The following is a 49,166-nucleotide window of genomic DNA, read 5'->3' on the forward strand; positions in this document are numbered from 1 at the left end:
GGTGAGGGGGCTCGGGGGCGCGCGGGTGCCGATGGGGGTGAAGCGGCCGACGGGCGTGAGAGGGCCGGTCGGGGTGAGGGGGTCGAGATCCGGGCGCTTCAGGCCATGTGCCGTCAGGTCTTCGGCTTCCGGCTGGCGATGATCGCCGTGGCCACCCCCGTGGCCCTGCTCAACGCCACCCCCGGCCTCGGCGCCCGCCTGGTCGGCTCGGCGGTGGTCGTCACGTTCATGATCTCGTACGTCCTCTTCCGTGACTGGCGCCGCTTCGGCCCGCTCCTGCTGCGCCACCCCACGCTGCTGGCCGCCGACGCCCTCTTCGGCTCCCTCCTCCTGATCTCGGCCGGCCCCGACACCACCCTGGCGTACGTCAGCGTCTGCACCCCGCTCCTCGCCGGCCTCCTCTACAGCTGGCGCGGAGCGGCCGTCTTCGCCTCGCTCGAGTCCCTGATCCTGCTGCTGGTCCAGGCGACGCTGCACCACCACACCGTCGTCGCCGAGTCCCTGCTCCTGCCCGGGCTCTGTGTCATCACCGGCGCGATGGGCTCGACCCTGCGCACCCTGATGCTGCGCTTCGGCACCGCCACCGAGGCCCTGTCCGAGACCCGGTCCCGGCTGGCCGCCGCTGAGGCGGTGAGCGCCGAACGCGCCCGACTGGCACGGGAGATGCACGACTCGGTGACCAAGACGCTGTACGGCGTCGCCCTGGTCGCCGACGGACTCGCGCACTCGGCGGCCGCGTCCCCGGACCGCCTGGACCCGGCGCTGATCAGAGAGCAGGCGGAACTGGTGGCGAACGCGGCCCGCAGGGCGGCGGCCCAGTCCCGCGACCTCCTGACGGACCTGCGCGCCGAGCCCGACGACGCCACTCCCGACGTCCTCCCACAACTGGCCGCCCTGACCGAGGACTTCACCTCCCGTACGGCCCTCCCCACGACGTACGACGGCCCGGCCGCCCCGGTCCCGCTGCCGGCCGCCACCACCCGCCAGCTGCTGAGCATCGCCGCGGAGGCCCTGGAGAACGCGCACCGCCACGCACGGGCCACCCAGGTCGACGTACGTGCCGTGACGACCCCGACGCACCTCCTGCTGACGATCCAGGACGACGGCCGGGGCCTTCCCGCGGACACCGCCCTCGAAGACCTCGGCCGCACCGGCCACTTCGGCCTGCTCGGCATGACGGAACGGGCCGCGTCGGTGGGCGCCCGGATCGAGCTGTCCGCCGACCGGGGCACGGAGGTCCGGGTGGAACTCCCCCTGCCATGAGGGAACTACATGACGGGAACTACATGGCGGGGACGACATGAGGGTCACGACATGAGGGTCACGACATGACGGAGACGAGAGGAGGCCCCCCAGTGCCACAGCACCCCTTCCCGGAGCGAGCGGAACCCCCGCCGTCGCCCCTGCGCGTCCTGGTGGCCGACGACAACCCGGTCATCCGCGCGGGCCTCACGACGGTGCTCTCCGCGGCGGACGGCCTCACGGTGGTGGCCGAGGCCGAGGACGGCCGCGCTGCCTACGAGGCGGCCCTGCGCCACCGCCCCGACGTGGTCCTCCTCGACGTCCGCATGCCGGGCGTCGACGGCATGACGGCACTGCCCCACCTGGTCCGGCTGGCCCCCGTCATGATGCTGACGTACAGCGACGAGACGGACATCGTCCAGGAGGCCGTACGCCTGGGCGCCGCCGGCTACCTGGTGCACGGCGAGTTCACGACCGCACAGCTGACCCAGGCGGTACGGGACGTGGGCAGCGGCCGACCCCACTTCACACCGACCGCGACGAAAGCATTGCTAGCGCACATCAGAAGCAATGCAACCGCACACTCAACGCCTCAACTGCGCACCAGTAGAGCAAATCACCTCTCCCAAAACCTTTCGCAAATGCAATCCACTGTGAGACAGTCGACGCAGTCCCGGTTTCAACTGAGCGGCAGGGAGGCGGAGATCATGGACCTCATCGCGACCGGCATGGACAACCGGCAGATCGCCGCCGTCTGCTTCATCAGCGAGAAGACGGTCAAGAACCACATCAACCGCATCTTCGCCAAACTCCACACCACCACCCGCGCCCAGGCAACGGCCAAGTGGCTGGGGGTCGCCTGAGATGAACAGGATGAACTGGGTCCGGATTTGGGTCCTGAGACCCTCCGCCGAAGGGTATGTTCCGCCGTACGGTGCCACGATCGGTACCGAACCCGGAGGGGAGCACCATGAGCGACCTGATGCTGAGGATGCTTGTTGCGATGCAGCGGCGCACCGACGACCGGGGTCAGACCGCGGTCGAGTATCTGGGGATCATCGCGGTGGTGGTGGCGATCGTACTGGCGGTCACCGGTACCAGCATCGGCTCGGCGATCCTCGACAAGATCATGGCGCAGATCAACAAGATCGTGTGATGCGTGGCCGCCATTACGGCGACTCAGGGCAGGCCTTCCCCATCTACATCACCGTTGTGGGGGGCCTGCTCTTTCTCGCGTTCGCCTATCTCGCGGTCGGCCAGGCCGCGGTGAACCGGAACGGTGCCCAGACGGCCGCCGACGCGGCGGCGCTGGCCGCGGCGATGAACACGCGTGACGAGCTCGCGGACCAGTGGGTGAAGGACGTACTCGACCCGACCAAGTGGCAGGACATCTTCGACGGCCACATCGACGTCGCCGACTCGTGCTGGCGTGCCGACCAGCTGGCGGCCCAGAACGACGCGACGGCGCAGTGCAGCCCCGACCCGCCGCTGAGTTACCGGGTCGACGCCGAGACGAACAAAACCGTGGGCGACTCCGTGGTGCCCGGCACGGAGAACCTGAAGTCGAAGGCGAAGGCCACTGCCGTGATCGAGCCGCTCTGCACGTTCTCGCTCACCGGCGGGGGCGGCGTCCTGCCCGAACTCACCTGTCGGGACCGGAACTGGACCCTGGATCCGACTGACCTCACGCATCTCCCGGGTCCCGAGGACCTCTTCGACGTCCACCTGGCCGACTGACAAGCGAATCGACGAGTGAAGGAGGAGGCTGAGCGATGAGTGTTCGGTTCACTGCGAAGGCTCGCAGGGGGATGGTCGCCCTGGCCGTTGCGGCCGGTCTCGCCGTAGGCGTCGCGGGTTGCGGCGGCGGTGGCGGCGGTGACGACAAGAGCCCGAAGGCATCCGCCTCCGCGTCGAAGAGCAGTGGATCGAACACGAACGCCCAGGAGGGGCAGTCGGACAATCTGCTGGCCGAACTCAAGGGTGAGGACGGACTGCAACTCCAGATCACCTCGGCCGACCGGGACTCCGGCGGATTCCTCACCGTGAACGGGGTCTTCAAGAACGACGGCTCCCAATCGCTCGTAATCCCCTCGATCCTCCGTGGTGACGAGACCGAGATCGTCCAGCACGGCACGTCACTGGGCGGTGCCACGCTCGTGGACTCCAAGGGCAAGAAGCGTTACTACGTGCTGCGGGACACCGATGGACGACCCCTCACCACGACCGGACTCTCGACGATCCAGGCCGGCCAGACCATCCCCGTCTTCATGCAGTTCCCCGCACCCCCCGCCGACACCGCCGACGTCACCCTCCAGCTCCCCACCTTCTCCAGCGGCACGATCAAGATCTCCGGGTGAGGCCGAAGTGACCACACCACGCCTGCCCCTGACCCTGGGCGCCGCCACGCTCCTGCTCGTCACGAATCTCTACGGCGCGACGGCGGCCCGTGCCGACGGCGGCGGACCGAGCGTGCCTCCGGGGACCGAACCGTCCGCCTCCGCACCCGTGAAGATCGACCCGACCGACCCCGACCTCAAGCTCCCCGAGGGCGCCACCCTGGCCGCGCCCAAGGTGCTGGACATCAAGTCGGTCGTGGAGGACCAGAGCGGGGACGAGCGCCGCGAGGACACCAACGCGGACGTGACGTTCGCCCTCCAGGCCGAGGTGCTGTTCAGCAAGGACAGCGCCAAGCTGAGCGCGGCGGCGAAGTCCCGGATCTCGGCGATCGCGGACGAGATCAGGAAGCAGAACGCGACCCAGGTCCGCGTCTTCGGCTTCACGGACAACCTGGGCTCCTCCGCCCACGGTGACGTCCTCTCCCGCCAGCGCGCCAACGCCGTACAGGGCGTCCTGGACCAGGACCTGAACGACCCGAACATCACCTTCGACGTCCGCGGCTACGGCGAGCAGTACCCGATCGCCGACAACTCCACGGAGGAGGGCCGCAAGAAGAACCGCCGGGTGGAGGTCACGTTCCCGAGGACGGGCAGCTGACCGGGACGGCGTGCGGCTGACCGTAACGGCGGGCGGCTGATCGCCGGAGCTGCCGCGCACGGCGGCTCCGGCACCGCCCTCACCCCACCTCGACGCCGACCCGTGCTCCGACCACCAGGCCCCATCCGGCCATGGCTCCGGCCTCCGCCTCCAGTACGTGCCGAGAGCGGAGCCGGGGCCGGCCGAGGCGCCCCGGCGGCATCGTGCGCACGGCGATGACGGACAGACGGCGGTCCAGGTAGGCGACGTCGATCGGCATCCGCATGCGGAAGGTGTGCACGCTGCCGGCCGGCGAGAGCAGCATCGCGCCGTCGAGCGCGTCGCGGCCCAGCAGCCCCTTCGTGCGGGCCCGGTAGGAGGCCGCGATCTCCAGGGGCACGACGACGGGTTCCCCGTCCGTGTGGATGAGCAGCCGTCCGCGTCCGTCCCGCCAGCGTGCCACGCCCGACCCCTTCCACGGTTCCCCGGAGGTTTCCGTGAAGACGGTATCCACAACACGGGTGACGGGCGATGCCGTCACCGGTCACTCGGACCGGTGACGCCTCCCGGCCCGCAGGCGCCGAGGCGTCTGGCCGACCGCCTTCCGCCGGGCGGGTTCCCGGCACGGGCCCCCGGCGGCGCGCGGCTATCGTCCACGGATCAGGAGACCTCCGGCCCCACCTGGAGTCACGCATGGCTGATCGGCTGAAGGTCGACGACACGGAACTGGACAGGTTCTTCAAGGACCTGAAGAAGGCGCGGGAGTCGTTCTCGGCCCTTCAGAAGGTGTTACGCGATCCGGGGGCCGACGGCCTCGGCACCGACGAACTGGACCGCGCCTGCGACCGGTTCCAGGAGGACTGGCACCACGGCGCCAAGGAGATCGCCGAGCAGATCGGAGAGCTCACGGACATCACGAAGAAGGCGAAGGACGATTTCCACGAGGTCGACGTGGCCTTGGAGAGAGCTTTGGAGAACGCGCGCCGGAAGGGCGGGGTCAGGTGACGGTCGCGGACCCCTGCCCGCATCTCGGCTTCGACCCGGCGCCCGGCAGCACGGACCTGGTGCGGGACATGCAGCGCAGGCTGACCGACTGCGCCAAGGAGATGGAGAAGGCCCACTCCAAGGTCACGAGTCTGATGGACGGGAGCTACTGGGAGGGCGATGCCGCGGTCGCCTTCCGGGAGCAGCTGGCGGGCGGTCCGCTGCCGCTCAACCTGAAGAACGGCGCCCACTCCGTCCGCAAGGCCGCGCGACAGCTCGGTCTGTGGGGCACGGAGCTGGCGGAGTTCCAGCGGCGGGCGAGGAAACTCGACGGTGAGGCCAAGAACGCGCGCGAGGCGCTGCGGCGCGCTCAGAGGCACGCGGAAGAGACGGGTGGCACGCCGCCGGGCGGAAGCGGGACGCACCGCGGGGTGACGGCGGCCCAGGGCGACCTGGACGACGTGCTGAAGCGCGCCCGAGCCCTCGCGGGCGAACACGAGGACACCGCGCGCGAGCGGGCCCGGCACATCGGCGACGCCACGCACAAGCTGGCTCCGCACGAGCCGGGTGCGTGGGACAGGTTCACGGACTGGCTGGGCGACAACCTCCCGGACATCCTCAGCGCGTGCGCCGCCGTACTCGGTGTGATCGCGCTGCTGGGCCTCACGGCGGTGGCCCCCTGGATGCTGTTCCTGGCGGCGGGACTCCTCAGCGCCATGGCCTTCGGCCTGCGCGTCAGCGACCCCGAGGTCCTGGCCTCACTGACGGACGGCTTCACCAAAGGCGAACTGGACATCGACTTCTGGGCCAACCTCCTAGGCACAGCAGGAGACTTCCTGGGACTGCTCCCAGGCCTGGGCGCGGTGACCAAGGGTGGTTACCTCGGGCTTCGTTCAGTCGGCGAATCCGGAGAACTGCTGTCGCTCGTAGGCGAAGGCGACGAGGCGCTGACGCTCGGGCAGAGACTCGCGAGGGCGGGCACCAATGTCGGGACATCGTTGAAGGGCGTGGGGACCTCGATCAGAACGGAAGCCTCCGCAGCCGGAGGAGCGGCGAGCTTTCTGGCTCATTCGCGGGTGTTCGGCGGCAGGCTGGCGCCGGTGGTGGAGAAGATCGACAAACCGGCAACGGTCCTGGGGGCAGGGACAGCCGTCTACGGTGTGACGAGCAGTTTCGTCGGCACACTGGACAACGACGCGGCCAAGACGGTCGGCAACCTCCTCGACGGCCCCAGAACCCTGGGTGTCGATGTCCCGGCGACACTGGGTGCGCTGCATTTCCTGCTGCGCGGCGCGGGTGAGGCGTCGTGAGAAGAGCCCCCTACGCGATCGACGACTCGGCGCGCAGCGAGGACGCGGATGTCTGGTTCGCGCTGCCACCGGGATTCGTGCCCCTGCCACTCCAGGAACTCACGGTCACCTGGAGCACGCCGGAACAGGCCCTGGGGCGGATGACGGACTTCGGTCCGGTTCTCCGGCTGGCCGGGTTGCTCGTGGAAGCGGGAACGGTGCACTGCTGCCTCGGGCTGCACGTGGACGACGAGGGAGGCGGCGGTCCGCTGTCGTCTCTCTTCACGCTCGCCTGGCGGCGGACCGGCTGGGCTCCACGCAGTGTGCTGGCGGCGCGCGCGGCAGCCGGAGCGGAGCGGGCGGAGCACATCGAGGCGCTCGACCTGCCGTGCGGCCCGGCCGCGCTCGTACAGACCCGCCTGGCCGCGCCGCCGGAACTGGGCCTCGCCACACCCTGCGAACTGCTCCAGGTCACGGCCTATGTGCCGTGTCCGGACGGAGAGAGGATCGCGATCCTCTCACTGGCCACGACAGCCGTCCGACGGGCGGGTCATTACCGCGCCCTGCTCACGGACATCGCCGGTACGGTCAGTTTCGAATGCCCGCTTACCGATGGATCCCATGACGTATCCGACAAGGACTGACATGCACCCCATGCATCTGCTCACGGCCTGGGACGACCCGGCGACCCGCCGTGCCTGGACGAAGCTGTTGATCGGTGCCCTTCTCGGTCAGATCCTGTGGCCTGCGGCCTGGCTCGGGCTCCTGGCGTGGTACGTGGGCATGTCGATCACCTGGACGTTGTGGCTCTTCTTCGTCCCGATGTCCTACGCGTTCTACCGGACATTCCTCCAATGGGCCTATTGGAGAAGCGCCTTTCGCGCACGACGTCTGCTGAGGCACTACCCGTGGCAGGAGTACGAGGCCCCGGAGAGCGGCATCGGCAACCTCCCCGGGGTCCCAGACGGCTACGCCTGGCTGAGGTTCCCCAACCCCGAAGCACCGGCTCAGCCAGTCACCATGGTGATGCACTCGCATCTGCGCTCCGTCTGGTGGGGTGGACGCCTCGGCAGGCGCGCCACAACCGAGCGGAAGGCACAGGTTCGGAAGATCTGGTTCGCGGGCGACCCCCGCTTCGCCGCGGTGATCGCCGTACCGGGCCCACGCCACCTCTACGTGATTCATCAGCGCTCGAGCTACCACCCGGGCATCCCGGCCGACGGCGGGGGAGCCGGACCCCAGGCCCTCGAACTCGCTCGACGCGCTGGTGTCCGGGTCCCGGCGCCCGGTTGCAGCGGCCCGGTCGCCGGGTAGGACCACCTCCATGACTGCGCTTGGTGCTGTGTTTCGGCCTCAGTTGCCGCCTGAGCGGCTGCGTGATGTGGTTCGGGTCGCCGATGAGGCGGGGCTCGAGGAGTTGTGGCTGTGGGAGGACTGCTTCCGGGAGGGCGGGATCTCGGCTGCCGCCGCCGCGCTCGCCTGGAGTGAGCGGGTGCGGATCGGCGTGGGGCTGCTGCCCGTGCCGTTGCGGAACGTGGCCGTCACCGCGATGGAGGCGGCCGCGCTGCACCGGATGTTCCCGGGGCGCCCCGTGCTCGGCGTCGGTCACGGCGTGCAGGACTGGATGGGGCAGGTCGGCGCCCGCGCCGAGTCCCCGCTGACCCTGCTGCGGGAACATCTGGACGCCCTGCGCGCCCTGTTGCGCGGGGAGCGGGTGAGCGTGCAAGGGAGGTACGTCCGGCTCGACGACGTCGCGCTGGACTGGCCGCCGGCCACCCCCGTCGACGTCCTCGCCGGCGCCGAGGGCCCTCGTACGCTGCGGCTGTCCGGGGAGGCCGCCGACGGGACCGTGCTCACCTCCGCCACCTCCCCCGACGGGGTCCGCCGGGCCCGCGCCCTCATCGAGGAGGGGCGGCTGGCCGCGGGACGCGATGCCGGCGGCCCGCACCACGTCGTCGTCTACCTGCTCACCGCCACCGGACCCGACGCCCCCGCCCGGCTGCGCGCCGAACTCGTCGCTGAGGGCCTGGAGTCCGTGCCCGACCTCGGTGTCGCCGGGGACGCGGACGCCGTCGCCAAGGCCGTGCAGCGGCTCGCGGAGGCCGGCGCCGACACCGTGATCCTCCAGCCGACGGCGGACGAACCCGACCCCGAGGGCTTCGTACGGTTCACCGCGCGGGAGGTCCGGCCGCTCGTGCCGTGAGCCCGGCCCGTTGTCAGTGGCGGGTGCCACACTCGCCGGTATGACGACCGACGACGTACGCCTGCGGCCCGTACGGGACGACGACCTCGAACTGTTCCTCGCCTACGAGCACGACCCGGAGGCCGTCCGGCGGTCGAGGTTCACCCCCCGGCCGCGGGACGCCTTCCTCCGGCACTGGAGGAACAGGGTGCTCGGGGATCCGACGGGCCTGGTGCGGACCGTCGAGGTGGACGGCGAGGTCGCGGGGAACATCGTCGCCTGGTGGGAGGGGCGGCGGCGGTTCACCGGCTACTGGCTGGGGCGGCCCTACTGGGGCCGGGGCGTCGGCAGCCGCGCCCTCGCCCTCTTCCTCCGGGAGGAGACCGTACGCCCCCTGTACGCGGACCCGTTCGCCGCGAACACCGCCTCCGTACGGCTGCTGGAGAAGAACGGGTTCGTGCCGTACGACGACCCCGAGCACCCGGTGGACGAGGGGTTCGTGCTCCTCGTGCTGCACGCCCCCCACCCGGCAGACGCTCCCACCGACGAGCTCCCCTGACCCCGGCCTCCTCCTGACCCCGGCCTCCTCCTGACCCCGGCCCCTTGCCGCCCGACCTCAAACCCCTGACCCCGGACCCCCGACCCAGCGTCACCTCACCTCACTTCACTCCGTGTCCGTGGGCCGTGGGTGGTCGCCGGTCGCGCCGTCGATCAGTTCCCGCAGGATGTCCATGTGCCCGGCGTGCCGTGCCGTTTCCTCGATCATGTGCACCAGGACCCAGCGCAGCGACACCTCGTGGTCCCGCCAGTCCGGCCGACCCAGCGCGTCCAGCGGCCGGCCGGCGATCACCGCGTCGGCCGCGGCGCGCGCACGGCCGTAGAAGTCGACGATCCGCCCGGTCGACTCCCCGGGCCCGACCGACATGTCCTCGTCGCTGTAGGGGTCGAACCAGAGCGGCTCGACCTCGCCGCCGAAGCTCGCCACGAACCAGCCGTACTCCACCGAGGCCAGGTGCTTGACCAGACCCAGCAGGTTCGTCCCCGACGGGGTCACCGGCCGCCGCAGCTGTTCGTCGTCGAGGTCCCGCAGTTTCCACAGCACCGCGTCCCGGTGCCGGTCGAGGCTCGTGCGCAGGATTTCCTTCTCACCAGCGGTGTACATCCCATCGGTCTCCATGGCGGGCGAAAATATCAGCGGGCACCGACAACGGACTGGGACCATGCGGCTCATGACAGAGCAGCGGCACCGCACCTTCGAGGACCTTGTCGCCGAGGGGGCCGGCGTGCCGACGGAGGGCTGGGACTTCTCCTGGTTCGAGGGCCGTGCCACCGAGGCGCGCCCGTCCTGGGGCTACGCCCGGTCGGCGGGTGCCCGGCTGGCCCGCGCGGCGGCGGCGCTCGACGTGGAGACCGGCGGCGGTGAGGTGTTCGACTTCGCCCTCGGTGCGGCGGCCCCGGACCGGCCGCGGCTGCTCGCCGCCACCGAGAGCTGGCCGCCGAACGTCACCCGGGCGGGCGCCCTGCTGGGCCCGCGCGGTGTGGTGGTCGTCGCCGCCACCCAGGATGCCCCGCTCCCGTTCGCCGACGGGACCTTCGACCTGGTGCTCAGCAGACATCCGGTACGGGCGGACTGGACCGAGATCGCCCGGGTGCTGCGGCCGGGCGGTACCTACTTCGCCCAGCACGTCGGGCCCGCCAGCGCCTTCGAACTGGTCGAGTACTTCCTGGGCCCGCAGCCGGAGGCCGTCCGCGGCGGGCGTCACCCCGACCGGGAGCGGGCCGAGGCGGAGGCGGCCGGGCTCGAGGTGGTCGACCTGCGCGCCGAACGGCTCCGCATGGAGTTCCACGACATCGCCGCGGTCGTGCACTTCCTGCGCAAGGTCGTGTGGATGGTCCCGGGCTTCACCGTCGAGGCCCACGAGTCCCGACTCCGCGCCCTGCACCGGCAGATCGAGACGGACGGACCCTTCGTCGCGCACAGCAGCAGGCACCTCTTCGAGGCCCGCAAGCCGGGCGGCCGGCCCTGATGCACCGGCCTTGGAATGCCAGGCGCCGAAGAATGGCCAAGAACCGCCGTCCGGGCCGGCCGACGTCCATCCCGCCCGCACCCGGCCCCCGGGAAACCCGCTCGCGGCCACGCCGATCCGCGCGGCCCTGAGCAGGTCCGGGCGGGGCTCGGTTCGCATTGCGTGGCATTTGCCGTCGGATTGACTCAATACGGATGACTTGGGTCATCTCGTGTTACAAGTTATGAAACTGTGCATACGCGAACTCAAAGCCTTCGTGGAGCCTCCCCGCTCGCCCCATCGCTTTCACGGCGTTCCCACATCGTTACCGTTGTCGCTTCATGTGGACCCGATGGCTCACGTAAGTTCAGACCAAGGCAATTCGCGTGAGCAAAGCTGCGCGGGCGGTACCGCGCAGTGGAGGGGGCTGCGCGGTGCCGCGATGTCCCGTCCGTCCCCGTCAAGCCGCCGTTCGCAGCGGGGTCGCCCGTCGGAGGGACGGTCGGACAACACGCCGAGGCGGCCCCAAGGCGCCTCAAACCCTCTTGATCTCCCCGTTGGCGGCCACTTTCCCTGGGATTCCGCCGTGAATCGGCCATGCGGGACCCCCGAATCCAGCGTTTCCACCCCATCGGGGCGTCGCCGGACGACTCCGGAGAGTAGTGGTGACGCGCCAATGCACGCAGCATCACTTACGAAGGGTTATGGTGGAAACCCCCCCTCGGGCCGGTCCGTCTCCCCCCCACGGACCGGCCCGTTTTTTTGCCCCGGACCTCACCGGCGGTGCCGAAGCGCCCCGGGTCCGGCATCCCGGCGTCCCGGGGGCCGCGTGGCCAACCGCACGACCGGCCGCGATCCGGCTGTAACCAGCAACGACCGGCCGCGACGCGTCCCCGGCCGCGCTCGCACCACAACTCCCCACCCCCACGGGCGCCCTCCCGCCGAACCCCCATCAACTCCCAGCGGGGTAGGCTTCGGCCCGCGGATTCCCGCAGACTCCCGCAGCCGAATCACGAGGGGCGGACTTCAAGTGAACCTGCGCGACAAGCTGCGCGGCCTGCTCGTCAGGCTCTACGCACGCCGGGTGGAAGGCCACCTGGACCACGCTCAGGTGCCCAAGCACATCGGCGTCATCATGGACGGCAACCGCCGCTGGGCGAAGGCCGCAGGGTCCAGCACCGTGCACGGCCACCGGGCCGGCGCCGAGAAGATCGAGGAGTTCCTCGGCTGGTGCTCCGAGACCGACGTCGAGGTCGTCACCCTCTGGCTGCTGTCCACGGACAACTTCGACCGGGCCAAGGAGGAACTGGTCCCCCTCCTCGGCATCATCGAGGACGTGGTCCGCACCCTCGCCGCCGACGGGCGCTGGCGCGTCCACCACGTCGGTACCCCCGACCTGCTGCCCACCCCGATGCAGACGGCGCTGAAAGAGGCCGAGGAGGCCACCGCGCACGTCGACGGGATACTGGTGAACGTCGCCATCGGCTACGGCGGCCGGCAGGAGATCGCCGACGCCGTCCGCTCGATGATCCTCGACGCCCACGACAAGGGCGTCTCGATGGAGAACCTCGCCGACTCCGTGGACGTCGACATGATCGGCCGTCACCTCTACACGGGTGCCCAGCCCGACCCGGACCTGGTGATCCGCACCAGCGGCGAGCAACGGCTGTCCGGATTCATGCTCTGGCAGACCGCCCACTCGGAGTACTACTTCTGCGAGGTCTTCTGGCCCGCGTTCCGCAAGGTCGACTTCCTGCGCGCCCTGCGTGACTACGCGGCCCGCCACCGCCGCTACGGCGGGTGACGTCACCGTGACGGCCGACGCGGACACGGCACACCTTCGGGGTGCCACGTCCGCACCTGGCAACACGGTCGTCACGACGGACGACCACGCCTCGCCCATGAGGTGTGAATCACCCGTTCCGGGACAGGGGTAACGCGGAGTTCACCTTCCCGTCGTTGCAGAACGTTGCATGGCGGCGCATGTTCGAGGGCATAAGCCAAGCAGGTCGATGCCCGAACCACGGGCGTCGGATCTCAGCGGGCGGCTCGGGGCCGTCCGCCCGGGAGGCCCTTTGCACCAGCCCGACCGTGCGGTCACGGCACGGACGCAGCAGCGGGGGGCCGGTTTTCGGCCCGTGCAGAGCGGCCGGCAACCGGTCCAGCTTCTCCTCGTCGCTCCCCGACCTCATCCGAGGGGGTACGTCCTTCCGTGGTGACCAGCACAACGCGCCGCAAGTCCGACCGGCGCACCTATGTTCTCGACACCAGCGTCCTGCTGGCCGACCCGAACGCCATGGCCCGCTTCGAGGAGCACGAGGTCGTGCTCCCCATCGTCGTGGTCACGGAGCTGGAGGCCAAGCGGCATCATCCCGAACTCGGCTACTTCGCCCGGCAGGCCCTGCGTCTGCTCGACGACTACCGGGTCCGGCACGGCCGCCTCGATGCCCCCATCCCGATCGGCGAGCTGGGCGGCACGATCCGTGTCGAGCTCAACCACTCGGACCCCAGCGTGCTGCCGAGCGGCTACCGCCTGGGGGACAACGACTCCCGCATCCTCGCGGTCGCCCGCAACCTTCAGGCCGAGGGGTACGACGTCACCGTCGTCTCGAAGGACCTGCCGCTCAGGATCAAGGCGTCCTCGGTCGGCCTCCTCGCCGAGGAGTACCGTGCCGAGCTCGCCATCACGGACTCCTCCGGCTGGACCGGGATGTCCGAACTGACCCTGTCCGGCGAACAGGTGGACACCCTCTTCGAGGAGGGCCGGCTGTACGTCCCGGAGGCGGCGGACCTGCCCGTGCACACCGGCCTGACCATCCAGTCCGAGCGCGGCAAGGCGCTCGGCCGGGTGACGCCCGAGGGCAGCGTCCGGGTGGTGCGCGGCGACCGGGAGGCGTTCGGCATCAAGGGCCGCAGCGCCGAGCAGCGCATCGCGCTCGACCTGCTGCTCGACCCGGACGTCGGCATCGTGTCGATGGGCGGCCGGGCCGGCACCGGCAAGAGCGCGCTGGCGCTGTGCGCGGGCCTGGAGGCGGTCCTGGAGCGCCGTCAGCACCAGAAGGTGATGGTCTTCCGGCCGCTGTACGCGGTCGGCGGGCAGGAACTGGGCTATCTGCCGGGCAGTGAGGCGGAGAAGATGAGCCCCTGGGCGCAGGCCGTCTTCGACACCCTCTCCGCGGTCACCAGCCGGGAGGTCATAGAGGAGGTCACCGCCCGCGGGATGCTGGAGGTCCTGCCGCTCACCCACATCCGCGGCCGCTCCCTGCACGACGCGTTCGTGATCGTGGACGAGGCCCAGTCGCTGGAAAGGAACGTCCTGCTGACCGTTCTGTCCCGGATCGGCGCAAATTCGCGGGTGGTTCTGACCCATGACGTGGCGCAAAGGGACAATCTGCGGGTGGGCCGTTACGACGGCGTGGTCGCCGTGGTCGAGAAACTGAAGGGGCATCCGCTCTTCGCGCATGTCACCCTCACGCGGTCCGAGAGGTCCCAGATCGCCGCACTTGTGACCGAAATGCTGGAGGACGGACACATCTGATCCATGTGACCCCTGTGTCCAACTTGAGCTGAAGGCCCGTCCGTTGGCGCCGTCCGGCAAAGGCCCCGAGCCTAGCCGGGCGGCGCCTTCGTGCGTGGGGGTTTCCTGAAAACCCCTGGGGGAAACGGGATGTGAGCTTTCACACGCAACTCGGAATTGCCACCCGGCGTCGGGTTACGGCAGAGTCTCATTCCTGTCAGGCCCCGCATACGACACACCCGTACCCCCAGCGGTGCGGAACCACAGAAGCACACAGCTAATTCCATAGCGACGTCGTATGCCGCCCGAGCACCAAGCGGCGCTCTCCTAGCGGGAGTTGCCCACCGGGCCCGTGTCTCCCGTGACCCAGTAGTGAGGAGACCAGCGTCGGGGGCAAGATTGCGTCCGCCAGGGTCACCGAAGCGGGCGATGCTGGAAGGAAACCGTGTGAGCCGGATCTCGGTCCGGGGATTCGCAGTGGCTTCGGCCACCGCGGTCACCGCTGTCGGAAGCGTCGTCGGTGTTGCCTCGGGCAGCGTGGCGCAGCCGAACAACGACGCAGAGGCGACAGCAGCCGACACCACGCTCCTCGCCGACCTGCCCGCTGGTCAGCAGGCCCAGGTGCAGACCGCCTCCCTGACGCAGCAGGCCGACGCCATGGCGATCCAGGCCGACGCGTCCGCCAAGAAGGACGCCGAGCAGGCGGCCCGGGTGGCGGCGGCCAAGACCGCGACCGCCAAGAAGGCCGCGGCCGAGCAGGCGGCCAAGGAGGCCAAGGAGCGCGCCGAGGCGAAGAAGGCGGCCAGCCGCTCCGCGTCCGTGGCCAGCTTCCCGGTCCAGAGCTCGTACACCGTGGCGCAGATCCAGGCGATGGCGCAGAGCATGGTGGCCGGCGGCCAGTTCCAGTGCTTCAGCAACATCGTGGACCACGAGTCCAGCTGGAACTACCGCGCGGTCAACGCCTCCTCCGGTGCCTACGGTCTCTTCCAGGCCCTGCCCGGCTCCAAGATGTCCTCCGTCGGAGCCGACTGGCAGACCAACCCCGCCACGCAGATCAAGTGGGGCCTGAACTACATGAACTCCCGCTACGGCAGCCCGTGCGAGGCCTGGTCCTTCTGGCAGGCGAACCACTGGTACTAGAGCCCACTCGGCTTCTCAACCTTCGACAGCCCCTCCCCGTCCTAGGGGGAGGGGCTGTCGCCCTGTACGGTCGGAGCGAACGACTCCAGGGGGGAGTGGTGAGCAACAGAGGGCGGATCATGTCGCGAGTGCCTCAGTGGCTCGGCCGGCTCGGTGCCGGACTGACCGAGATGGGCGAGCGGTTGGACGAACGCCGGGCCGAGGTGGAGCGGGAGCACGGCGAGCCGGAACCGGCCCCGCCGCCCCCGCCCGTGCCGGCACCCGCCACCGCCGCCGTACCGGCCCAGAAGCCCCGCAGGCCCGTCCGCCGCCCCGACCCCGTCACGGCGGTCCCCTGGGGCGTACGGGTCGCGGCCGAGGCCGGCTGGCGCCTGCTGGTGCTCGCGGGCACGGTCTGGGTCCTGATGCGGGTCATCAGCGCCGTGCAACTGGTCGTCTTCGCCTTCGTCATCGCCCTGCTGGTCACCGCGCTGCTCCAGCCCACGGTCGCCTGGCTGTGCCGGCGCGGCATGCCCCGCGGTCCGGCCACGGCGCTCACCGCGATCTCCGGGTTCGTGGTCATCGGCCTGATGGGCTGGTTCGTGACCTGGCAGGTCATGGAGAACATCGACACGCTCTCCGACCAGATCCAGAGCGGCATCGACGACCTGCGCAACTGGCTGCTGAAGAGCCCCTTCCACGTCACCGACAAGCAGATCAACCAGATCGCCAAGAACCTCCGCGAGGCGATCGGCGCCAACACCGACCAGATAACGTCCTTCGGTCTGGAGGGCGTCCAGGTCGTGGTCGAGGCGCTGACCGGTCTGCTGCTGGTCTTCTTCTCGACGCTCTTCCTGCTCTACGACGGTGCGCGCATCTGGCAGTGGTTCCTGAAGCTGGTCCCCTCCGCCGCCCGCGACGGCGTGGCCGGCGCCGGGCCGCGCGCCTGGCGCACCCTGACGGCCTACGTCCGGGGCACGGTGCTGGTCGCCCTCATCGACGCCATCTTCATCGGCCTGGGCATCTACTTCCTGGACGTCCCGATGGCCGTCCCGCTCGCCGTCTTCATCTTCCTGTTCTCGTTCATCCCCCTGGTCGGCGCGGTGGCCTCGGGTGCCCTGGCGGTGGTGGTCGCGCTCGTCACCCAGGGCGTGTTCACGGCCGTCATGACGCTGGTCGTGGTCCTCGCCGTGCAGCAGATCGAGGGCCACGTCCTACAGCCGTTCATCCTCGGCCGGGCGGTCCGGGTGCACCCGCTCGCCGTGGTCCTCACGGTCGCGGCCGGCGGCATGGTCGCGGGCATCGGCGGCGCGGTGGTGGCCGTACCGCTGGTGGCGGTGACGAACACGGTGGTCAGCTACCTCCACCAGTACTCGCACGAACGGTACGTGGACGCGGAGCCCGAGGACGCCGCCCCGCCGCCGGATCCGGCTCCTTCGGAACCCGAGGACGCGGTCGTGCCGGCCGACGCCGGGGCCGAGAACGCCGAGGACCCCGCCCACTGATCGGTGAGCGGGGCCCACGGCCCGGCGCCGGGCCCGTGACCGCTATTCGGTCCGCAGGCCGTCCGGGCGCATCAGCCGCAGCAGCGGCGGCAGGCTGAGCAGGGTCACCGCGACGACGATCCCCGCGCCGATCCCGGTCATCGACAGCACGCTCGGCCAGTCCACGCGCAGCGGCACCGCCGTCATCTTCATCAGCACCCCGCCGAGCGTCAGCCCGACCGCCGTCGCCAGCAGCAGGCCCAGCGTGATGGGGATCGCGGTCTGCCACAGCACGGACAGCGTGAGGGTACGGCGCCGGGTGCCGAAGGCGATCAGCGCCGACAGCAGCTTCCTGCGTTCCCGCAACTGCTCCAGCTGGGAGACGAGGAGACTCGCCCCGATGAGGGCCAGCACGGCGGCCGCGCCCACGAACAGGCCGGTGCGGATGGTGTCGAACTTCTCGTCGCGGGTGGTCGCCTCCCAGGTCCAGGTGTAGGCGAGCGGGTCGATGCCCATGGCGGCGGTGCGCACCTGCTCCTCGGCCTCCGGCACCGCCTGGTCCAGCCGCAGGTACACGCTCGCGCGCAGCCCGGTCAGCGCCTTCGCGGGCAGCGCGGACGGTGTGACCAGGACTCCGCTGAGGTCGGTGCTCAGCGCGTCCTTGCGGGTGGCCACCTTCGGGAGCTTCGCCGGTACGGTCCAGGGCGCCTCGGCGCCGGGGCTGCCGGAGTAGGAGGGGTCGACCCACACGGCGCGGCCCGGGGCCAGCAGTTTGCGGGCGGCCGGTTCGTCGGACCAGTCGGCGGACAGGAAGGCGTCGCCGTCGCGGCAGGAGGGCAGGGTGGCCACCTCGCGCAGGGCCGCGCAGTCGCCGACGATGAGCTGCATGCTGTTGTCCGGGTCGAGGCGCTTGGCGCTGTACTCCGTACGGGACAGCGCCACCGCCGCCCGCACGCCGGTGGTTCCCTCGAGCTTCGCCCCCGCGGCGGCCACCTGGACGCCGTCCGGCAGGTCCACCTCCATCTGGGCACGGTTCGGGTCCTGCCCGGTGTTCTTGGTGAAGTCGGCCTGGACACCGGCGAACAGCATCTGGAGGGCGATCGCGCCGGCCACCGCGACCGCGACGCCGTTGACCATGCGGGCCGCCGTACCGCTGCTCAACTGGAGCCTGCGCACCGCGAGTTGCCAGGACACGGCGCCGTCGCCGAGTCGGCCGACGGTGCGTTCCACCACCCAGGGCAGCAGCGCGGTGACACCGACGAGCAGGGCCAGCACGCCCCCCGTCACCAGGTACTGGTTGAAGTTCCCGTTGTCGGCGCCCTGCCCGATCATCGGGGCGAGCATCGCGAGGCCGCCGACCGGCAGCAGCAGCCGCCACCACAGCCGGCGCCGGGTGGGCCGGGCCGTGCGCACCACGCCCAGCGGCTCGATGACGACCCGGCGCAGCGCGAACAGCGTCACGAGGACCGCGGCCGCCGGCACCGCGACGGCGACCAGCGTGGCCAGGGCCGGCGTCGGGTTGAGGTAGTCGGGGAAGACGCTGACCCCGAACAGCTCGACGGTGGCCGCCGCCTGACTGCCCAGCACGAAGAAGCCGGTACCGAGCACCAGGCCGAGCACCGCGCCCGCCAGGGCCTCCCCGGCGGCGATCCGCCGGACCATCCGGCCGTCGCAGCCCACCAGCCGCAGCGCCGCGAGCCGCCGGTCGCGCCGCTCACCGCCGAACCGTACGGCGGTGGCGATGAAGATGCCGACCGGGGCCAGCAGCACCACGAAGACGAGCAGCACGAGGAGCAGCAGAACCGGGTCCAGGCCCTCCGACGACTCGCCGGAGACGTTCCCGAAGCGCTTGATGCGGCCCACGCCGGGGTCGTGTCCGATCTGCCGGTCCAGCCCCCGCTCGCCCAGGTAGTAGGCGAGTTCCGTCGGGCCGATCAGCCCCCGCTCGCCGATCGTCCCGACCACCTTCGCGGGCAGCCGCTCCCGCAGCAGCCCGTTGCCGGGCGCCTTGAGCAGCTTGTCCAGGGCGGGGGAGACGTACATCTCGCCGGGCGCCGGGACGCGGTCGATGCCCACCGGCACCGGCGGGTGTGCCCCGTCCGGTGCGACCAGCCGGGCCCGGATGTCCGCGCCGTGCCACGAGGTGTTCACGTGGGCGACGACGATCGTGTCGTCCGCCGCCGGGATCTTCGGCGGGGTCAGCGAGAAGTCCTGCCGCACGTCCTCCTTGGCGTGCCGGGCGTCCAGGATGTCCGGCACCGCCGCGGTGAGCAGCAGCAGGGCCACGCCGAGGCCCACGCCGACCGCGGTCAGCAGGGCCCGGATCCAGCCCTCGCGGCCGCCGGTCAGGGCGAACCGCGCCCCCATGGCCAGGTCCCCGGCCCAGCGCCGTGCGCTCATACGGCCCGCTCCATGTCCCGTGACTTCCCGTCGCGTACGACGATCTCGCGGTCGGAGTAGGCGGCGACCCGGGCCTCGTGCGTGACCAGTACGACGGCCGCGTTGGTGGAGCGGGCGGCGTCGGTCAGCAGTTCCATCACGCGCTCGCCGTTGAGCGAGTCGAGCGCGCCGGTCGGTTCGTCCGCGAACACCACGCGCGGCCCCGTCACCAGCGCCCGCGCGACCGCGACCCGCTGGCCCTGGCCGCCGGAGACCTCGCCGGGCCGCTTCTTCGCCAGCTCGTCGACCTCCAGCCGGGCCATCCAGTCGCGGCCCGTCTTCTCGGCCTCCTTGCGGGGGGTGCCGCTCAGCCGGAGCGGCAGCGCCACGTTCTCCACACAGGTCAGCTCCGGGACGAGCTGCCCGAACTGGAAGACGAACCCGAACTCGCTGCGCCGCAGCGCGCTGCGCTCGGCGTCGGTCATGCCCGACATCTCCCGCCCGGCGTAGACGATCGACCCGGCGTCGGGCGTCACGATCCCGGCGAGACAGTGCAGCAGGGTGGACTTGCCGGAGCCGGAGGGCCCCATCAGGGCGACGACCTCGCCCGCGTGGATGGAGAACTCGGCCCCGTCGAGGGCGACGGTCGGGCCGTACGTCTTGCGCAGCCCCTCGGCCGCGAGCAGCGAACCTGCGGGCGCGGTCACCTGGCCACCTCCGTACGGAGCTTGTCGAGCCGGGCCGCGGTCAGCTCCAGCCACCGCAGGTCCGCCTCCAGGTGGAACAGCGCGTGGTCGCAGACGAGCTGGTCGGCGAGGTCGCCGTGGCGCTTGCGGTCGGTGAGGATCCGCATGCTGCGCAGGTGCTCGGAGCGCTGGCTGTCGAGGATGTCGGCGGCGTCGCGGTGGGTCAGCAGCGCGAGGACGACCTTGGTGTACAGGGTCGACTGGAGGTACTCCTCCGGCTTCTCCGGGGTCGCCAGCCACTTCTCGACGTCGGTGATCCCGGCGTCGGTGATGGCGTACCGCTTCCGCTCGGGGCCGCCGCCGGCCTCGATGCCGTCGACTTCTACGAGCCCGTTCTTCAGCAGCCGGGACATCGTCGAGTAGACCTGGCCGTAGTGCAGCGGCCGGTCGTGACCGAACTTCTCGTCGAACGCCCGCTTCAGGTCGTAGCCGTGGCGCGGGCCGGACTCCAGGAGCCCCAAAAGGGTGTGACCGATGGACATGCCAGCACTCTACACACGGTGTATACGCGTGATGTATACGCGCAGTGTGCAGATGATGGCCCGCTGTGCGCCCGCTGTGTCTTCGCGCAGGTGGCGGCTGATTGTCACGGTTCTGCGACAGCGCGATGTCACAACCGGGCGGGTCCGTCCCGTCTCTGGTGCGAGTCGGTTTCTCGTACCTGGAAGGGGAACGCCGTGCGGGTGTTCGTGGCGGGTGGCAGCGGGGTCCTGGGACGGCGGCTGGTGCCGCGGCTGGTGGCGCGGGGGCATCGGGTGACGGCCACCACGACCGGTGCGGCCAAGCTGGAGCTGCTCAGGGGGATGGGCGCCGAGGGCGTGGTGATGGACGGGCTCGACGCGCTGTCGGTCGGGGCGGCGGTGGCCGAGGCCCAGCCGGACGTCATCGTCCACCAGCTGACCGCGATCTCCATGGCGCACGCGGGCAAGCCCGACATCCGGCGCCCCGACCGCTGGTTCGCGCTCACCAACCGGCTGCGCACCGAGGGTACGGACCATCTGCTCGCCGCCGCCGAGGCGACCGGCGTGCCCCACTTCGTCGCCCAGGGCCACGCCAGCTGGAACGGTATCCGCGAGGGCGGCTGGGTGAAGACGGAGGAGGACCCGCTGGACCTGATGCCCGGCACGGCCGCGCACCGGGGGATGCTGGCGCTGCGCCATCTGGAGGAGGCGGTCCTCGGCGCGGGCGGGGCGGTCCTGCGCTACGGCGCCTTCTACGGGCCGGGCGCCATCGACGACCAGGTCGAGCTGATCCGCAGACGCCAGTACCCGCTGGTCGGGCGGGCCACCGGGTACAGCTCCTGGATCCACCTGGACGACGCGGCGCGCGCGACCGTCCTGGCCGTGGAGCAGCAGGCGCAAGGCGTCTTCAACATCGTCGACGACGACCCGGCGCCGGCCGCGGAGTGGCTGCCGTATCTCGCCGAGTGCGCGGGGGCCAGGCCGCCGCTGCGGATACCGGTGTGGCTGGCCCGCCTGCTCGCCGGCGAACAGGCGGTCGTCATCATGACCGAGGGCCGCGGCTTCTCCAACGCCAAGGCCAGACGCGACCTCGGCTGGGAACCCCGCCATCCCTCCTGGCGCCAGGGCTTCAAGGAGGAACTGGCGTGAGCGCCACGGAGAAGGGCCACGGCGGGGCCGGCGCGAGCGCCGTGGAGGAGTTCGAGGAGTTGCGGCCGCTGCTCTTCGCCATCTCGTACCGCATCCTGGGCAGTGTCAGCGAGGCCGAGGACGCCGTCCAGGACACCTGGCTGCGCTGGACGTCGGTGCCGACCCGGCCCACGTCGACCCGGGCCTACCTCTCCGCCGTCGTCACCCGCGTCTCCATCGACGTGCTGCGCTCCGCCCGGGTACGGCGGGAGGAGTACGTCGGCTCCTGGTTCCCCGAGCCGCTGCTGACCGACCCCTACGAGGACCCGGAGCGCGCCGCCCAGCTGGCCGACTCCGTCTCGATGGCGGCCCTGCTGCTCCTGGAGCGGCTCACCCCTCTGGAGCGGGCCGTGTTCGTGCTCCGCGAGGTGTTCGGCTTCGCCTTCGGTGAGGTCGCCGCGGCCGTGGGCCGCTCGGAGGCGGCCTGCCGGCAGCTCGCCGTCCGGGCCCGCCGCCACATGGACGCCGGGCGTCCCCGCTTCGAGGCCGACCGCAGGGAGCGCGAGGAACTCGCCGGGCGCTTCTTCGAGGCGTTCCGCGCGGGAGACGTGGCCGGGCTGCGGGAACTGCTGGCGGCCGACGTGCAGATGTCGGGGGACGCGGGCGGCAAGGCGCCACTGTGGGGCGAGGGCCCGCTGCTGGGTGCCGAGAACGTGACCGAGGTGCTCGCCGTGCTGACAGTCCGGCTGTCCGCCATGGGCGTCGTCCTGCGGCGGCGGCGGGTCAACGCCCAGCCGGGCGCGGTCCTGCACGACCCGGAGGGCCGGATCCTCAGCACCATGACCCTGGACATCCTGGACGGCAGGATCCAGGCGATCCGGGGCGTGCTCAACCCCGACAAGCTGGCCCACCTCGGCCCGGTGGCGGACGCCTGGGCGCTGGCGGGCAGAGCGGACGACGGCGAGGGGCCCGCACGCTAGAACGCGCCGGTTCAGGCCGACGGTGGTCCGGGGGCGCCGCCACCCGGAGGCCGTCCCCGGCGGGGCAGGGGGCCCGCCTCGCCGGGGAGGCGGCCCGCCTCCGCGAGGGCGCGACGCAGCAGGAACTCGATCTGGGCGTTGGCCGAGCGCAGCTCGTCGCCGGCCCACCGGGCCAGCGCGTCGTACACCGACGGGTCCAGCCGCAGCAGCACCTGCTTGCGCTGCTGCGGCCGGCGCCGCGGCGCCTCCTCGGGGGAGGGCGAGTCCGTCACTGGTAGAGCGTCCCGGTGTTGAGCACCGGCTGCGGCGCCCGGTCCCCGCACAGCACCACCATCAGGTTGGACACCATCGCCGCCTTGCGCTCCTCGTCCAGTTCCACGATGTCCTGCTCGGCGATCCGCGCGAGCGCCGCCTCCACCATGCCCACCGCGCCGTCGACGATCTGCCGCCGCGCGGCCACCACCGCACCGGCCTGCTGCCGCTGGAGCATCGCCGAGGCGATCTCCGGAGCGTACGCGAGATGCGTGAAGCGCGACTCCACGATCCGCACCCCGGCCGCCTCCACCCGTGCCTGGAGCTCGACGGCCAGCTTCTCGGTGATCTCCTCGGCGTTGCCGCGCAGCGAGAGCCCGCCCTCGTCGTGCGCGTCGTACGGGTACTCGATGGCGATGTGCCGTACCGCGGTCTCGGTCTGCGTGGCGACGAACTCCGTGTAGTCGTCGACCTCGAAGACGGCCTGCGCGGTGTCCTGGACCTTCCACACCACGACCGCGGCGAGTTCGATCGGGTTGCCGTAGGCGTCGTTGACCTTGAGGACCGCGGTCTCGTGGTTGCGCACCCGGGTGGAGATCCGCGTGCGGGACGTGAACGGGTTCACCCAGCGCAGCCCGTCCTGCCGGATCGTGCCCCGGTACCGCCCGAAGAGCTGGACGACCCGCGCCTCGCCCGGCGCCACCGTGTTCAGCCCGCGCATCGCGATGACGGCGGCGAGGAAGACGAGGACACCGCCGGCGGCGAAGGCGGGGTTCACGGAGGCGGCGACGAAGAGCCCGGCGGCGGCCAGCAGCCCCACCAGGCCCAGCAGCAGCGCGAGCCCGCCGCCGATGCTGTGCGCCGTGAACTCCCGCACCCGCGGCGCGGGCATCTCGGGTACGTCGGCGGTCAGTGATGAGTCGTGAACGGACATGGGTATGGGTTCCCCCTCGAACGACGGACTGCCTAGCTCTGTTCTAGCTAAGTGATATCACTTTATCGCGTGGGGCAACCCTGCGTCTTCCCTGCTCGTCGGTTCCGTTGGACGGGGTGCTGATTGTCACGTCCGCAAAAGGCGTGATCGTGCGTCCTTTGTCATAGACAGCGGTGTTAGTTTTCTGGACTGACCTGAGCCAAGTGCTTGTGTGACAGCCGCACACACGTGTGACAGCCGAGACGAAGCGGAGCAGACGGACTCATGGGACGAGCGGAAGAGAGAAAAGCGCGGCAGCGGGGCGGCCGCCGCGCCGCGCCCCGGAACCGCACGTCCCCGCCGCCCGAGCCCGAGACGCCCGCGGCGGGCACGACCACCACGGTCGAGGCCCCGCCCGCGGCCGAGGGCGCCACCCGCGCGGAGCGCCGCAAGGCCGCCGCGAAGGCGGGCTCCGGCAAGCCCGCCGGCAAGCCGGGCAAGCCCGCCAAGGGCCGGATACGCCGGCTGTTCACCTGGAAGAAGATGCTCGGCGCGTTCCTCGGTGTCTGTCTGCTGGGCATCGGCGCCTTCGTCGCGCTCTACATGATGGTGGGCATTCCCCAGGGCAACGCGCTCGCGCAGACGCAGAGCAACGTCTACAAGTACAGCGACGGCTCGATCCTCGCCCGCAAGGGCACCGTCAACCGCGAGATCGTGGACCTGTCCAAGGTCCCCAAGGAGGTCCAGCACACCTTCGTCGCGGCCGAGAACAAGACCTTCTACAACGACAACGGCATCGACCTGAGGGGCATGGCCCGCGGTCTGTACAACACCGCGCGGGGCCGCGGCACCCAGGGCGGTTCGACGATCACCCAGCAGTACGTCAAGAACTACTACCTCGACCAGGACCAGACCGTCACGCGCAAGCTGAAGGAACTGGTCATCTCGCTCAAGGTGGACCGCGAGCGGACCAAGGACGACATCCTCGCCGGCTACATCAACACCAGCTACTACGGCCGGGGCGCGTACGGCATCCAGGCCGCCGCCCAGGCCTACTACCGCGTCGACGCCCAGGACCTCGACGTCCAGCAGGGCGCCTACCTGGCCGCGCTGCTCCAGGCGCCGAGCCAGTACGACTGGGCGGTGGCGGGTCCCGTCGGCAAGAAGCTGGTGCAGCAGCGCTGGAACTACGTCCTGGACAACATGGTCGGCCAGGGGTGGCTGGACAAGTCCAAGCGTGACGGGATGAAGTTCCCGATCCCCAAGGAGCCGAAGGCCGCCTCCGGTCTGGAGGGCCAGAAGGGCTACCTGGTCGAACTCGCCAACACCCAGCTGGAGAACCAGCTGATGAAGCAGCAGGGCATCACCCGGTCCGAGGCCGAGGCCCTGGTGGTCGACCAGGGCTGGACGATCACCCTGAACATCGACCCGAAGAAGCAGGCCAAGCTGGAGGCGGCCGTCAAGAGCCAGCTCACCAGCAAGCTCGACGGCAAGAAGCGCAAGGTCGACAAGAACGTCCAGGCCGGCGCCGTCTCCGTGGACCCGAAGACCGGCAAGATCCTCGCCCTGTACGGCGGTACGAGCTACTACGACCACTACACCGACAACGCCACCCGGGCCGACTACCAGCCGGCCTCCACCTTCAAGCCGATCATCCTCGCCTCCGCCCTGGAACACAGCGCCCAGACGCAGGACGGCAAGGACATCGACGCCAACACCCTCTACGACGGCACCAGCGGCCGTCCGGTCAAGGGCAGCGACATCGCCTTCTCACCGCCCAACGAGGACGACGCCGACTACGGCGACATCACCGTGCAGACGGCGATGAACAAGTCCGTCAACTCGGTCTTCGCGCAGATGGGTGTGGACGTCGGCATGAAGAACGTCATGGGGACCGCCGACGAACTCGGTCTGGACACCACGGGCCTCCAGGCGGTGCCCGCGATGACCCTGGGCAGCATGGGCGCGAGCCCGCTGGAGATGGCCGGGGTGTACGCCACCCTGGACAACCACGGCAAGAAGGTCACCCCGACGGTCATCGCGTCGGCCGAGAAGACCGGCCGCAAGGTGGACATACCGGACCCGATCGGTGAACAGGTCATCAGCCGCCCCGCGGCCGACCAGGTGACGTCGGTGCTGACCGGCGTGGTCGACGACGGTACGGCCAAGGTGTCGGTGGCCCAGAACCCGCTGCGCAAGGGCCAGCAGGTGGCGGGCAAGACGGGTACCTCCGACAACAACAAGTCGGCCTGGTTCACCGGCTACACACCGGACCTGGTCACCTCGGTGGGCCTGTTCGGCGAGGACGCCAAGTCCCACAACCAGGTCACGCTGACCGGCGCCACGGGCCTCATCCCCGGCACCGGCCGTATCAACGGTGGCGGCTACCCGGCACAGATCTGGGCGGCCTACACCTTCGGCGTCACCAAGAAGGCCAAGTTCGACCTGGAGACCGACCTGGGCGCGGCGGTCCAGCCGTCGCAGACCCCGTCGAAGTCGGCGACCCCCTCGGAGACGCCCTCCGAGACACCCAGCGAAACCCCGACGAAGTCGGCGACCCCGTCCCAGACCCCGTCGAAGTCCCCGACCTCGACCGCCCCGACGACCTCCCCGCCGGCCACGACGAACGAGCCGTCACTGCCGGTGGAGACCCCGACGGACGGCGACACGAACAACCCGCTCGACCCGGCCGACGACCAGTAGGGCGACGCCACCGCAGGTGGGCCGGGGAATGCCCCGGCCCACCTCGAGCCCTACGGCACCTCGAGCCCTACGGCGCCACGACCCCACGCTCCTACCGGTTCAGCTCGAACCAGACGACCTTCCCGGTGCTGAGCCGGGTCGCTCCCCACCGTCTGGCCAGTCTGTTGACGAGGTACAGCCCGCGGCCCCCCTCGTCCGTCGCCCGGGCCTGCCGCAGCCGCGGCAGCTGGGGCACGTCGTCGCCGACCTCGCACCGCAGGACGTCGGTTCGCAGCAGCCGCAGCGTCACCGGCCGTGAGGCGTACCGCACCGCGTTGGTGACCACCTCGCTCACCAGCAGCTCCACGGAGTCGGACAGCTCCTCGAGCCCCCAGCGGGCCAGTGCCCGCCGCGCGAGCCGCCGGGCCCGGCCGGGTGCCGCGTCCTCCGGCTCCAGGAACCAGTACGCCACGTCGCTCGGCGCGATCCCGTCGAACCGGGCGGCGAGCAGCGCGATGTCGTCGTCCCGGTCGCCCGGCCCGAGCATGTCGAGGACCTCGTCGCAGAGAGCCTCCAGCGGCGGCGGATGGTCCGGTCCGGTCAACTGCGCGGTCGCGGCGAGCTTCTCCCGCAGCTGCTCTATCCCGGTCCACACGTCCCGCAGCCGGGACTCCACCAGACCGTCGGTGTACAGCAGCAGCGTCGCCCCGGCGGGCGCGTCCAGCTCGACCGCCTCGAAGTCGACCCCACCGACCCCGATCGGCGCGCCCGGCGGCACCCTCAGCACCTCGGCCCGGCCGCCCAGGTGCAGCAGCACCGGCGGCGGATGCCCGGCGTTGGCGATGGTGATGCGGTGCGAGACCGGGTCGTAGACGGCGTACAGGCAGGTCGCCATGCGGTCGGTGCCGAGCCGCTGCGCCTGCTCGTCCAGGTGGTGCAGGACCTCCTGCGGCGGCAGGTCGAGACCCGCGAGGGTCTGCGCGGTGGTGCGCAACTGGCCCATGATGGCCGCCGACGTCATCGAGTGGCCCATCACGTCGCCGACGACGAGGGCGACCCGGCTGCCGGGCAGCGGGATCGCGTCGTACCAGTCACCGCCCACCCGCGCGGTCTCGGCCGCCGGCAGGTAGCGGGACGCCAGCCGCACCCCCGTCGCGCTCGGCAGGTGCTCGGGCAGCATGGTCCGCTGCAACTCGTCGGCGATGTAGGCCTCCCGGCCGTACAGCACCGCCTTGTCGATGCCGAGCGCGCTGTGCGTGGCCAGCTGCGCGGCCACCAGCAGGTCGTCGGTCTCGAACGCGAGCCGCTCCGGACGGCGCAGGAACAGCGCCGCGCCGATCACCCGGCGGCGGCCGCGCAGCGGGGCGAGGATCGCGTGCTGGGCGCCCGGGACCAGCGACTCGTTGCCCTCGCCGAGGAGTTCGGGGAGGGCGGAGCGCGCGGCGGGGGAGTCGGCGAAGACCGGCCGCACTCCCCGCAGTACCTCGTTGAGGGCACCGCCGGGGCGTACCTCGCACAGTTCCGCGGTGAGCGCGGCCAGGCCGACGTCGGCGGGGTCCGGCTCCGGGACCGGCAGCTGCGGGAAGCCGCCCTCGGTGTCCCGCTCCTCGGGGATCCGGTCGGTGCGGCGCAGCCGCAGCACCACCGGGCCGGTGGGCCGTTCGTCGCCGACCGGCAGCGGGTCGCGCAGATAGACCAGGATCGCGTCCGAGAAGGTCGGCACGGTCGCCCGGCACAGCCCCATCACGATCTCGTCGAGGTCCATGCCCCGGGCGATCCGCCGGGTCGCGGCGCCCACGAAACGCAGCCGGTCGCCGTCCCGGCGCATCGGCATGGGCCGTCCTGGCGGCAGCCCGCGTCCGCTGCGACGCTCCTGGGGGCCCGCGGCCCGCTCCTGCTCGGCGCCGGGCTGGGGCGGGATGGCCTCGGTGGGGCGCGGCCGGTGCGGATCGGGCTCAGCGCTGGTGGGCTGGGCGTGCTCGGGGCCGTTGACGGAGTGCTCCTTGGACGTGCTGGTACCAGGGCCGGAGGGCGTCTCACCCGCGCGGGCCTGCGCGGGTAACGCCGTGGCGCCGGCTGGAGGGGGCGGTGTCTGGGCCTGGGGCTGCGGGGAACGCAGGAGCGCCCCGCGGGTCTGAGCGGGGTCGGCGCCCGGCTGGGGGCGCTCGTAGGAGGTGGGGTGCTCCGTCACGCGAGTCGAATCCGTCCGTCCGGGGCTGCGCGCCGGGCACGCAGGTGGTCCCGCCGAAAGTCCGATACCCGGATTAGCTGCCCCAGGAACGGAATTCCGGCGTGGCTGGAGGCTGTTCCTGTGCCACCGGCGAACGATCTGCGGCCCGCGTACCGTTCGCCCGTGCTGCCCTCGTACCCCTCGCTCACGTCCTGCCGCCCCTCGGTGACGTTCGGTCAAGCCCGGAGCATGGTCCGGGAGTTGCACGCGACACGTTTGATCGACGCGCCCTTGCGGAGGACGATCCTACGGTTGTGGACCGGGGGCGCATCAAGGGTCTCATGAGGACACGTGCGCGGGCGTACGGTCCCAGTCCTCCGGCAGCGACGGTACCGCCCAGGCCGGGTCGGGCCGCCAGTGCTGCCAGCCGTCCGAGAACGGCGGCTCCCAGGCCCGGACCGCCTCGGCCGCGGCCAGGCCCGCGGCCCGCGCCGACGCGGCCTTCGCCGGGCCCATCAGGCCGTCCCGCTGGGCCTGCGCGAACTCGTCCTCGTCGAGCCACTCCCAGCTCCGGTCGGGGTGCACGGAGATGTCCAGGAAGTAGTCCTCCGAGTCCACCCCGCCGTCCCAACGGGCCAGCGGCTGCTCCAGATTGACGTACCAGTTCTTGAAGTGCCAGCCCGGCTCCCAGAACAGCCACACCGACCAGGGCTCGCCGGGCCTGGCCAGCTTCAGCACCCCGGTGCCCAGCCAGTGGCCGTGTCCCACGGTCCGCGGCCTGGTGTACCGGGACTCCAGCGGCTCCTCGCGCACCGACGAGCCGTCGGTGTACACGGGCTTGACGCATTCCGTACCGGGCGCCAGCCACACGGCCAGCAGCTCCGCGTCGTCCCGTACGACGGTGACGGGGCGCGCGATGTGGAAGCCGGGCCCGGCGTTCTCCCGGTACCGCCACAGGATCTGGCTCCCGGGAGTCCAGAAACCGCTCCCGTTCCCGGTCGCGCCACCCGTTTCCCCGCGCCTCACGCGTCTCACCGCTCCACCGTCTGCCATGCACAGATATTAGGTGCCACAGGCATACGACGCTGCGGTGGACGTCACGGTTCTCGCCGGGCGGCGCGAACTGTTCGCACCCGGTTACGGCCGTGTCATCCGCAGGACATCCAGCGCCTCGTCGAGCTGTCCGACGGTCAGGTCGCCCTTCTCCACGTACCCGCCCTCCAGGACGACCTGACGGATCGTCTTGCGTTCCGCCAGCGCCTTCTTGGCCACCTTGGCGGCCTCCTCGTAGCCGATGTACTTGTTGAGCGGGGTGACCACGGACGGCGACGACTCGGCGTACTCCCGGGCGCGTTCCCGGTTCGCGGTGATGCCGTCGACCGTCCGGTCGGCCAGCAGCCGCGACACGTTGGCGAGCAGCCGCACCGACTCCAGCACGTTCTTCGCGATGACCGGGAGCATCACGTTGAGCTCGAAGTTGCCGGCCGCACCGGCGAACGCGATCGTCTGGTCGTTCCCGATGACCTGGGCCGACACCATCAACACCGCTTCGGGGACGACCGGGTTGACCTTCCCCGGCATGATCGAGGAACCCGGCTGGAGGTCGGGCAGGGCGATCTCGGCGAGTCCGGTCCGCGGCCCCGAGGCCATCCACCGCAGATCGTTGGCGATCTTCGTCAGGCCGACCGCGACGGTCCGCAGCTGCCCGCTGGTCTCGACGATCCCGTCCCGCGCGCCCTGCGCCTCGAAGTGGTCGCGGGCCTCGGTGAACGGCAGCCCGGTCACCCGCGCCACCTCCGCGATCACGGCGGCGGAGAAGCCGGGCGGGGTGTTGATCCCGGTGCCCACCGCGGTCCCGCCCAGCGGCAGCTCCGCGAGCCGGGGCAGCGAGGCGCGCAGCCGCTCGACGCCGTACCGCACCTGAGCGGCGTACCCGCCGAACTCCTGTCCGAGGGTCACCGGCGTGGCGTCCATGAGGTGGGTCCGCCCGGACTTCACGACGTCCGCGAACTCCTCGGACTTCCCGGTCAGGGCGTCGGCGAGGTGTTCGAGCGCCGGGATCAGGTCCCGGGTGACGGCGGCGGTGGCGGCGATGTGGAGGGAGGACGGGAACACGTCGTTGGACGACTGCGAGGCGTTGACGTGGTCGTTCGGGTGGACGTCCCGCCCGAGCCGCTCGGTGGCGAGCGTGGCGATGACCTCGTTGGTGTTCATGTTCGAGGAGGTCCCGGAGCCCGTCTGGAAGACGTCCACGGGGAACTGCTCGTCCCAGCGCCCCTCGGCGACCTCCGCAGCCGCCTCCTCGATCGCTTGGGCCAGGTCCTTGTCGATCACCCCCAGCTCGGCGTTCACCTTGGCCGCCGCGCCCTTGATCCGGGCCAGCGCCTCGATGTGCGCACGCTCGATCCGCTGCCCGGAGACGGGGAAGTTCTCGACGGCCCGCTGCGTCTGGGCCCGCCACTTGGCGTGGGCGGGGACCCGGACCTCGCCCATGGAGTCGTGTTCGATGCGGTAGTCGCTCATGCCCTTGTCAGCGATCGGGGCGCGGTGGTTGTTCCGGACCGTGGGCCCATTGGCACCACCGGCGTCACCGGGTCGGGGGACCGGACCCCCGGCCGCCGGGCGGAACACAGCGGATAAATGTGACTATCAGCCCAAGATGGTGGGCGATTCCCGCTGTCACCAAGGCTGGCAGGAGGACCGATCGATGCACTTCACTCCCAAGGGTCTGCTCGGCGCCGTCGCGGCGGTGTCCATAGGCACGGCGACCCTGCTGGGCGCGGGCGCCGGCACCGCCGGAGCCGCGGGCAGGGTCCACTGCGACCACGCCGAACGGCCCGTCTGGAGCGGCGACCCCAGCCGCAACCTGACGGCCCGCGGCTGCGACCTGCCGTCCGGCGAGCGCCGCTGGTACCGCGTCGAGGTCGACGACCTGGTGGAGGCCCACCACACGACGGACTATCTGAACGGCCCGGTCGACCGGACCGAGAAGCTGCACGACAGGACCATCAGGTGCATGGGCTTCATCGCCGACGGCCCCACGGTGAACTGGTTCGGCTGCGTGCCGCACTGAGCCGCGCCGACCCGTGGAACGGGCCCGGGCCCGGCCGCCGGGCCGGCCCCGGGCCCGGCGGGGCGCCGCCCCCAGGCGCCCGGCGGGGTGAAGGTCAGCAGACCCACTTGTTGGACTTGATGTACATGGCCGCGCTCTGGGATCCCTTGGTCCCCCTCGCGTCGACTCCGGAGTCCCCCGTGTAGTTCTTCCCCGCGTACCACCGGAAGTCGCAGGAAGCGCCGTGGTTGTACCACGACTTGAAGTTCTGGAAGACCGAGTACACGGTCAGGTCCGCGTTGTTCCCCGCGACCTGCTGCCGGTGCCCGGTGTAGTTCTCCCCGGACCAGACGCAGTAGTAGCCCGACGGACAGTCCGACGCCGCCGACGGGGAGTTCTGTGCCGCACTGGCTCCGCCCGCGCCTCCGGCCAGCAGGCCCCCGGTCAGCGCGACGCTCCCGGCGACGGCCGCGAACTTCCTGTTCATGCGCATGCTGTTACCCCCTTCGAGGCACTTGTGCGTCCGTTGTGGACGTGGTCTGACAAGTGCCGAAAGAAGACTGGCCCGAGCGGGGAAACCCCGGCAACGTCTTCCCAGAGCGGTGGGAAGACGGAGGCGGGAAGGCGCTGCATGCTTCGGATCCACTTCACCAGCGACGATCTGGCGCGCATCCGGATGGTCCCGGCGCCCGACCCGCTGTGGGAGGTGCTGCTCAGCTCGTACCGGCTGCGCCATCCGAGCGGGGCGGTGTACTTCGGAGCCTGGCGGCGGACGGTCGCGACCCGCCTGTCACCCTCGGCGCGGCTGCTGGCCGCGCTCGCTCCGCCGACCGGTTACGCCGTCGACTTCCTGACCCCGCCGGGCGCGGGCCCGGCACCGGCGGCGGGCCTGGATGCCCTGCGGCGGACGCCGCGCACGCGACTGCGCAGGGACCTGGAGGAACTGCACCACCGCCACCCCGCCCGCCCGCTGCCCGCCTGGACACGTGGGCTGGCCGAAGGTGATCCGGGGGCCGTGTCGGCGCTCTCCGACGCGGTCGCCGCGTACTTCGCGGCGGCGCTCGAACCGTTCTGGCCGCGGGTACGGCGGCAGGTGCAGCGGGACCACGAGTGGCGGACCCGTGCCCTCGACACGACCGGGTGGGAGGGAGTGCTCGCCACCCTGCATCCGTCCGCGACCTGGCACTACCCCGTGCTCGAACTCGCCTTCCCCGCCGACCACGACGTCCACCTCGACGGCCGTGGCCTGACGTTGCAGCCGTCGTTCTTCTGCTGGGGCGCGCCCACGACGTTCCTGGACACGGGACTTCCGCCGGTCCTGGTGTACCCCGTCGAACGCAGCCTCGACTGGTCGGAGACGCCGCACCCGCCCGGGCGGCAGGCCGTGGCCGCGTTGCTGGGCAGGACGCGGGCGCGCGTCCTGGAGGTCGTCGCGACAGCGGCCTGCACCACGACCCAGCTCTCCGAACGCGCGCACGTGCCCATCCAGACGGCCAGCCACCAGGCGGCGGTGCTGCGCGAGGCGAACCTGATCCACAGCCGGCGCCACCGCAACACCGTGGTCCACACGGTCACGGCCCTGGGAGCGGCACTGCTCCACGGCGAGTCCGGTCCGCCGCCCTTCCTGACGCAGTGATCCCGAGCCGCGGGAACGGCGGAGCCCCCGGCGGTGACGCGCCAGGGGCTCTGCTCGGGTGCCGCGGCCGGATCAGCCCAGGCCCGGCCCCCGCACCGGGATGCTGGTGAACGTCGGCTGCGGCGCCGGGTCCTGGAAGAAGTCGTTGCCCTTGTCGTCGACGACGATGAACGCCGGGAAGTCCTCGACCTCGATCTTCCAGACCGCCTCCATGCCGAGTTCCTCGTACTCGACGACCTCGACCTTCTTGATGCAGTCCTGGGCGAGCCGCGCGGCCGGACCGCCGATGGAGCCGAGGTAGAAGCCGCCGTGCGCGTCGCAGGCGTCGGTGACCTGCTTGGAGCGGTTGCCCTTGGCGAGCATCACCTTGGAGCCGCCCGCCGCCTGGAACTGCTCCACGTAGGAGTCCATCCGGCCGGCCGTGGTGGGGCCGAAGGAGCCGGACGCGTAGCCCTCGGGGGTCTTGGCCGGGCCCGCGTAGTAGACCGGGTGGTCCTTCAGGTACTGCGGCATCTCCTCGCCCGCGTCCAGCCGCTCCTTGATCTTGGCGTGCGCGATGTCACGGGCGACGACCAGCGGGCCCGTGAGCGAGAGGCGGGTCTTCACCGGGTACTTGGTCAGCTCGGCGAGGATGTCGTCCATCGGCTGGTTGAGATCGATGCGCACGACGTCCTCGTCGGAGGAGTCGAGGTGCTCGTCGGTGGTCTCCGGCAGGAACCGCGCCGGGTCCGTCTCCAGCTGCTCCAGGAAGACGCCCTCCGCGGTGATCTTCGCGACGGCCTGGCGGTCCGCGGAGCAGGACACGGCGATGGCGACCGGGCAGGACGCGCCGTGCCGCGGCAGCCGCACCACCCGCACGTCGTGGCAGAAGTACTTGCCGCCGAACTGCGCGCCGATGCCGATCCGCTGCGTCAGCTCGAAGACCTTCTGCTCCAGGTCCTTGTCCCGGAAGCCGTGCCCGAGCTCCGAGCCCTCCGCCGGGATCTCGTCCAGGTAGTGGGCGGAGGCGTACTTCGCGGTCTTCAGCGCGAACTCCGCCGACGTGCCGCCGACGACGATCGCCAGGTGGTACGGCGGGCAGGCGGCCGTGCCGAGGGAGCGGATCTTCTCCTCCAGGAACTTCATCATGGAGGCCTCGTTCAGGACGGCCTTCGTCTCCTGGTACAGGAACGACTTGTTGGCCGAGCCGCCGCCCTTCGCCATGAAGAGGAACTTGTAGGCGCCGCCGTCGGTGGCGTAGAGCTCGATCTGGGCCGGCAGGTTCGACCCGGTGTTCTTCTCCTCCCACATGGTGAGCGGAGCCATCTGCGAGTAACGCAGGTTGAGGTTGAGGTAGGCGTCGTAGATGCCGCGGCTCAGCGCCGCCTCGTCGCCGCCCTCGGTCAGCACGTTCTGCCCGCGCTTGCCCATGACGATCGCGGTGCCGGTGTCCTGGCACATGGGCAGCACACCCGCCGCCGCGATGTTCGCGTTCTTCAGCAGGTCGAGCGCGACGAACTTGTCGTTGCCCGACGCCTCCGGGTCGTCGATGATCCGGCGCAGCTGGGCGAGGTGGGCGGGACGCAGGTAGTGCTGGATGTCGTGGATCGCCTCCTCGGCGAGCTTGCGCAGCGCCTCCGGCTCCACCTTGAGGAACGTCCGCCCGTCCGGTCCCTCGACGGTGGACACGCCCTCCGAGGTCACCAGCCGGTACGGGGTGGTGTCCTCACCCTGGGGGAGCAGATCGGTGTACGCGAACTCAGGCATCTCAGCCCATTCCTCACTCTGACGGACGGCCGCCCGCCGACGCTGGCGGGCGCTGTCCAGCGTAGAACCTGCGACTGACACGGAACCTGTGAGGTAAGGCTCAGTTCGACACGCCCGGGTCGCCCCGACCCCTAGTCGCGATCTATCGCGTTTCGGTACCCTGCTGCCGTGGACCTTCAGAAGCAGACCGTTCAGGGGTACGCCGGAGCGCCGGCCGCCGAGCTGCGCGCCTCGGACGCCGACCGTGACCGCATCGCCGACATCCTGCGGGAGGCCCTCGCCGAGGGGCGCCTGACCGCCGACGAGCACGCCGAGCGCGTGGAGGGGGTGCTGAACGCCAAGACGGTGGGCGAGCTGGAGGTCTTCATACGGGATCTGCCGGCGGCCCACGCCCGCCCGGCCGCCCCCGCCTACACGCCGGTGCCGCCCCGGCCGACGCCCGGCGCGATCCCGGTGGAGGCGGACGCCAACGTGGTGGCCGTCTTCAGCAGCGCCCGCCGCCGCGGCCGCTGGCGGGCGGGCCGCCGGTTGCACGCGTACGCGGTGTTCGGCTCCGTCGAGATCGACCTCACCGAGGCGATCTTCGAGTACCAGCAGGTCGTCATCAAGGCGTTCTCGGTCTTCGGGGACGTCCAGATCAGGGTCCCGGAGAACGTGTCGCTGCGCGGCACCGGCGGCGGTGTGCTGGGCAACTTCGAGGCCGACACGCTGGATTCGGTCGACCCCGACGCGCCGGTCGTCTACGTCGACGGATGGGCCGTCCTCGGCAACGTGGAGGCGCGGCCGAAGCGCGGGAAGTTCATCGAGGACATCCTGGACCGGGTGCACGACAAGGTCGACCGGAAGCTGCGCAAACACCTGGACCGTTGACGGTCGCGAATCGGCACTGGTCCGGCGGCGCCCGGGGGCATGAACTGGCCGCCGCGCCACGGCTGTTGAGGACGCTGTGCATAGGCCCGCGCACAGCGGGTAGGCCTTGCTGCATCGTCTCTCGCTCGCGAAGCCGTCGTCAGGAGTAGACCGTGCTGCAACCGCCGCATTCGTCCCTGCAGGTAGCTGCCGTGCCGGCCCAGCGGGTGCCAGTGCGTGACAGGGACCAGGACGCGCCCTGGCACACCGAGGCGGTGTGCCGGCGCGACGAGGCAGGCCTGTTCTTCGCACCGTCCAAGGAACCCACCGCCGCCCGGCTGTCCCGGGAGGAGGCGGCCAAGCGGGTCTGCGCGCGCTGTCCGGTCATGGTCGAGTGCCGTGAACACGCCCTGCTCCAGCCGGAGCCCTACGGGGTCTGGGGCGGCCTCACGGCGGCGGAACGCCGGGTGGTCCTGGCGCGGCGCAGGCGCCGCGACCTGGAACTGAAGAAGGCGGCCCGAGCGACCGCGGCGAACCGCATACCCCAGGCAGGCTGACGAAAAGGCGCCCTCTCCGCACAGAGGGCGCCTTCTGACGTGCCCGGCTTTTTCGATGCCCCGTAAGGGGCGAGGGGAACCGCGCGACCAGCCACCACGCACCCGTGGTCGCCGACGCGCCCGCACCCCCCTCCCCTTGGGCGCTACTTCGCCTTGTCGAAATCGATCGTGCTGTACGCCCGCAGCTTGCGCAGCCGGTGCTCGGAGTCGATCCGCCGTACCGTCCCCGACTTCGACCGCATCACGATCGACTCGGTCAGCGCGGTCTCCGACCGGTACCGCACACCCCGCAGCAGCTCGCCGTCGGTGATGCCGGTCGCGACGAAGAACACGTTCTCGCCGGTCACCAGGTCCTCGGTGGTCAGCACCCGGTCCAGGTCGTGCCCGGCGTCGATCGCCCGCTGCCGCTCCTCGTCGTCCTTGGGCCACAGCTTGCCCTGGATCGTCCCGCCCAGGCACTTCACCGCGCACGCCGAGATGATGCCCTCCGGCGTACCGCCGATGCCGAGCAGCATGTCGACGCCCGTGCCCTCGCGCAGCGCGTAGATCGACCCGGCGACGTCACCGTCGGAGATCAGCTTGATGCGCGCGCCGGCCTCCCGGATCTCCTTGATGATCCCTTCGTGCCGCGGCCGGTCCAGGATGACGACGGTGACACCCTCCGGAGAGGACCGTTTCGCCTTGGCGACCCGGCGGATGTTGACGGAGATGGGCGCGTTGATGTCGACGAAGTCCGCCGCGTCCGGGCCGGTGACCAGTTTGTCCATGTAGAACACGGCGGACGGGTCGAACATGGCCCCGCGCTCGGCGGCGGCCAGCACGGAGATCGCGTTGGGCATGCCCTTCGCGGTCAGCGTCGTCCCGTCGATCGGGTCGACGGCGATGTCGACCTCGGGCCCGGTGCCGTCGCCGACACGCTCTCCGTTGAAGAGCATCGGGGCCTCGTCCTTCTCGCCCTCGCCGATGACGACCACGCCGTTCATCGACACGGTGGAGACGAGGGTCCGCATCGCGCGCACGGCGGCGCCGTCGGCGCCGTTCTTGTCGCCGCGGCCCACCCAGCGTCCCGCGGCCATCGCGGCGGCCTCGGTCACCCGGACGAGCTCCAGGGCGAGGTTGCGGTCGGGGGCTTCGGAGGGGACATCGAGCTCGGACGGCAGGTGATGATGATTCTCGGTCATCGGAGCGCACCTTTCTGATACGACGACGGCCGGATGAGGGTTCTCCGTCGACTCTATCGTCAGGCTGACAAAATGAGCAGGGGACCCCACGGATGAGCGCACGGGGCACCTGCGACGATAGGGGGCGTGGCAGGCACGAACGGCAAGCAGAAGACGGTCCGGGACATGATTCTCTCCCTGGCCCTGATCGGTCTCGCGGCGGGCTTCATCTACCTTCTGGTCCCGCACGACGATCACGCTCCCGACCTCCCGAGGGTGGACTACCGGGTCGAGCTGCTGACGGCACGGCGCGCCGCGGCCTACCCGGTCGCCGCGCCCGAGGGCCTGCCGGGCGACTGGAAGGCCACGTCGGTCCGTTTCCAGGGTGAGAACGGCGACCGCTGGCACCTCGGGTACCAGACCCCCGACGGTCAGTACGTGCAGATCGAACAGTCCACTCAGAAGCCCTCGGACTTCATCACCGACGCGAGCCAGGGCGCCACGGCCACGAAGACGGCCCAGAAGATCGGCGACCGCACCTGGACCCACTACACGGGCGGCCGGTACGACGCGCTGGTCCTGGACGGCACCCGCGGTTCGACCACGGTGGTGGCCGGCACGGCGTCCTTCGCCCGGCTGACCGAGATGGCCGCGGCACTGCGGATGTCCTGAGGCGTGCGGACGCGAGAGGCCCCCGGTGCCGTCGCCGGGGGCCTCTTCCGCTGTCGCGGGGCTGCTCAGACGGTCGTGACGACGTCGTCGTACGCCAGGCGCGGGCCGCGCGGGAACCAGGCGTCCGGGCCCGGCTTGCCGATGTTGACGACCATCAGCGGGGTGTGGTCGTCGTCCAGGAACTCCTTCTGGACGCCCGCGAGGTCCACGCCGGTCATCGGGCCGGCGGCGAGACCGGCGGCGCGGACGCCGATGATGAAGTAGGCGGCCTGGAGGGCGGCGTTCAGGGCGGCGCTGCCCTCGCGCACCTCGCGGGTGCCGAAGACGGCGTCCTTGGCCTGCGGGAAGTGCGGGAAGAGCTGCGGCAGCTCCTCGTGGAACTCGTTGTCCGCGGCGAGGATCGCGACCAGCGGGGCGGTGGCGGTCTTCTTCTGGTTGCCCTCGGCCATGTGCCGCACCAGGCGCTCGCGGGCCTCGGGCGAGCGGACCAGCACCACGCGCAGCGGCGACTGGTTCATGGAGGTCGGGCCGAACTTGACGAGATCGTAGATCGCCTGGATCTGCTCGTCGGTCACCGGCTCGTCGGTGAAGGTGTTGGCGGTGCGGGCCTCGCGGAAGAGCAGGTCCTGGGCGGCGGGGTCGAGAACGAGAGACATGGTTGATCTTTCTGGAGGTCGCGTCCGGTCGAATCCGGACCGCGGTCCGGATAGGCTGACGGCACGACCATAGCGAAGGAAGGTTCAACCTTCAACAAAGGCCGGATCATGGTGAGCCGCCTCACAGGGACCGCCCGGTTCGCAGGACCGCTCGGTTCGCAAGATCACCCGGTTCGCAGGATCACCCGGTTCGCCGGATCACCCGGGTCACGGGATCGCCCGGGTCATTCCCCCTCTTCGTCCTCCTCCCCGGCCTCCTCCTCGGCCAGGGCCGCGTCCAGCCGGGCCCGCGCACCCTCCAGCCACCGCCGGCACACCTTGGCCAGCTCCTCGCCCCGCTCCCAGAGCGCGAGGGACTCCTCCAGGCTCGTCCCACCCGCCTCCAGCCGCCGGACGACGTTGATCAGCTCGTCCCGCGCCTGCTCGTAGGAGAGCGCCTCTTCGGTCCTGCCGCTCATGCACGTGCCTTTCTCATCCGCCCGTACGACATGGCGCTAGCCCTCCGCCCGCACCGTGAACTCGCCCTCGGCCACCCGCGCCCGCAGCACCTCGCCCGGCACGACGTCACCGGGGTCCCGCACCACGTGACCGCCGTCCTTCTGCAACACCGCGTAGCCGCGCTTCAGCGTGGCGGCGGGGGAGAGGGCCACCACGCGCGCGTGCGTGTGCGTCAGCTCCGAGTCGGCGCGGTCGAGCAGGTGCCCGAGGGTGCGCCGGGAACGGTCGACCAGCGAGGCGATGTGATCGGCCCGCTCGTCCACCATCCGGTGCGGATCCTCCATGACCGGCCGCGCCAGCGCGTGCGCCAGCCCCCGCTCCTCCCGCCCCACGACCGCGTCGGCACACCGCCGGGCCCGGTCCCGCAGCATCCGCACCCGCTCCAGCTCCTCGCCCACGTCCGGTACGACCTTCTTGGCCGCGTCGGTGGGCGTGGAGGCGCGCAGGTCGGCCACGTAGTCGAGCAGCGGGGTGTCGGGCTCGTGACCGATGGCGGACACGACGGGCGTCCGGCACCCGGCGACCGCCCGCACCAGCTGCTCGTCGGAGAACGGCAGCAGATCCTCCACGCTGCCGCCCCCGCGCGCGACGATGATCACGTCCACCTCCTCGATCGCGTCGAGCTCCTTCACGGCCTGCACGACCTGCGGTACGGCGTGCACGCCCTGCACCGGCACGTTGCGCACCTCGAACCGCACCGCCGGCCACCGGTGCCTGGCGTTCTCCAGCACGTCCCGCTCGGCGGCCGAGGCCCGCCCGCACACCAGCCCGATCAGCTGCGGCAGGAACGGCAGCGGCTTCTTCCGCCCGGCCTCGAACAGCCCCTCCGCGGCCAGCGCCTTCTTGAGCGCCTCCAGTCGCGCCAGCAGCTCCCCGACCCCGACCGGCCGTATCTCGACCGCCCGCAACGACAGCTGCCCGCGCGGCGCGTACCACTCCGGCTTCGCGTGCACGACGACCCGGGCGCCCTCCCCGACGACGTCGGCGACGGCGTCGAACACCTGCCGGAAGCAGGTGACGGCGATCGAGATGTCGTACGACGGGTCCCGCAGCGTCAGGAACACGACCCCGGCGCCGGGTCGCCGCGAGAGCTGGGTGATCTGTCCCTCGACCCACACCGCGCCGAGCCGGTCGATCCACCCGCCGATGAGCCGGGAGATCTCACCGACGGGCACAGGGGTCTCGGCGGACGTGTTCAGAGCCATGCGGCGAGCGTAGTGGCCGCCACCGACAACCCGGGCGGCCGCGTCCCCGGCACGCCCGCGCGCGGTGGCCGGTCTCCCCGGGATCGTCACCGGAGGCGATCTCCGACGCCCCGGACGCGGCCTTACGATGGGTGCCATGACTGCTTCGCCTGGCCGCCGTGTCCTGCTCGCCGCCCCCCGTGGCTACTGCGCGGGTGTGGACCGCGCCGTGATCGCCGTCGAGAAAGCCCTGGAGCAGTACGGGGCCCCGGTCTACGTCCGGCACGAGATCGTCCACAACAAGTACGTCGTGCAGACCCTGGAGAAGAAGGGCGCGATCTTCGTCGAGCGGACCGAGGAGGTCCCGCCGGGGAACATCGTCATGTTCTCCGCGCACGGCGTCGCGCCCGTCGTCCACGAGGAGGCCGAGCGCGGCCGCCTCGCCACCATCGACGCCACCTGCCCGCTGGTCACCAAGGTCCACAAGGAAGCCGTCCGGTTCGCCAACGAGGACTACGACATCCTCCTGATCGGGCACGAGGGCCACGAGGAGGTCATCGGCACCTCCGGCGAGGCTCCCGACCACATCCAGCTGGTCGACGGCCCGGCGGACGTCGCCAAGGTCGAGGTCCGCGACGAGTCCAAGGTCGTCTGGCTCTCCCAGACCACCCTCTCCGTCGACGAGACCATGGAGACGGTCGACGCCCTCAAGGAGAAGTTCCCGCAGCTCATCTCCCCGCCCAGCGACGACATCTGCTACGCCACGCAGAACCGTCAGCTCGCCGTGAAGCAGATGGGCGCCGAGGCCGAGCTCGTCATCGTGGTCGGCTCCCGCAACTCCTCGAACTCCAAGCGGCTGGTCGAGGTCGCCAAGCTGGCCGGCTCCCGCGCCGCCTACCTGGTCGACTTCGCCGGCGAGATCGAGGAGGCCTGGCTGGAGGGCGTCACCACGGTCGGCGTCACCTCCGGCGCCTCCGTGCCCGAGGTGCTGGTCGAGCAGGTCCTGGAATGGCTCGCCGAGCGCGGCTACGGCGACGTCGAGATCGTCAAGGCGGCCGAGGAGTCCATCACCTTCTCGCTGCCCAAGGAACTCCGCCGTGACCTGCGCGAAGAGGCGGCCGCCCTGGTCGCCGAGCGCGGCGGCTCCGGCACCGGGGCCTGAGCGGGATCGTACGACGGTGTGACCGCGGGCCGGTCCGGCGTCGTGACTGTCAGTCGTACCACGTAACGTGGAGCCATGCAGATCTTCGGTGTGGACATCGGCGGTTCAGGGATCAAGGGCGCTCCCGTGGACCTGGCAAAGGGCGACCTGGCCCAGGAGCGCTGCAAGGTGCTCACCCCGCATCCGGCGACGCCCGACGGCGTCGCCGACGGGGTCAAGCAGGTCGTCGACCACTTCGGGTGGACCGGCCCGGTCGGGCTCACCTTCCCGGGCGTGATCTCGGACGGCACCCACATCCGCACCGCGGCCAACGTCGACAAGAGCTGGATCGACACCGACGCGCGCACGCTCTTCAGCGAGCGGCTGGGCGGCCTCCCGGTGACCGTGGTCAACGACGCGGACGCGGCGGGTGTGGCCGAGATGGAGTTCGGCGCCGGCCGGGGCCGCAAGGGCGTCGTACTCCTGCTGACGTTCGGCACCGGCATCGGCAGCGCCCTGTTCGTCGACGGCGAGCTGGTCCCGAACACCGAGCTGGGCCACCTGGAGCTGGACGGCCACGACGCCGAGAAGAAGGCCTCCAGCAAGGCCAAGGAGGACCACGACCTCAGCTGGGAGCAGTGGGCGCACCGGGTCACCAAGTACCTCGCGCACGTGGAGATGCTGTTCACGCCGGAGCTGTTCATCATCGGCGGCGGCGTCAGCCGCAAGTCCGACAAGTTCCTGCCCCTGATCAAGGGCGTCAAGGCCGAGATCGTGCCGGCCCAGCTTCAGAACAACGCGGGGATCGTGGGCGCGGCGATGCGGGCGGCCAAGCACGCGAGGTAGCCGGCCGCGCGGTCAGTCCCGGCGGCGCCGCCGGATCAGCCGGGCCCGGCGGACGAGCACGATCAGCCCGGTGACCAGTGTCCCGCCGTAGAGCCAACCGGCCTGCGTGGACAGGGCGGTGACCAGGCCCATCACGCCGCCCAGGAATCCGCCGCCGCCGTCGTCGGCGACGGCCAGCAGTCCCACGGCGAAGGCGATCGGGGCGACGACGGGGGCGGTCAGCAGATCGCTCCCGCGCACCCACAGCGCGGTCAGCCCGGAGACCGGTACGAACAGCACGCCGTACACGGTCAGCGACGCCCCGAGCAGCAGGTCGTCCAGGAAGCCGAGCAGGACCATCGCGGACCCGCAGAACAGGGCGCAGCCGAGGCCCGTGAGCCGTGGGCCCGGCAGTGCCCCGGGCCCGGCGGCCGGCGTCGTGCGGGGCCTTCCCGCCCCCGGCCGCCGCTCGGCCGTCGCCGGCCGCCGTCTCGCCTGCGGCGGCAGTGGTGCGCGCGGGGCGCCACGACGCGGGCCTTGCTTCCGGGGTCGGGTCCTGTGATGCTCCACCGGACCAACTTAGGTCGGTTAATGTGCCGAATCGCGGTGCAGACACGCCGAAACCAAGCCGAAGAGCAGACCTTGTCCAGGTGTTCGACGCGGCCGCCGGTCAGGGGCTCCGAACCCCGTAAACTGGTGGATCGGCCGGCCCGCCGGCCCTGGCAGCCCCCCGGCTCACTCACCCACTCACTACGGGAAGTCGCAACGTGTCGCTCACGATCGGAATCGTCGGCCTGCCGAATGTCGGCAAGTCGACCCTGTTCAACGCCCTGACCAAGAACGACGTGCTGGCGGCCAACTACCCGTTCGCCACGATCGAGCCCAACGTGGGTGTGGTCGGCGTCCCCGACGCCCGCCTGGTCAAGCTGTCCGAGATCTTCTCCTCGCAGCGGATCCTCCCGGCGACCGTCGACTTCGTCGACATCGCGGGCATCGTGCGCGGTGCCTCCGAGGGTGAGGGCCTGGGCAACAAGTTCCTCGCGAACATCCGTGAGTCCGACGCGATCTGCCAGGTCATCCGTGCCTTCAAGGACGAGAACGTCGTGCACGTCGACGGCAAGGTCTCGCCGAAGGACGACATCGAGACGATCAACACCGAGCTGATCCTCGCCGACCTCCAGACGATCGAGAAGGTCCTCCCGCGTCTCCAGAAGGAGTCGCGCATCAAGAAGGACGTGGCCCCCAAGGTCAAGGCCGTCGAGGAGGCCAAGGAGATCCTGGAGAAGGGCGACACGCTCTTCGGCCACGGCATCGTGCAGGGTTCGGAGCGCGCCGAGCTCCTCCACGACCTGCACCTGCTCACCACCAAGCCGTTCCTCTACGTCTTCAACGTCGACGAGGACGAGCTGCTCGACGAGGACTTCAAGACCGAGCAGCGCGCCCTGGTCGCCCCCGCCGAGGCGATCTTCCTCAACGCCAAGCTGGAGGCGGACCTCGCGGAGCTCGACGAGGAGGACGCGCTGGAGCTGCTGGAGTCGGTGGGCGCCGAGGAACCCGGCCTCGCCACCCTCGCCCGCGTCGGCTTCAACACCCTCGGCCTCCAGACCTACCTCACGGCCGGCCCCAAGGAATCCCGCGCCTGGACCATCAAGAAGGGCGCCACGGCCCCCGAGGCGGCCGGTGTCATCCACACCGACTTCCAGAAGGGCTTCATCAAGGCCGAGGTCATCTCGTTCACGGACCTGGTCGAAGCCGGCTCGGTGACCGAGGCCCGCGCGAAGGGCAAGGCCCGCATGGAGGGCAAGGACTACGTGATGCAGGACGGCGACGTGGTGGAGTTCCGCTTCAACGTGTGAGCCTCGCCTTGCCAGGCGCCGATTCATCAAGCATGCAGGTCAAAAGGGGCCGGACTCACGGGAGTCCGGCCCCTTCCGCGTTCCTGTGCTGACCTCAGTTGCTCCGCGGCGGCGTGAGCTTGTCGAGATCCAGGCTGATGTCGAAGGGCACGGGACGCTTGAGGGTGCCCCGGAAGATGCCTGCGGGTGCGTAGACACCGGTTGGTTCGTCGAGTTCGTAGACGTGCACGACGGCGGCCCCGTCCTCGTCCTCGTCCTCGATGCACCAGTGTGCGGGATCTTGGCCTCCGCGTACTTGTGCAGCCTCACTGTGCGGTCACGGTGGGCTGGCTCTGGTGAGACGACCTCGACGACGAGCTGGACCTCTTCCGGCGCGTACCACGTGCGGTCCGGGTCGTAGGGGGCGGTCGTCACGAGCAGATCCGGCTCCGGCCGGTTGCGCTCGTCGAGGCGGATCGTCATTTCCCGCTCGACCTCGAAGCCGGCGGGCGCGGTCGCCATGAGCGTGGTGGTCAGGGAAGTGACGAGGCGGCCGTGCCAGGACCGGACACGCTCGTCCTCGTGGCGGATGACCCGGACGCATCAGGATCCGTGCCTTTCACGCTCCGGTGCGCGGACAGCGCGGCGGTGACACCTGCGCGCCGGGCCCGGACCGGGTCCTCGGACCCGCTCTTCGCCACCTCGTCTCAGACCCCGATGCGCACGGCCGTGGGCTGCCCGATTCGCGGCAGATCGGCCCACGCCGAGGCCCACGCCGAGGCGCGCGCCGTCGGTGGCGTCGACGTGCCACGGAGGGGGATTGATCCGTGGTGGGCTCACCGCAGGGACGGCAGTGCCGCTTCGGCGGCTGCCACGGCCGTTCGGGTCTGGAGTCGGGTCTGGTGGCGCACCGGTATCCAGCGCAGGCTCAGGGAGCGCTCGAAGTCCGTGGACCACGCGGTGCACAGTTCGTCCAGGTCGCGGCCGAGTGCGGGGGCCGCGGGGTCGTCCGCGGCCTTCAGCAGCCGTGACAGCAGGCCCGCCGCGCGCAGCGGCTGGCGGCGGGCCACCACGTCCAGGGCGCGGACCTGGGCCGTCGTCAGCCGGCGCGGATCGTCGGGGTGCGACGCCTCGGCCGCCTGCCGGGCCAGCGGCTGCCAGGACTCGGCGACCAGGTCGTAGAGCCCGTCGGCCATCCACTCCAGCACGCGGCGCGACGGGTCGTCCTCCGGCGACGGCAGGAACGCGCGCGCCTTGTCGAGTACGGCGGTCACCTGCTGTCCGCCGTCCCGTACCAGCCCGGCGAGGTCGCGCAGGGCGCGTACGGCGTCGGGGTGCGGGGAGAGGTCGTCGGCCTGGCCGGTGGCCCACATGGGCACTTCGATGATCGCCGTCGCCCCGCCGTACCGCTGGGGCGCGCACCAGGTGGACAGCCCGATCTTCTCCGATCCCGCGGCCAGCCGGCCGGTGCTGTCCGGCGGCGGCAGGACGTAGACCCCGGGGGCCGGGTTCTCCCAGTACAGGGCGTCGAACGTGCCGCGCTGGAGCGGGATGCCGAGCGCCGCGGCGGACGCCGCGAAGGGCGCCGCGAGACCCGGCAGGTCGCGGGTCGACTGCACCCAGCTGCCGCCCGCCTCGATCCCGTGCAGGGAGCACTGGAGGAACGGCCGCAGTTCGTCGATCACCCGGAACAGCGCCTCGCTTTCCGGGAGTCGCCGGTCCTCGAGCGGGGCCCACTCGGGCTGTTCCGCCGCGACCGGGCGGTAGGCGGCGCGGAAGTACGCGTCCAGCGAGGGGCCGGGACCGGCCGTCGCCGCTTCGATGCCCTTGCTCAGCGCCGCGCCGTCCGGGTCGAGGCACAGCACGATGTCCCAGGTGACCGCGGCGGGAACGGTCGCCGGGGACGGTCCGTCGCCGCGCGCCACCAGCTCCGCCAGGGCGAGCGCGGTCGCGCCGCCGACCGGCTCGTCGGGATGCGGCCGGGCCACCACCAGGACGTGGTGCGGCCCGTCTCCCACCGACAGCATCAGGATCGGGCGACCGGCACGGGACACGCCGATCCGGCGCAGGCGGGCTGCTCCAGGAAACCGGGAGACCAGCCGCCGCGCCGAGCCGGTGACTTCCTCGACCGTGGGATAACGGTCCATCATGTGCGTCCGAATCGGGTCAGGAGCCGCCGTTGCCACCGCTGTCGCCGGTGGTCTCCTTCTTGTCCAGCGGCCGGATCTGGATCTTGTTCGCCATGCCGTGCCCTCCCGTTGCCGGTTGCGACGTGCCGTGGTCGATGTGCTCTTGCCAGCGTTCGGCCGACGCGCAACCCTTGTCAATGTCCGTTCATACATGGGGAGTTGTGGCTGACGAGATTGGCGCGAAGATGACGGTGCCGGCGATGCGGCGGCCTCGGGTCAAACCCGAGCACCGGGCCTACCGGACGGTCGACGGCCATGTGCGGATCGGGAGCGTCGTGCACGGCATCGGGGCCGAGGTGCGGGATCCCGACGGCTGGGTGTGGACCCTGGTCGAGGCCATGGACGGCACCCGCGGCACCGCGGACGTCGTCGCCGAGGTGTCCCGTCGCCACCCGCACCTGGCGCTGCCCGGCCCGGACATCCTCCAGGCGATCACCGACCTGACCACGGCCGGGTACGTGGAGGACGCCGGTGCCGCGCCGCCGGCGGAGCTGTCCGAGCGGGAACGCGAGCGGTACGGCAGGGGCATGACCCTGTTGCGCTGGATGGACCTCGGCCCGAGGTCGAGCGTCTGGGAACCACAGGTGCGGCTGCGCCGTGCCCGGGTCCTGCTGATCGGCGTCGGCGGTACCGGCGGAGCCGCCGCCCGGGACCTGGTGGCCTCCGGGGTGGGCCGGCTGCACTGCGTCGAACCGGACGTCGTCGAACTGTCCAACCTCAACCGGCAGACCCTCTTCCGCGAGTGCGACATCGGTACGCCCAAGATCGACGCGGCGCTGACGGCGTTGCGTGCACTGAACTCGGACGCCACGGTCACCGGAGTGCGCCGTGAGGTACGCGGGCCGGCCGACCTGGAGGGTCTGCTGGCCGGCGGCTCCGGCGGCGCGTCGTCGTACGACGTCCTGCTGCTCGCCGCCGACCGGCCCGCCGTGATCCGCGGATGGGCCAACGAGGTCTGCCTGGCGTCCGGCACGCCGTGGGCGGAGGCCGGTTACCGCGGCCCCCTGGTGAACGTCGGGGTCTTCGCCCCCGGGCGGGGCGCGTGCTGGGAGTGCCTGCGCCTCTCCGAGGCCGAGCGCCGGGACCTGCGGCTCGCGCCCGGCCAGGACGAGGACGTCGCCTCGCCCCGCATGCCGTGGAACCCGGTCAACGCCGTGACCGCGGGCCTGTCCGGCAGCCTGCTGGCCCATGCCGCGCTCATGCTCCTGTGCGGGATCCCCCGGATCGCCCCGGGCTACCGCTTCGGCCTCAACCTCATGCTCCCCGCCGATCCCCTGATGCAACGCACGCCCCGCCGCCCCGACTGCCCAGCCTGCGGCACACAACCGACGGAGGAACGCGGAGCGGGGGACCGGACGGGGGCGGAAGTGACGCGGGCGGCGGCGGACGGCTCGGTGGCGGCGGGTGCTCCGGGGCTGGGGGTTGCGCCGCGGCCTGCGGGTGGCTGCGAGGCGGTGCTGGGTGCTCCCGGGCCAGGGGGCGCCCCACGGTCGGCGGGCGGCCCCGAGGCAGTGGCGGACGGCTCGGTGGCGGCGGATGCTCCGGAGCCGGGGGTTGGGCCGCGGTCGGAGGTCGGGTCCGAGGCGGTGGATCGTCGGCAGTCAGCGCACCTTCGGCGTCCCGCAGGCCCCCCGAGTTCATCGCGCCTCCCGCGCCCGCCGGCCCCCGCGTGACCGGCGCCGCGGTACCCGGAACGCGTCGGATCGAGCCGTCGGCGCGGGTGCTGTTGCACGAGCTCGGGGTGCGGCGGGACCGGGACGAGTGGATCGTGGGCCGGATGGCGACGCGGACCTTCGTCGCCCTGCCGGCGGCCGGGGCGCGGGCGCTGGAACTGCTCGGGCAGGGGCTGAGCGTGGCCCGTACGGCGGAGGCCCTACGGGACGAGACCGGCGAGGAACTCGACATCGCGGACTTCGTCGGCGACCTGGCCGCCCTGGGGTTCGTGGCCAGGATCGGTGATCAGCCGGTGCCGGACGCCGAACCGCCGCCCGCCTCCCTGCCGTGGCTGCGCCCCCACCATGTCCGCCACGCCCTGCACTCCGCCCTCCCGGTGCTCGTCGCGGTGCTGGCGCTGGCCGCCCTCTTCGTCCTGATCCGCCGCCCCGACCTGCTGCCGGGCTACCACGACCTGCTGTGGAACCCGCACGGCAGCCTGGTCCTGCTGACCGGGGCGGCGGCCGGCTGGACGCTGTTGTTCGCCCATGAACTGGCGCACCTGGTCACCGCCCGCGCCGCGGGTGTGCCCGGGAGGATGCGGCTGGGCACCCGGTTGCAGTTCCTCGTCATGCAGACGGACATCAGCGGCATCGAACTGGCGCCCCGCCGCCACCGGATGACGTCCTACCTCGCAGGCATCGCCGTCAACCTCTCCGTCGCGTCGGCCCTGGTCCTCACCCTCGCCTGCACGGACACCCGTACGACGGCACACCGCCTCGCCGCCGCGGCCCTGCTGATCGCCCTGATGCCGCTGCCCTTCCAGCTCATGGTGTTCACCCGCACCGACCTGTACTTCGTCCTCCAGGACCTCACCGGCTGCCGGAACCTGTACGGCGACGGACTCGCCTACGCCCGCTACCGGTACCGGCGGACGCTCCGGCCGCGACACTGTGCCGTGACCGCCCCCGCCCCCGCCCCCGCCCCCGCGCCCGCCGCCCCGAGC

General features: G+C 71.2%; 47 protein-coding genes and 2 pseudogenes. 30 read left to right on the forward strand and 19 right to left on the reverse strand.

Annotated features, from left to right (window positions below; all coding sequences use genetic code 11):
• From AAW13_RS40540 to AAW13_RS40565, 6 genes are all read left to right on the forward strand, one after another.
• Positions 1-1,263: sensor histidine kinase (locus AAW13_RS40540; RefSeq protein ID WP_420855522.1), on the forward strand; the 1,263-nt coding region annotated here is incomplete at its 5' end.
• 65 nt (positions 1,264-1,328) lie between these two features.
• Complete coding sequence (locus AAW13_RS40545) at positions 1,329-2,105, forward strand: response regulator (RefSeq protein WP_046732334.1); 777 nt, start codon at positions 1,329-1,331, stop codon at positions 2,103-2,105.
• Between the two features lie 107 nt (positions 2,106-2,212).
• Complete coding sequence (locus tag AAW13_RS40550) at positions 2,213-2,398, forward strand: membrane protein (RefSeq protein ID WP_046732333.1); 186 nt, start codon at positions 2,213-2,215, stop codon at positions 2,396-2,398.
• A complete protein-coding gene (locus AAW13_RS40555) occupies positions 2,398-2,979 on the forward strand; it encodes a pilus assembly protein TadG-related protein (RefSeq protein ID WP_046732332.1) in 582 nt (193 codons plus the stop codon). The genes AAW13_RS40550 and AAW13_RS40555 overlap by 1 nt, the downstream gene beginning before the upstream one ends.
• A 35-nt stretch (positions 2,980-3,014) precedes the next feature.
• Complete coding sequence (locus AAW13_RS47265; protein WP_046732331.1) at positions 3,015-3,599, forward strand: hypothetical protein; 585 nt, start codon at positions 3,015-3,017, stop codon at positions 3,597-3,599.
• Positions 3,600-3,606: 7 nt separating this feature from the next.
• A complete protein-coding gene (locus AAW13_RS40565; RefSeq protein WP_046732330.1) occupies positions 3,607-4,236 on the forward strand; it encodes an OmpA family protein in 630 nt (209 codons plus the stop codon).
• A gap of 79 nt (positions 4,237-4,315) precedes the next feature.
• Here the strand turns inward: AAW13_RS40565 and AAW13_RS40570 are convergent, their stop codons facing one another.
• A complete protein-coding gene (locus AAW13_RS40570) occupies positions 4,316-4,678 on the reverse strand; it encodes a DUF192 domain-containing protein (RefSeq protein WP_046732329.1) in 363 nt (120 codons plus the stop codon).
• A gap of 230 nt (positions 4,679-4,908) precedes the next feature.
• On the opposite strand from AAW13_RS40570, the gene AAW13_RS40575 reads away from it, so the two are divergent.
• The 6 genes from AAW13_RS40575 to AAW13_RS40600 are packed head-to-tail and all read left to right on the forward strand — an operon-like array spanning position 4,909 to position 9,229.
• Positions 4,909-5,220 carry a hypothetical protein gene (locus AAW13_RS40575; RefSeq protein WP_046732328.1) on the forward strand — a complete coding sequence of 104 codons (312 nt, stop codon included), beginning with the start codon at positions 4,909-4,911 and terminating at the stop codon, positions 5,218-5,220.
• Entirely contained in the window at positions 5,217-6,509 is a 1,293-nt protein-coding gene (locus tag AAW13_RS40580; protein WP_240528902.1) for a hypothetical protein, read from the forward strand. Before AAW13_RS40575 ends, AAW13_RS40580 begins: the two co-directional genes overlap by 4 nt.
• The gene (locus tag AAW13_RS40585) at positions 6,506-7,132 is read left to right on the forward strand and encodes a hypothetical protein (protein WP_046732327.1); all 627 of its coding nucleotides are present in this window, start codon (positions 6,506-6,508) and stop codon (positions 7,130-7,132) included. The genes AAW13_RS40580 and AAW13_RS40585 overlap by 4 nt, the downstream gene beginning before the upstream one ends.
• Before the next feature lie 10 nt (positions 7,133-7,142).
• Positions 7,143-7,802, forward strand: coding sequence for a hypothetical protein (locus tag AAW13_RS40590; RefSeq protein WP_206306367.1), 660 nt, complete (start codon positions 7,143-7,145; stop codon positions 7,800-7,802).
• A gap of 10 nt (positions 7,803-7,812) precedes the next feature.
• The gene (locus AAW13_RS40595; protein WP_046732326.1) at positions 7,813-8,691 is read left to right on the forward strand and encodes an LLM class flavin-dependent oxidoreductase; all 879 of its coding nucleotides are present in this window, start codon (positions 7,813-7,815) and stop codon (positions 8,689-8,691) included.
• Positions 8,692-8,731: 40 nt separating this feature from the next.
• The gene (locus AAW13_RS40600; protein ID WP_046732325.1) at positions 8,732-9,229 is read left to right on the forward strand and encodes a GNAT family N-acetyltransferase; all 498 of its coding nucleotides are present in this window, start codon (positions 8,732-8,734) and stop codon (positions 9,227-9,229) included.
• 105 nt (positions 9,230-9,334) lie between these two features.
• Here the strand turns inward: AAW13_RS40600 and AAW13_RS40605 are convergent, their stop codons facing one another.
• Positions 9,335-9,832, reverse strand: a complete 498-nt coding sequence (locus AAW13_RS40605) for a DinB family protein (RefSeq protein ID WP_240528903.1) — start codon at positions 9,830-9,832, stop codon at positions 9,335-9,337.
• A gap of 67 nt (positions 9,833-9,899) precedes the next feature.
• Here AAW13_RS40605 and AAW13_RS40610 point away from each other — a divergent pair, with 67 nt between their 5' ends.
• The 5 genes from AAW13_RS40610 (at position 9,900) to AAW13_RS40635 (ending at position 16,817) form a co-directional block, all read left to right on the forward strand.
• Positions 9,900-10,697, forward strand: coding sequence for a methyltransferase domain-containing protein (locus AAW13_RS40610; protein ID WP_046732359.1), 798 nt, complete (start codon positions 9,900-9,902; stop codon positions 10,695-10,697).
• Positions 10,698-11,706: 1,009 nt separating this feature from the next.
• Positions 11,707-12,480: an isoprenyl transferase gene (locus AAW13_RS40615; RefSeq protein ID WP_046732323.1), complete on the forward strand. Its 774-nt coding sequence runs from the start codon at positions 11,707-11,709 to the stop codon at positions 12,478-12,480.
• Positions 12,481-12,888: 408 nt separating this feature from the next.
• A complete protein-coding gene (locus tag AAW13_RS40625; RefSeq protein WP_046732322.1) occupies positions 12,889-14,214 on the forward strand; it encodes a PhoH family protein in 1,326 nt (441 codons plus the stop codon).
• A 426-nt stretch (positions 14,215-14,640) separates the two neighbouring features.
• Positions 14,641-15,333 (forward strand): aggregation-promoting factor C-terminal-like domain-containing protein, encoded by a 693-nt coding sequence (locus AAW13_RS40630; RefSeq protein ID WP_240528904.1) that lies wholly within the window; start codon positions 14,641-14,643, stop codon positions 15,331-15,333.
• 119 nt (positions 15,334-15,452) lie between these two features.
• The gene (locus tag AAW13_RS40635) at positions 15,453-16,817 is read left to right on the forward strand and encodes an AI-2E family transporter (protein WP_046732321.1); all 1,365 of its coding nucleotides are present in this window, start codon (positions 15,453-15,455) and stop codon (positions 16,815-16,817) included.
• Between the two features lie 42 nt (positions 16,818-16,859).
• On the opposite strand, the gene AAW13_RS40640 is transcribed toward AAW13_RS40635, so the two are convergent.
• Genes AAW13_RS40640 through AAW13_RS40650 form a run of 3 tightly spaced genes read right to left on the reverse strand, consistent with a single transcriptional unit; the run spans position 16,860 to position 20,403 of the window.
• The gene (locus tag AAW13_RS40640; RefSeq protein ID WP_046732320.1) at positions 16,860-19,196 is read right to left on the reverse strand and encodes an ABC transporter permease; all 2,337 of its coding nucleotides are present in this window, start codon (positions 19,194-19,196) and stop codon (positions 16,860-16,862) included.
• Complete coding sequence (locus AAW13_RS40645) at positions 19,193-19,882, reverse strand: ABC transporter ATP-binding protein (protein WP_046732319.1); 690 nt, start codon at positions 19,880-19,882, stop codon at positions 19,193-19,195. The genes AAW13_RS40640 and AAW13_RS40645 overlap by 4 nt, the downstream gene beginning before the upstream one ends.
• The gene (locus AAW13_RS40650; RefSeq protein ID WP_046732318.1) at positions 19,879-20,403 is read right to left on the reverse strand and encodes a PadR family transcriptional regulator; all 525 of its coding nucleotides are present in this window, start codon (positions 20,401-20,403) and stop codon (positions 19,879-19,881) included. Before AAW13_RS40650 ends, AAW13_RS40645 begins: the two co-directional genes overlap by 4 nt.
• A gap of 195 nt (positions 20,404-20,598) precedes the next feature.
• Here AAW13_RS40650 and AAW13_RS40655 point away from each other — a divergent pair, with 195 nt between their 5' ends.
• Both AAW13_RS40655 and AAW13_RS40660 read left to right on the forward strand, forming a co-directional pair.
• Complete coding sequence (locus tag AAW13_RS40655) at positions 20,599-21,531, forward strand: NAD-dependent epimerase/dehydratase family protein (protein ID WP_046732317.1); 933 nt, start codon at positions 20,599-20,601, stop codon at positions 21,529-21,531.
• Positions 21,528-22,490 carry an RNA polymerase sigma-70 factor gene (locus AAW13_RS40660; protein ID WP_240528905.1) on the forward strand — a complete coding sequence of 321 codons (963 nt, stop codon included), beginning with the start codon at positions 21,528-21,530 and terminating at the stop codon, positions 22,488-22,490. Before AAW13_RS40655 ends, AAW13_RS40660 begins: the two co-directional genes overlap by 4 nt.
• Positions 22,491-22,501: 11 nt before the next feature.
• Here the strand turns inward: AAW13_RS40660 and AAW13_RS40665 are convergent, their stop codons facing one another.
• Together AAW13_RS40665 and AAW13_RS40670 are read right to left on the reverse strand one after the other, a co-directional pair.
• A complete protein-coding gene (locus AAW13_RS40665) occupies positions 22,502-22,762 on the reverse strand; it encodes a type II toxin-antitoxin system antitoxin (RefSeq protein WP_046732316.1) in 261 nt (86 codons plus the stop codon).
• Positions 22,759-23,676 carry an SPFH domain-containing protein gene (locus tag AAW13_RS40670; RefSeq protein ID WP_046732315.1) on the reverse strand — a complete coding sequence of 306 codons (918 nt, stop codon included), beginning with the start codon at positions 23,674-23,676 and terminating at the stop codon, positions 22,759-22,761. Before AAW13_RS40670 ends, AAW13_RS40665 begins: the two co-directional genes overlap by 4 nt.
• Before the next feature lie 264 nt (positions 23,677-23,940).
• Here AAW13_RS40670 and AAW13_RS40675 point away from each other — a divergent pair, with 264 nt between their 5' ends.
• Positions 23,941-26,358, forward strand: a complete 2,418-nt coding sequence (locus tag AAW13_RS40675) for a transglycosylase domain-containing protein (RefSeq protein ID WP_046732314.1) — start codon at positions 23,941-23,943, stop codon at positions 26,356-26,358.
• Positions 26,359-26,449: 91 nt separating this feature from the next.
• Here the strand turns inward: AAW13_RS40675 and AAW13_RS40680 are convergent, their stop codons facing one another.
• The 3 genes from AAW13_RS40680 to AAW13_RS40690 form a co-directional block, all read right to left on the reverse strand.
• Positions 26,450-28,528 carry a SpoIIE family protein phosphatase gene (locus AAW13_RS40680; RefSeq protein WP_046732313.1) on the reverse strand — a complete coding sequence of 693 codons (2,079 nt, stop codon included), beginning with the start codon at positions 28,526-28,528 and terminating at the stop codon, positions 26,450-26,452.
• A 318-nt stretch (positions 28,529-28,846) separates the two neighbouring features.
• Positions 28,847-29,560 (reverse strand): cytidylyl-2-hydroxypropylphosphonate hydrolase, encoded by a 714-nt coding sequence (fomD, locus tag AAW13_RS40685; protein WP_079179165.1) that lies wholly within the window; start codon positions 29,558-29,560, stop codon positions 28,847-28,849.
• Between the two features lie 84 nt (positions 29,561-29,644).
• Complete coding sequence (locus tag AAW13_RS40690) at positions 29,645-31,030, reverse strand: class II fumarate hydratase (RefSeq protein ID WP_046732311.1); 1,386 nt, start codon at positions 31,028-31,030, stop codon at positions 29,645-29,647.
• Between the two features lie 184 nt (positions 31,031-31,214).
• Here AAW13_RS40690 and AAW13_RS40695 point away from each other — a divergent pair, with 184 nt between their 5' ends.
• The gene (locus tag AAW13_RS40695; protein WP_046732310.1) at positions 31,215-31,580 is read left to right on the forward strand and encodes a hypothetical protein; all 366 of its coding nucleotides are present in this window, start codon (positions 31,215-31,217) and stop codon (positions 31,578-31,580) included.
• Between the two features lie 94 nt (positions 31,581-31,674).
• Here AAW13_RS40695 and AAW13_RS40700 read toward each other — a convergent pair whose 3' ends face one another.
• A complete protein-coding gene (locus tag AAW13_RS40700; RefSeq protein WP_046732309.1) occupies positions 31,675-32,052 on the reverse strand; it encodes a peptidase inhibitor family I36 protein in 378 nt (125 codons plus the stop codon).
• A gap of 138 nt (positions 32,053-32,190) precedes the next feature.
• Between AAW13_RS40700 and AAW13_RS40705 the strand changes: the two genes are divergently transcribed.
• The gene (locus AAW13_RS40705; protein ID WP_046732308.1) at positions 32,191-33,195 is read left to right on the forward strand and encodes an ArsR/SmtB family transcription factor; all 1,005 of its coding nucleotides are present in this window, start codon (positions 32,191-32,193) and stop codon (positions 33,193-33,195) included.
• A gap of 72 nt (positions 33,196-33,267) precedes the next feature.
• On the opposite strand, the gene AAW13_RS40710 is transcribed toward AAW13_RS40705, so the two are convergent.
• Positions 33,268-34,941 carry a fumarate hydratase gene (locus AAW13_RS40710; RefSeq protein WP_046732307.1) on the reverse strand — a complete coding sequence of 558 codons (1,674 nt, stop codon included), beginning with the start codon at positions 34,939-34,941 and terminating at the stop codon, positions 33,268-33,270.
• A gap of 168 nt (positions 34,942-35,109) precedes the next feature.
• On the opposite strand from AAW13_RS40710, the gene AAW13_RS40715 reads away from it, so the two are divergent.
• Both AAW13_RS40715 and AAW13_RS40720 read left to right on the forward strand, forming a co-directional pair.
• Positions 35,110-35,811 carry a DUF1707 SHOCT-like domain-containing protein gene (locus AAW13_RS40715; protein WP_046732306.1) on the forward strand — a complete coding sequence of 234 codons (702 nt, stop codon included), beginning with the start codon at positions 35,110-35,112 and terminating at the stop codon, positions 35,809-35,811.
• Positions 35,812-35,963: 152 nt separating this feature from the next.
• A complete protein-coding gene (locus AAW13_RS40720) occupies positions 35,964-36,347 on the forward strand; it encodes a WhiB family transcriptional regulator (protein WP_071659851.1) in 384 nt (127 codons plus the stop codon).
• A gap of 143 nt (positions 36,348-36,490) precedes the next feature.
• On the opposite strand, the gene glpX is transcribed toward AAW13_RS40720, so the two are convergent.
• Positions 36,491-37,528, reverse strand: a complete 1,038-nt coding sequence (gene glpX / locus AAW13_RS40725) for a class II fructose-bisphosphatase (protein ID WP_046732304.1) — start codon at positions 37,526-37,528, stop codon at positions 36,491-36,493.
• A gap of 126 nt (positions 37,529-37,654) precedes the next feature.
• Here glpX and AAW13_RS40730 point away from each other — a divergent pair, with 126 nt between their 5' ends.
• Complete coding sequence (locus AAW13_RS40730; RefSeq protein ID WP_046732303.1) at positions 37,655-38,179, forward strand: DUF4245 domain-containing protein; 525 nt, start codon at positions 37,655-37,657, stop codon at positions 38,177-38,179.
• Between the two features lie 65 nt (positions 38,180-38,244).
• On the opposite strand, the gene AAW13_RS40735 is transcribed toward AAW13_RS40730, so the two are convergent.
• The 3 genes from AAW13_RS40735 to xseA all read right to left on the reverse strand — a co-directional run bounded on the left by AAW13_RS40735 (position 38,245) and on the right by xseA (position 40,538).
• Positions 38,245-38,835 (reverse strand): malonic semialdehyde reductase, encoded by a 591-nt coding sequence (locus tag AAW13_RS40735; protein WP_046732302.1) that lies wholly within the window; start codon positions 38,833-38,835, stop codon positions 38,245-38,247.
• 224 nt (positions 38,836-39,059) lie between these two features.
• Complete coding sequence (locus tag AAW13_RS40740) at positions 39,060-39,293, reverse strand: exodeoxyribonuclease VII small subunit (protein WP_046732301.1); 234 nt, start codon at positions 39,291-39,293, stop codon at positions 39,060-39,062.
• A 36-nt stretch (positions 39,294-39,329) separates the two neighbouring features.
• The gene (xseA, locus tag AAW13_RS40745; protein WP_046732300.1) at positions 39,330-40,538 is read right to left on the reverse strand and encodes an exodeoxyribonuclease VII large subunit; all 1,209 of its coding nucleotides are present in this window, start codon (positions 40,536-40,538) and stop codon (positions 39,330-39,332) included.
• A gap of 127 nt (positions 40,539-40,665) precedes the next feature.
• Here xseA and AAW13_RS40750 point away from each other — a divergent pair, with 127 nt between their 5' ends.
• Both AAW13_RS40750 and ppgK read left to right on the forward strand, forming a co-directional pair.
• Entirely contained in the window at positions 40,666-41,679 is a 1,014-nt protein-coding gene (locus AAW13_RS40750) for a 4-hydroxy-3-methylbut-2-enyl diphosphate reductase (protein WP_107483525.1), read from the forward strand.
• Between the two features lie 75 nt (positions 41,680-41,754).
• Positions 41,755-42,504 carry a polyphosphate--glucose phosphotransferase gene (gene ppgK / locus AAW13_RS40755; RefSeq protein WP_046732299.1) on the forward strand — a complete coding sequence of 250 codons (750 nt, stop codon included), beginning with the start codon at positions 41,755-41,757 and terminating at the stop codon, positions 42,502-42,504.
• A 12-nt stretch (positions 42,505-42,516) separates the two neighbouring features.
• Here ppgK and AAW13_RS47715 read toward each other — a convergent pair whose 3' ends face one another.
• A complete protein-coding gene (locus tag AAW13_RS47715; protein WP_338059084.1) occupies positions 42,517-42,843 on the reverse strand; it encodes a DUF6542 domain-containing protein in 327 nt (108 codons plus the stop codon).
• 407 nt (positions 42,844-43,250) lie between these two features.
• Here AAW13_RS47715 and ychF point away from each other — a divergent pair, with 407 nt between their 5' ends.
• A complete protein-coding gene (ychF, locus tag AAW13_RS40765; protein ID WP_046732298.1) occupies positions 43,251-44,339 on the forward strand; it encodes a redox-regulated ATPase YchF in 1,089 nt (362 codons plus the stop codon).
• Positions 44,340-44,433: 94 nt separating this feature from the next.
• Here ychF and AAW13_RS40770 read toward each other — a convergent pair.
• Positions 44,434-44,885, reverse strand: a pseudogene (locus AAW13_RS40770) (Uma2 family endonuclease); the annotation flags it as partial.
• A gap of 269 nt (positions 44,886-45,154) precedes the next feature.
• Positions 45,155-46,465 carry a M14 family zinc carboxypeptidase gene (locus AAW13_RS40775; RefSeq protein WP_046732354.1) on the reverse strand — a complete coding sequence of 437 codons (1,311 nt, stop codon included), beginning with the start codon at positions 46,463-46,465 and terminating at the stop codon, positions 45,155-45,157.
• A 227-nt stretch (positions 46,466-46,692) separates the two neighbouring features.
• Here AAW13_RS40775 and AAW13_RS40780 point away from each other — a divergent pair.
• A pseudogene (locus AAW13_RS40780) lies at positions 46,693-47,835 on the forward strand (HesA/MoeB/ThiF family protein); the annotation flags it as partial.
• Between the two features lie 392 nt (positions 47,836-48,227).
• A partial coding sequence (locus AAW13_RS40785) for a hypothetical protein (RefSeq protein ID WP_240528906.1) occupies positions 48,228-49,166 on the forward strand: 939 nt, incomplete at its 3' end.

It is taken from the genome of Streptomyces humi (assembly GCF_001005085.2).
In the GTDB taxonomy this organism is placed as follows: Bacteria; Actinomycetota; Actinomycetes; order Streptomycetales; family Streptomycetaceae; genus Streptomyces; species Streptomyces humi.

What these genes read in the sequence shown, in the direction of transcription:
- AAW13_RS40575 (WP_046732328.1), top strand. Translation starts at nt 4,909, where the DNA reads ATGGCTGATCGGCTGAAGGTCGACGACACGGAACTGGACAGGTTCTTC.
- AAW13_RS40600 (WP_046732325.1), top strand. Translation starts at nt 8,732, where the DNA reads ATGACGACCGACGACGTACGCCTGCGGCCCGTACGGGACGACGACCTC.
- AAW13_RS40710 (WP_046732307.1), bottom strand. Translation starts at nt 34,941, where the DNA reads ATGCCTGAGTTCGCGTACACCGATCTGCTCCCCCAGGGTGAGGACACC.
- AAW13_RS40690 (WP_046732311.1), bottom strand. Translation starts at nt 31,030, where the DNA reads ATGAGCGACTACCGCATCGAACACGACTCCATGGGCGAGGTCCGGGTC.
- AAW13_RS40635 (WP_046732321.1), top strand. Translation starts at nt 15,453, where the DNA reads ATGTCGCGAGTGCCTCAGTGGCTCGGCCGGCTCGGTGCCGGACTGACC.
- ppgK (WP_046732299.1), top strand. Translation starts at nt 41,755, where the DNA reads ATGCAGATCTTCGGTGTGGACATCGGCGGTTCAGGGATCAAGGGCGCT.
- AAW13_RS40605 (WP_240528903.1), bottom strand. Translation starts at nt 9,832, where the DNA reads ATGTACACCGCTGGTGAGAAGGAAATCCTGCGCACGAGCCTCGACCGG.
- AAW13_RS40750 (WP_107483525.1), top strand. Translation starts at nt 40,666, where the DNA reads ATGGGTGCCATGACTGCTTCGCCTGGCCGCCGTGTCCTGCTCGCCGCC.
- AAW13_RS40595 (WP_046732326.1), top strand. Translation starts at nt 7,813, where the DNA reads ATGACTGCGCTTGGTGCTGTGTTTCGGCCTCAGTTGCCGCCTGAGCGG.
- AAW13_RS47265 (WP_046732331.1), top strand. Translation starts at nt 3,015, where the DNA reads ATGAGTGTTCGGTTCACTGCGAAGGCTCGCAGGGGGATGGTCGCCCTG.
- xseA (WP_046732300.1), bottom strand. Translation starts at nt 40,538, where the DNA reads ATGGCTCTGAACACGTCCGCCGAGACCCCTGTGCCCGTCGGTGAGATC.
- glpX (WP_046732304.1), bottom strand. Translation starts at nt 37,528, where the DNA reads ATGACCGAGAATCATCATCACCTGCCGTCCGAGCTCGATGTCCCCTCC.
- AAW13_RS40695 (WP_046732310.1), top strand. Translation starts at nt 31,215, where the DNA reads ATGCACTTCACTCCCAAGGGTCTGCTCGGCGCCGTCGCGGCGGTGTCC.
- AAW13_RS40590 (WP_206306367.1), top strand. Translation starts at nt 7,143, where the DNA reads ATGCATCTGCTCACGGCCTGGGACGACCCGGCGACCCGCCGTGCCTGG.
- AAW13_RS40775 (WP_046732354.1), bottom strand. Translation starts at nt 46,465, where the DNA reads ATGGACCGTTATCCCACGGTCGAGGAAGTCACCGGCTCGGCGCGGCGG.
- AAW13_RS40700 (WP_046732309.1), bottom strand. Translation starts at nt 32,052, where the DNA reads ATGCGCATGAACAGGAAGTTCGCGGCCGTCGCCGGGAGCGTCGCGCTG.
- AAW13_RS40675 (WP_046732314.1), top strand. Translation starts at nt 23,941, where the DNA reads ATGGGACGAGCGGAAGAGAGAAAAGCGCGGCAGCGGGGCGGCCGCCGC.
- AAW13_RS40670 (WP_046732315.1), bottom strand. Translation starts at nt 23,676, where the DNA reads ATGTCCGTTCACGACTCATCACTGACCGCCGACGTACCCGAGATGCCC.
- AAW13_RS40705 (WP_046732308.1), top strand. Translation starts at nt 32,191, where the DNA reads ATGCTTCGGATCCACTTCACCAGCGACGATCTGGCGCGCATCCGGATG.
- AAW13_RS40740 (WP_046732301.1), bottom strand. Translation starts at nt 39,293, where the DNA reads ATGAGCGGCAGGACCGAAGAGGCGCTCTCCTACGAGCAGGCGCGGGAC.
- AAW13_RS40550 (WP_046732333.1), top strand. Translation starts at nt 2,213, where the DNA reads ATGAGCGACCTGATGCTGAGGATGCTTGTTGCGATGCAGCGGCGCACC.
- AAW13_RS40545 (WP_046732334.1), top strand. Translation starts at nt 1,329, where the DNA reads ATGACGGAGACGAGAGGAGGCCCCCCAGTGCCACAGCACCCCTTCCCG.
- AAW13_RS40555 (WP_046732332.1), top strand. Translation starts at nt 2,398, where the DNA reads ATGCGTGGCCGCCATTACGGCGACTCAGGGCAGGCCTTCCCCATCTAC.
- fomD (WP_079179165.1), bottom strand. Translation starts at nt 29,560, where the DNA reads ATGGCAGACGGTGGAGCGGTGAGACGCGTGAGGCGCGGGGAAACGGGT.
- AAW13_RS40610 (WP_046732359.1), top strand. Translation starts at nt 9,900, where the DNA reads ATGACAGAGCAGCGGCACCGCACCTTCGAGGACCTTGTCGCCGAGGGG.
- AAW13_RS40650 (WP_046732318.1), bottom strand. Translation starts at nt 20,403, where the DNA reads ATGTCCATCGGTCACACCCTTTTGGGGCTCCTGGAGTCCGGCCCGCGC.
- AAW13_RS40735 (WP_046732302.1), bottom strand. Translation starts at nt 38,835, where the DNA reads ATGTCTCTCGTTCTCGACCCCGCCGCCCAGGACCTGCTCTTCCGCGAG.
- AAW13_RS40640 (WP_046732320.1), bottom strand. Translation starts at nt 19,196, where the DNA reads ATGAGCGCACGGCGCTGGGCCGGGGACCTGGCCATGGGGGCGCGGTTC.
- AAW13_RS47715 (WP_338059084.1), bottom strand. Translation starts at nt 42,843, where the DNA reads ATGGTCCTGCTCGGCTTCCTGGACGACCTGCTGCTCGGGGCGTCGCTG.